The 57,671-nt window shown below is 52.2% G+C and carries 44 protein-coding genes and 2 pseudogenes (1 of these 46 running past the window's edge); 24 read left to right on the top strand and 22 right to left on the bottom strand.

Translation table 11 applies throughout. The features are described from left to right. The 3 genes from ACGYLY_RS28095 to ACGYLY_RS28085 form a co-directional block, all read left to right on the top strand. Positions 1-368, top strand: the 3' portion of a protein-coding gene (locus tag ACGYLY_RS28095; RefSeq protein ID WP_395286029.1) for a helix-turn-helix domain-containing protein. It extends 280 nt beyond the left edge of the window; 368 of the gene's 648 nt are visible here — the last part of the coding sequence; its start codon lies off the left edge, out of view; its stop codon occupies positions 366-368. A gap of 436 nt (positions 369-804) precedes the next feature. Then, entirely contained in the window at positions 805-1,869 is a 1,065-nt protein-coding gene (locus ACGYLY_RS28090) for a helix-turn-helix transcriptional regulator (protein ID WP_395286030.1), read from the top strand. Between the two features lie 894 nt (positions 1,870-2,763). Next, positions 2,764-3,360: a hypothetical protein gene (locus tag ACGYLY_RS28085; protein ID WP_395286031.1), complete on the top strand. Its 597-nt coding sequence runs from the start codon at positions 2,764-2,766 to the stop codon at positions 3,358-3,360. A gap of 42 nt (positions 3,361-3,402) precedes the next feature. Here the strand turns inward: ACGYLY_RS28085 and ACGYLY_RS28080 are convergent, their stop codons facing one another. Beyond that, complete coding sequence (locus ACGYLY_RS28080; RefSeq protein ID WP_395286032.1) at positions 3,403-3,636, bottom strand: UPF0058 family protein; 234 nt, start codon at positions 3,634-3,636, stop codon at positions 3,403-3,405. A gap of 220 nt (positions 3,637-3,856) precedes the next feature. Between ACGYLY_RS28080 and ACGYLY_RS28075 the strand changes: the two genes are divergently transcribed. From ACGYLY_RS28075 to ACGYLY_RS28065, 3 genes are all read left to right on the top strand, one after another. Further along, positions 3,857-4,156, top strand: coding sequence for a PadR family transcriptional regulator (locus tag ACGYLY_RS28075; protein WP_395286033.1), 300 nt, complete (start codon positions 3,857-3,859; stop codon positions 4,154-4,156). A gap of 1,193 nt (positions 4,157-5,349) precedes the next feature. Then, the gene (locus ACGYLY_RS28070) at positions 5,350-6,309 is read left to right on the top strand and encodes a transcription initiation factor IIB family protein (RefSeq protein ID WP_395286034.1); all 960 of its coding nucleotides are present in this window, start codon (positions 5,350-5,352) and stop codon (positions 6,307-6,309) included. A gap of 377 nt (positions 6,310-6,686) precedes the next feature. Next, entirely contained in the window at positions 6,687-7,037 is a 351-nt protein-coding gene (locus ACGYLY_RS28065) for a PadR family transcriptional regulator (protein WP_395286035.1), read from the top strand. A 67-nt stretch (positions 7,038-7,104) separates the two neighbouring features. On the opposite strand, the gene ACGYLY_RS28060 is transcribed toward ACGYLY_RS28065, so the two are convergent. From ACGYLY_RS28060 to ACGYLY_RS28050, 3 genes are all read right to left on the bottom strand, one after another. Continuing rightward, positions 7,105-7,515 (bottom strand): hypothetical protein, encoded by a 411-nt coding sequence (locus ACGYLY_RS28060; RefSeq protein ID WP_395286036.1) that lies wholly within the window; start codon positions 7,513-7,515, stop codon positions 7,105-7,107. Then, complete coding sequence (locus tag ACGYLY_RS28055) at positions 7,512-8,303, bottom strand: ParA family protein (protein ID WP_395286037.1); 792 nt, start codon at positions 8,301-8,303, stop codon at positions 7,512-7,514. The genes ACGYLY_RS28060 and ACGYLY_RS28055 overlap by 4 nt, the downstream gene beginning before the upstream one ends. A 383-nt stretch (positions 8,304-8,686) precedes the next feature. Next, the gene (locus ACGYLY_RS28050; protein ID WP_395286038.1) at positions 8,687-8,869 is read right to left on the bottom strand and encodes a hypothetical protein; all 183 of its coding nucleotides are present in this window, start codon (positions 8,867-8,869) and stop codon (positions 8,687-8,689) included. A 413-nt stretch (positions 8,870-9,282) separates the two neighbouring features. Between ACGYLY_RS28050 and ACGYLY_RS28045 the strand changes: the two genes are divergently transcribed. Then, entirely contained in the window at positions 9,283-9,525 is a 243-nt protein-coding gene (locus ACGYLY_RS28045; protein WP_395286039.1) for a UPF0058 family protein, read from the top strand. Between the two features lie 525 nt (positions 9,526-10,050). On the opposite strand, the gene ACGYLY_RS28040 is transcribed toward ACGYLY_RS28045, so the two are convergent. Then, positions 10,051-10,392: an ArsR family transcriptional regulator gene (locus ACGYLY_RS28040; protein ID WP_395286040.1), complete on the bottom strand. Its 342-nt coding sequence runs from the start codon at positions 10,390-10,392 to the stop codon at positions 10,051-10,053. Between the two features lie 404 nt (positions 10,393-10,796). After that, on the bottom strand, positions 10,797-11,270 hold the full coding sequence (locus ACGYLY_RS28035; RefSeq protein ID WP_395286041.1) for an Lrp/AsnC family transcriptional regulator: 474 nt from the start codon (positions 11,268-11,270) through the stop codon (positions 10,797-10,799). Between the two features lie 204 nt (positions 11,271-11,474). Between ACGYLY_RS28035 and ACGYLY_RS28030 the strand changes: the two genes are divergently transcribed. The 6 genes from ACGYLY_RS28030 (at position 11,475) to ACGYLY_RS28005 (ending at position 16,117) form a co-directional block, all read left to right on the top strand. Next, positions 11,475-11,753 carry a HalOD1 output domain-containing protein gene (locus tag ACGYLY_RS28030; protein WP_395286042.1) on the top strand — a complete coding sequence of 93 codons (279 nt, stop codon included), beginning with the start codon at positions 11,475-11,477 and terminating at the stop codon, positions 11,751-11,753. Positions 11,754-12,358: 605 nt separating this feature from the next. Beyond that, positions 12,359-13,339 carry a twin-arginine translocation signal domain-containing protein gene (locus ACGYLY_RS28025; protein ID WP_395286043.1) on the top strand — a complete coding sequence of 327 codons (981 nt, stop codon included), beginning with the start codon at positions 12,359-12,361 and terminating at the stop codon, positions 13,337-13,339. A gap of 41 nt (positions 13,340-13,380) precedes the next feature. Beyond that, the gene (locus ACGYLY_RS28020; RefSeq protein WP_395286044.1) at positions 13,381-13,578 is read left to right on the top strand and encodes a hypothetical protein; all 198 of its coding nucleotides are present in this window, start codon (positions 13,381-13,383) and stop codon (positions 13,576-13,578) included. Positions 13,579-14,513: 935 nt separating this feature from the next. Beyond that, positions 14,514-14,804 carry an AbrB/MazE/SpoVT family DNA-binding domain-containing protein gene (locus ACGYLY_RS28015; protein WP_395286045.1) on the top strand — a complete coding sequence of 97 codons (291 nt, stop codon included), beginning with the start codon at positions 14,514-14,516 and terminating at the stop codon, positions 14,802-14,804. Continuing rightward, positions 14,801-15,244 carry a PIN domain-containing protein gene (locus ACGYLY_RS28010; RefSeq protein ID WP_395286046.1) on the top strand — a complete coding sequence of 148 codons (444 nt, stop codon included), beginning with the start codon at positions 14,801-14,803 and terminating at the stop codon, positions 15,242-15,244. The genes ACGYLY_RS28015 and ACGYLY_RS28010 overlap by 4 nt, the downstream gene beginning before the upstream one ends. Positions 15,245-15,511: 267 nt before the next feature. Further along, the gene (locus tag ACGYLY_RS28005) at positions 15,512-16,117 is read left to right on the top strand and encodes a tyrosine-type recombinase/integrase (RefSeq protein WP_395286047.1); all 606 of its coding nucleotides are present in this window, start codon (positions 15,512-15,514) and stop codon (positions 16,115-16,117) included. 303 nt (positions 16,118-16,420) lie between these two features. On the opposite strand, the gene ACGYLY_RS28000 is transcribed toward ACGYLY_RS28005, so the two are convergent. From ACGYLY_RS28000 to ACGYLY_RS27985, 4 genes are all read right to left on the bottom strand, one after another. Beyond that, the gene (locus tag ACGYLY_RS28000) at positions 16,421-16,711 is read right to left on the bottom strand and encodes a zinc ribbon domain-containing protein (protein WP_395286048.1); all 291 of its coding nucleotides are present in this window, start codon (positions 16,709-16,711) and stop codon (positions 16,421-16,423) included. A gap of 1,881 nt (positions 16,712-18,592) precedes the next feature. After that, positions 18,593-19,792: an orc1/cdc6 family replication initiation protein gene (locus ACGYLY_RS27995; protein WP_395286049.1), complete on the bottom strand. Its 1,200-nt coding sequence runs from the start codon at positions 19,790-19,792 to the stop codon at positions 18,593-18,595. Positions 19,793-21,124: 1,332 nt separating this feature from the next. After that, complete coding sequence (locus ACGYLY_RS27990; RefSeq protein WP_395286050.1) at positions 21,125-21,943, bottom strand: phosphatase PAP2 family protein; 819 nt, start codon at positions 21,941-21,943, stop codon at positions 21,125-21,127. A gap of 103 nt (positions 21,944-22,046) precedes the next feature. Further along, positions 22,047-23,885, bottom strand: coding sequence for an ABC transporter substrate-binding protein (locus ACGYLY_RS27985; RefSeq protein ID WP_395286051.1), 1,839 nt, complete (start codon positions 23,883-23,885; stop codon positions 22,047-22,049). A gap of 700 nt (positions 23,886-24,585) precedes the next feature. Between ACGYLY_RS27985 and ACGYLY_RS27980 the strand changes: the two genes are divergently transcribed. Next, the gene (locus ACGYLY_RS27980) at positions 24,586-26,223 is read left to right on the top strand and encodes an ArnT family glycosyltransferase (RefSeq protein ID WP_395286052.1); all 1,638 of its coding nucleotides are present in this window, start codon (positions 24,586-24,588) and stop codon (positions 26,221-26,223) included. A 61-nt stretch (positions 26,224-26,284) separates the two neighbouring features. Here the strand turns inward: ACGYLY_RS27980 and ACGYLY_RS27975 are convergent, their stop codons facing one another. After that, positions 26,285-27,517: an Nramp family divalent metal transporter gene (locus ACGYLY_RS27975; protein ID WP_395286053.1), complete on the bottom strand. Its 1,233-nt coding sequence runs from the start codon at positions 27,515-27,517 to the stop codon at positions 26,285-26,287. A 393-nt stretch (positions 27,518-27,910) separates the two neighbouring features. On the opposite strand from ACGYLY_RS27975, the gene ACGYLY_RS27970 reads away from it, so the two are divergent. Further along, complete coding sequence (locus ACGYLY_RS27970) at positions 27,911-29,146, top strand: RNA-guided endonuclease TnpB family protein (RefSeq protein ID WP_395286054.1); 1,236 nt, start codon at positions 27,911-27,913, stop codon at positions 29,144-29,146. Between the two features lie 164 nt (positions 29,147-29,310). Here ACGYLY_RS27970 and ACGYLY_RS27965 read toward each other — a convergent pair whose 3' ends face one another. After that, positions 29,311-29,754, bottom strand: coding sequence for a universal stress protein (locus tag ACGYLY_RS27965; RefSeq protein ID WP_395286055.1), 444 nt, complete (start codon positions 29,752-29,754; stop codon positions 29,311-29,313). 209 nt (positions 29,755-29,963) lie between these two features. Here ACGYLY_RS27965 and glmM point away from each other — a divergent pair, with 209 nt between their 5' ends. Then, positions 29,964-31,277, top strand: coding sequence for a phosphoglucosamine mutase (gene glmM / locus ACGYLY_RS27960; protein ID WP_395286056.1), 1,314 nt, complete (start codon positions 29,964-29,966; stop codon positions 31,275-31,277). 235 nt (positions 31,278-31,512) lie between these two features. Here the strand turns inward: glmM and ACGYLY_RS27955 are convergent. Then, a pseudogene (locus ACGYLY_RS27955) lies at positions 31,513-32,736 on the bottom strand (orc1/cdc6 family replication initiation protein). Positions 32,737-33,551: 815 nt separating this feature from the next. Here ACGYLY_RS27955 and ACGYLY_RS27950 point away from each other — a divergent pair. Further along, a complete protein-coding gene (locus ACGYLY_RS27950) occupies positions 33,552-33,755 on the top strand; it encodes a hypothetical protein (RefSeq protein WP_395286057.1) in 204 nt (67 codons plus the stop codon). Between the two features lie 24 nt (positions 33,756-33,779). On the opposite strand, the gene glmS is transcribed toward ACGYLY_RS27950, so the two are convergent. The 3 genes from glmS to ACGYLY_RS27935 all read right to left on the bottom strand — a co-directional run bounded on the left by glmS (position 33,780) and on the right by ACGYLY_RS27935 (position 38,226). Next, the gene (gene glmS / locus ACGYLY_RS27945) at positions 33,780-35,594 is read right to left on the bottom strand and encodes a glutamine--fructose-6-phosphate transaminase (isomerizing) (RefSeq protein WP_395286058.1); all 1,815 of its coding nucleotides are present in this window, start codon (positions 35,592-35,594) and stop codon (positions 33,780-33,782) included. Between the two features lie 359 nt (positions 35,595-35,953). Then, complete coding sequence (locus ACGYLY_RS27940; protein WP_395286059.1) at positions 35,954-37,162, bottom strand: helix-turn-helix domain-containing protein; 1,209 nt, start codon at positions 37,160-37,162, stop codon at positions 35,954-35,956. Positions 37,163-37,647: 485 nt separating this feature from the next. Beyond that, positions 37,648-38,226, bottom strand: coding sequence for a hypothetical protein (locus ACGYLY_RS27935; protein WP_395286060.1), 579 nt, complete (start codon positions 38,224-38,226; stop codon positions 37,648-37,650). A 512-nt stretch (positions 38,227-38,738) separates the two neighbouring features. On the opposite strand from ACGYLY_RS27935, the gene ACGYLY_RS27930 reads away from it, so the two are divergent. The 5 genes and pseudogenes from ACGYLY_RS27930 to ACGYLY_RS27910 all read left to right on the top strand — a co-directional run. Next, complete coding sequence (locus ACGYLY_RS27930) at positions 38,739-40,109, top strand: nucleotide sugar dehydrogenase (protein ID WP_395286061.1); 1,371 nt, start codon at positions 38,739-38,741, stop codon at positions 40,107-40,109. After that, positions 40,110-41,066 (top strand): glycosyltransferase family 2 protein, encoded by a 957-nt coding sequence (locus ACGYLY_RS27925; protein ID WP_395286062.1) that lies wholly within the window; start codon positions 40,110-40,112, stop codon positions 41,064-41,066. After that, positions 41,063-42,124 (top strand): DUF354 domain-containing protein, encoded by a 1,062-nt coding sequence (locus ACGYLY_RS27920; protein WP_395286063.1) that lies wholly within the window; start codon positions 41,063-41,065, stop codon positions 42,122-42,124. Before ACGYLY_RS27925 ends, ACGYLY_RS27920 begins: the two co-directional genes overlap by 4 nt. Positions 42,125-42,164: 40 nt before the next feature. After that, entirely contained in the window at positions 42,165-44,165 is a 2,001-nt protein-coding gene (locus ACGYLY_RS27915; RefSeq protein ID WP_395286064.1) for a hypothetical protein, read from the top strand. A gap of 39 nt (positions 44,166-44,204) precedes the next feature. After that, positions 44,205-44,949: pseudogene (locus tag ACGYLY_RS27910) on the top strand (NAD-dependent epimerase/dehydratase family protein); the annotation flags it as partial. Between the two features lie 265 nt (positions 44,950-45,214). Here the strand turns inward: ACGYLY_RS27910 and ACGYLY_RS27905 are convergent. Next, entirely contained in the window at positions 45,215-46,423 is a 1,209-nt protein-coding gene (locus ACGYLY_RS27905) for a DUF1616 domain-containing protein (RefSeq protein ID WP_395291320.1), read from the bottom strand. Between the two features lie 93 nt (positions 46,424-46,516). Then, positions 46,517-48,184, bottom strand: coding sequence for an asparagine synthase-related protein (locus ACGYLY_RS27900; RefSeq protein ID WP_395286066.1), 1,668 nt, complete (start codon positions 48,182-48,184; stop codon positions 46,517-46,519). 896 nt (positions 48,185-49,080) lie between these two features. Here ACGYLY_RS27900 and ACGYLY_RS27895 point away from each other — a divergent pair. After that, a complete protein-coding gene (locus tag ACGYLY_RS27895; RefSeq protein WP_395286067.1) occupies positions 49,081-49,743 on the top strand; it encodes an FkbM family methyltransferase in 663 nt (220 codons plus the stop codon). Between the two features lie 208 nt (positions 49,744-49,951). On the opposite strand, the gene ACGYLY_RS27890 is transcribed toward ACGYLY_RS27895, so the two are convergent. Further along, positions 49,952-51,655 carry a hypothetical protein gene (locus ACGYLY_RS27890; protein ID WP_395286068.1) on the bottom strand — a complete coding sequence of 568 codons (1,704 nt, stop codon included), beginning with the start codon at positions 51,653-51,655 and terminating at the stop codon, positions 49,952-49,954. A gap of 273 nt (positions 51,656-51,928) precedes the next feature. Here ACGYLY_RS27890 and ACGYLY_RS27885 point away from each other — a divergent pair, with 273 nt between their 5' ends. Next, the gene (locus ACGYLY_RS27885; RefSeq protein WP_395286069.1) at positions 51,929-53,260 is read left to right on the top strand and encodes a polysaccharide deacetylase family protein; all 1,332 of its coding nucleotides are present in this window, start codon (positions 51,929-51,931) and stop codon (positions 53,258-53,260) included. A 449-nt stretch (positions 53,261-53,709) separates the two neighbouring features. Here the strand turns inward: ACGYLY_RS27885 and ACGYLY_RS27880 are convergent, their stop codons facing one another. From ACGYLY_RS27880 to ACGYLY_RS27870, 3 genes are all read right to left on the bottom strand, one after another. Then, entirely contained in the window at positions 53,710-55,062 is a 1,353-nt protein-coding gene (locus ACGYLY_RS27880) for a transposase (protein ID WP_395286070.1), read from the bottom strand. A 9-nt stretch (positions 55,063-55,071) separates the two neighbouring features. Then, complete coding sequence (locus ACGYLY_RS27875; protein WP_395286071.1) at positions 55,072-55,206, bottom strand: DUF2080 family transposase-associated protein; 135 nt, start codon at positions 55,204-55,206, stop codon at positions 55,072-55,074. Between the two features lie 420 nt (positions 55,207-55,626). Then, positions 55,627-57,671 (bottom strand): polysaccharide biosynthesis C-terminal domain-containing protein (locus ACGYLY_RS27870; RefSeq protein ID WP_395291317.1); only part of this gene is annotated, 2,045 nt, incomplete at its 5' end.

The raw sequence follows: 57,671 nt of genomic DNA, 5'->3' as shown, positions 1-57,671 counted from the left end.
TCTCACAGCTGAAAGCCAGCATTTTAGAAGCGACCAGCGACGGGAGCAAATGGAATCTCAAACTACTGTTCCCCAGTAAATCGTCACTGACGAAATTTCACGACTATTGTTCTGATTTCGGAATTTTATTCCGTCTGACTAGTTTGTACGAATCTCGACATCTGGATGCGTTTGGGAAGTATGAAGTGACATCCAAACAACGTGAAGCACTCATGGTAGCACTCGATTTAGGCTACTTCAATATTCCCCGTGAGGCAACATTGGAACACGTTGCCGAGAAACTTGATATATCTCCGAACGCACTCTCAACACGACTACGGCGTGGCCATGCGAATCTTATCACAAACACGTTACAACATGAAGGGTAGTGCATGCATTTGCAAGCCAATGCTTTTTGATACCCCAGTAGCTAATAAGGAATGGTAATAGTCACACATTGGCTTTAGGGTCGGCTACTGTTTGGCTTACAACGAATATGCCGTTGTCGATAACGGCTCGTAGATATGAACGAAGATAGATGGGAATATGAGAACGGAAAGGACGTGTGGAGACATCCATGTATATCCAGCTGTTGTAGACAAAATGATATCATACACGTCGAAAAAATTTCCATTCGTGACTGGACAGTAGCAAAAAATCGTTTGGAAACGTCGAAGCGATTGGAGATTCAACAATCGAAGATACAAACGTATATTAGAGGATAGTATAGGAGAACAATGCATTGATACCGAGTTCCGGTGTATTTACTATGCGAAATAGTTTCGCGGATGTGAAGTTGATAAAAAATATTGGAAAATGACATAAATGAACGTTCGCAAGATAGAAAAAGACCTCCAAGGAGCATCAAACGTTCTCGTCCTCGCCCCCCTGACCCCCGATGGAAACCGGGCACAGATGGAGCTTGTCGCTTCGACACGACCTGAAAACATCAGCCTTGCTGCAGTCACCTACACGCAACAGCCGGGACAGTGGCTCGACGACTGGCAACGAAGCGTCGGAAAGCAACCACGCGAAATACGTTTCATCCATGCAAGTGGGATGGCACAGTCGGAAACGTACGATGAGCAGACACCCGCCACCGTGACAACGGAAGTCGTCGACCCGACCGATCCGATGGAGATCATCGTTCCGCTCAGTAACCGATTGAAGGAGTGGACGGACAGCGAAACACAACCTGTCGTATCGGTTCAAACGTTGACCGTTCTGCTCGAATACGTCGATTTCGATACCGCATTTCGCTATCTCCACATACTCACACACCGAATACAAGCGGCGGGGGCAGTCGGCTATTTCCAGATGGACCCCGACATTCACGACCCGGAAACCACGAATACGCTGAAAACTCTGTTCGACGTCGTTGTCGAGAGCTCCAACAGCGGTACCGAGTGGAGAACGACACCTGCGTACGCACCGAACAGTGAGACGACAGAATCAGCTGAATCCGTTGATTCCGCTGAATCGGCAAAAAAACCGACCGAGGGGCCGCTTTCGTCTATCCGAACTATTCTGTCCGGGCTGTTCAACCGAAAAAAGACGAAAGAAGAGAGAAAAACAACCGTCGAAACCACTGACAAGGAGGTCTTGCAAGAAGATGAGCCGGAACCCGAACGATCACAAGTCAGAAACCTTGCAGACGAGGAGATGCTGACCGACGAGGAGCGTATTCGGTCACTCCTCATCAAGTACGGTGGTCGCATGAAACAGGCGGATATCACGAGCGAGACGTCATGGTCCAAATCGACGGTGAGCAGAAAACTCTCGAAGATGGAAGAAAATGAGGAGATAACGCGGGTTCAAATCGGGCGCGGAAATCTCGTATTCCTCAACGGGTCCGAACCAGAAGCGTCGAAAACATTGTTCGAGGCTTAATCCTGTTCGACGGCGAACGTGCTCGCGATAAGTTGTCAAGTGGCACGTCATAGATGTTGTGAAACCTCCGACATGAATGTCGAGCTTTTTGCGATTTCTCCCCTGAGAGATACAGCGTGGAACGTTGTAGTAATCCGACTGATGGCGATGAGAACCGTATCACGTTGTGACCAAGCAGCTATGTTTCATTCGTTCCCCATCGGACTCCCATCACACAGTTGTCTCACGCGATTCTATGTTCTGGGCACGATTTCAGAAGTTCAATGAAGGATTTGCATAGGAGAATAGAGATACGAGTAATCTCATCCGCGGGTCCCACTATTTACGTGATTAAGTATCGAGGATGTATATTTACGTAGAGTTGCACACGAGGGAGTTGGAGTCATGAGCGCTAACGTCCCTCGTGGCCGGATATTGTTATACTCTGCCTCCGTGCTGGGCGTATCTTCTCTATGGTTTACCCCCTCATTACTATAAAGGTGTTAATCAAAATAAAAAATCGGGATATAATGAGTTGAAATAATTCAAGTAGGAACAACAGAAATGCCCATACATAATTGTTTCAATAAGTGTCAGATTTATTAATTCAGGCCAACTGAGTAACAGGGCAAATAGTAAACGAGAGCCACCGACTCAACAAGACTTCCAAGAAAGAACCACAAGGATACCTAACACACCTTTATAAAGCGATTTACAGGACTAAAACGGCGTTTTATCTTATATAATATTATAGGTAGGATATACATCTAAAGTCAGAAATCACTTATTCATACGATAGTCGAATGTTCATATTTATCCATGTACTAAACAATGAAGATATCTATCGCAACAGTTCGCAACAAACCGGGAGAACTTTATTGGTTTATTATCTAATCTTCCGATAATTCGTCCGTCATGAGCGCTACAGAATTTCACTCCGACGATAGGGAAACACAGACCATTCCAGATGCGACTGTCGAACCTGAACTGTCGAAGAACAAAATATTCCACCTACTTCAGACACCACGACGGCGCTACGCCCTCCAGTATCTGAAAGAACACGATACGCCTGTCGAAATGCGTGACCTCGCCGAGCAGGTCGCAGCATGGGAAAACGAGACGAACGTGCAAGCGCTCACATCTGACGAGCGCCAGCGCGTGTACATTCCGCTGTATCAATCTCACCTCCCGAAGCTCGATGAGGAGGGTATCATCGAATACAACCAAAGCCGTGGGACGGTCAAGCGGACAAAGCTCGCGGACCAACTCGACCAATATCTCACTATCGAGATAGCTGAAACCGATAACATAGCCGAAACAGAACGAGAACTATCGTGGGGATCCTACTACCTCAGCACCTCAATAATCAGCACTCTCCTCCTCTCAGGTTCAGTTTTAGGCATACCCGTACTCTCGACACTGCCGTCTATTGCTATCGGAGGAGCCATTGTTGCCATGTTTTCGTTCATAACGCTGATGCAGGTCATAGCCGATGAGAAGCGCGAACTGTAAACGGGATTCAAACAGTAGTACGACGAACCGGCATAAGATCTATTAATCAGCGTGTGAGGTCAACTGCTCTTCTTTCGGACTCATCATGTCAGTAAGTTCATCGAGAAGTGCAAAAATAGCTTCCTGATGGGCAGTTTTTGATTGATGTATCGATGTCGGATTGACAGCGAGCTGCTCGTACTCCGAACAATCGGTGGAATGACTACTTAGCGTCTCATATTGGTTCTGTACCTCTGCGAGGAGCCCATGAATATGAATCAGCTCTTGTTTCTTCATATCATAGCCACATGATGACTCAGCGCATATATAATCTTGGGCGAATTCCGAACAGATGACCCATGAATGATGATGTACAAACGACGGAGTGATGAAAAGGATTTGTGACGAGAAGAGAATTGTCAAATTTTATCGGCCATGTTTATTCCGTTTTTCATCGGATAAGGACGCATTATCATGCACTTAACTAATACCCTGTAGACATAACATCGAGTCGAACATGTACGACTTGACTGGCTTCCAGCGAGACCTGTTGTACGTCATCAACGGGTTGACCGAACCGCACGGACTCGCAATCAAAGAAGAGCTTGAAGACTACTACGAAAAGGACATTCACCATGGACGGCTCTACCCGAACCTCGATACCCTGGTAGACAAAGGGCTAGTTGAGAAGGGACAGGTAGACCGCCGAACGAACTACTACACGCTCACCCGACGTGGACAGCGAGAGATTGAGGCACGTCGCGAGTGGGAATCCCAATACGTTGGCGACAAAGAAAGTGCCGAAATAGCAGACTAGCGACGATCCAAATTCACCATATTGCAGATCCCTAGAGGTAAAACGCAGAAGTACTAACACGTAGCTTTTGCAGGGGACTTGCTTTTTAGACTCCATCTAATAGCCATTGGGCTAAAGCGGAGAGTGTGTACTACACCAACAAACTACGGCATCTCAGATCAAGTAGGTACGATTTAGCGTTGTACGTAGTGTAAGTTTTGTGTCCCAGTATCGCACAGTAAAATGCTTTTAGAGGAGCAGAAAACGAATCTCCGAACGAATGCTAATATCTATAAGAACTATTTGGACGAGGAAGAAATCGACGAATACATCGGAGCTAGCAGGACATATTTTGAAACGAACTCATACAGAAATGGAGTGACCGACCGAAACGGGCCAACGTTGGTGGCGGGCTACTTACCACAGTGAAAACGGGAGCGAGCATCAGGAAGAGAAACAAAACTGCGGCTCTAATGAAGAGAAACAGTATTTGATTCGATATCGGGATTCTGGCCGTGAGATTTTGTTCCATCTATGATACCACGGGGTCCTTTCGACGATACAATTGGTTGCTCAGTGCTCGAGGATATACTCTTTACCGAGACTGAAGAGGTGGAACTGATCCGATAAGATTTATCGCCTTGATGCTTTTTTAGATGGGCGCCTGAGTTGTCGTGTCGTTTTCCCCTATGTTGCGACTTACCCTATGAGGTCACGTATTTCGACCGGTTCGTACCTGTTGTATCCGGAACTCTACCATTACATTCATGACATTCACAACCAAAATAGAAATAGTAATAAAACAAATAGGAGCTCTTGAATTGTTTTAAACAGTTTCACACGATGAGAAGATGAGAAACTTCACGGAACACCGTTCGAAGTTTATCGAGAGAACGAACATGGAGATAACAGCCGAGTTCAAAGCCGCGATTGTCGAGCTGTTGATGAATAGGCAAGCAAGAATGTAATTTAATAGTTCTTGGATGCTCAAAGATACTGACCCTGACAGCGATAATGCCATGGTAGATGTTTCACCATTTGCAAAGTCCGAATGACACCTGAATTATCACCGAAGATAGTACAGAAGATGGAGATTTCTCTAAGAACTCGCCTCCGTCTATGGTTTTTCAGGAAATAGACATTAACCTGAGATGAAAGTCTTCTATGAGGGACCATCCGGGGATTTAAATGTTTGCATTGAGTATAGAGGATTGATGAAACGGTCCACTCGCCAACGGGAGCGCCGCGCGGAGCAAACCGAAACCGAGGAGGAGGAGGGGGTCAAGGGATGTCCCGAGTGCGGGTCGAAAAACCTCGTTAACAGTGCGGATCAGTCCGAAATCGTCTGCGATGACTGTGGACTGGTCGTCGAAGAAGACCACGTTGACCGCGGGCCAGAGTGGCGCGCATTCAACCATAGCGAACGACAGAGCAAGTCGCGCGTCGGCGCGCCCACTACGCAGACGATGCACGACAAAGGGCTGACCACGACTATCGACTGGAAGAACCAGGACGCATATGGCCGGTCGCTCTCGTCGGAAAAGAGAAGCCAGATGCATCGTCTGCGCAAGTGGCAAGAACGCATTCGGACGAAAGACGCGGGCGAACGCAACCTACAGTTCGCACTCTCCGAAATCGACCGAATGGCATCCGCGCTGGGTGTACCACGATCGGTACGCGAAGTTGCTTCAGTCATTTACCGTCGTGCACTGGCCGAAGACCTGATCCGCGGGCGCTCGATTGAAGGCGTTGCAACGAGCACGCTGTATGCCGCCTGTCGGCAGGAAGGAATCCCACGGAGCCTCGAAGAAGTAGCCGAGGTGTCACGAGTGGATCAGAAGGAGATCGGTCGAACCTATCGATACATCTCCCAAGAACTCGGTCTCGAAATGAAACCGGTCGACCCAAAGCAGTACGTTCCTCGATTCTGTTCCGATCTCGGCGTCAGTGAAGAAGTGCAGTCCAAAGCGAACGAGATCATCGATACGACGGCAGAACAGGGACTTCTCTCAGGGAAATCACCGACTGGCTACGCTGCCGCCGCGATTTATGCCGCATCGTTGCTGTGTAACGAAAAGAAAACCCAACGTGAAGTCGCTGACGTCGCGCAGGTAACAGAAGTCACCATCCGAAACCGATACCAAGAGCAGATTGAAGCACTCGGTATTCACTAGTCGCTGAAGAATTCACATATCCACCGGAATTTTTACATACTGTCAATATCTCCGACTAATCACGGGATCGGTTGTCACCGTGAATTTTAGGGAATGTAACAACCTTAGACCGATAAATGGTAAATTCTTAATGGTTAAAAATGTTTAATTACTTTTCCCACACATTACCATGGATACTTACTAACCGGCAAAGAAACGTAGCAAGAGTTTCGTAGAGAAGCAACAATAATAGCCAGAGTCCTAAACATTACATCGAAAAATACTAATATCTTCAACAAATTGATTGCTGTTAAATAATTTTTATAATAGAGGTCATAAATATTGCTCCGAGTAGGAAAGTTTATATTCACTGTCAATCAATATCATACGATACTACCATGTCAGAGGCAGAATCTGTTAGTAGTGTCGAGACTGCACGCGATCTCACCGCATTCCAACAAAACGTCCTGTTGGTTCTCTCGGAGGAATCCCGATACGGACTCGCGATCAAACGTGAGCTCGAGGACTACTACGACGAGGAAGTAAACCATGGCCGCTTGTACCCCAACCTCGACACACTCATCGAGCGTGGTCTGGTAGAGAAAAGCGAGCTGGACAAGCGAACGAATGAATATGCAGTCACCGACAACGGAATTGCCGTCCTGCTCGACTCGTTCGAATGGCGCTTCCAAAAGTTCATCACTGACGATGAACGCAAAGCGGAGCTTCAGACCCTCCTCGAACAGTAGAGAATTGTAAACGGCCGAGAATCATTTTATCAAACGGAACGATACAGAGTGGCGACTACCGACCAATTCACTCGAAGCGGCGCACGCATTCTCGAAGCGATTCACCATCCATACCATCGAGTGCTTCGAGACCGGCTTGAACGACTAACGGATAGAAGTGACGATTTTTCTCCAGTTCGTCGCCGACCGCCCGCTCATACGCGAGATTGAGTTCCTTGTACCTGAAGTTCAACTCCGATCGCTGCTTTTCGGGGAGATACATGTAAGTCCCGACACGGGTCGCCTTCACGCTCTCCGATTCACTCGCATGGATAGTATCATCGGATGAAACGACGTCAGTCTCTGACGATTCTGATGCAACGTCCGTTTCATTTCCCGTCGAAGTGTCGGCGCGTTCGGCAGGTTCGGACGTCTCAGTCTGTTTCTCACGCTTTGCACGACGACGACGGAGACGGTCAGCACGACTCTCGTCGCTCATGCGGACACCTCCGCCAAACCGAACTGCTGTTCCAGGTCCTCGGCAATGGTGAGGAACACAGGAGCCATGTCACACTCCTCTTCGAATTCGAAGACGGAACAGCCGGCGGAGAACGCACGCTGGAGCGTTACCCGTTTTCTGACCTCCCAAATAGGGATATCGGTGAACACTTCGTCGAACCACGTTAGCATGGAATCCGCTTCGTTAGTCGTCTCGACGCGGTTGGCAACGAGCCCAAGGTCACGAATCTGCGTGTCGTATTCTGCTTCAAGAACCTCCATCTGGTCGAAAAGGATTTCCAGTGCGCGTTTGCTTGTCGATTCGGCGAGCGCGGGGATGAGGACGTTCTCCGCGGCAAGCAAAGCATTGTCCGTGAGATTGCCGAGATATGGTGGGCAGTCGATAATGATGATGTCATAGTCGGTATCGAGTGAATCGAGGACCTGTATTAGACGTTCGCGTCCACGCATCGCCATCGTGAGTTCTGGCTCGACGCTAGTCATGTCGATATTGCTCGGGAGGACGTCCATCTCTTCGTGAGAGACGATGAGTGAACCGACCTCCCCGCGTGCTTCGTGGTCAGTCAGTGCATCGAACAAGGTGGGAGGTTGTGCCTCGTACTCCGCTTCCAACCCGAGCCCCTCGGTGGCGTTTCCCTGTGGGTCTAGGTCGACGAACAGCACTTCGTGTCCACGGTGGTGTAAAGCCCCTGCGACATTGATCGCTACCGTGGTCTTGCCGACTCCGCCCTTCTGGTTCGAGACGGCTATTTTGGCTGTATCGGACATACAAAATAGAAAAACCATCCAAACCACATAAAAGCGCGTCAGACGTTTGCAAATAAGCCATAACAGCCACCAATACGCTGGTTCTCAATCCTAGCAAAACTATCTCTGCTAGCAAAACAGGTTTTGCTAGTCATATATCATGATGAGATTAGGGCTTCTTTGCGAGCTTCGCGTTGGATTATTGATAGCACACCTAATTTTGCTTGTTTTGGGAAATCAGATAGTTTTGAGTATGTACCGTTTAGATTGTTTATACAGTTGTAATAATTTTATAGTAGTATAAATTGAATTTTTGATGAATTAACGGGGCAACACCTCTTTTTGCCAGAAAATGGGTATATCATTCATCTTACTTTGTTGGCAGGATAGCATTCCTGTTGATCTTAGACCGGGCGCTCGCGCTGTGTGATTCCGATGATGAGCGTTCCAACAGCAAGGATCAGTACGCCGGCTGCAAGCAGCACCAGCGGCGTGTTGATGCCAAGAATGAAATTCGCAAAGAGAAGCACAGCACCAAGAAGTACTAATCCCAACCCTACCCAGAGTTGCTTTGTTTGTCCGAACATCCCAAATGAGTTCGCTTGGAATGGACATAAAGAGAGTGCTAATCGATCGATTCGGATAAGTTTAGTATCAGAAGTCACTTGCATAACTCAAAAGTTGCCCATTCGGGGTAGTTGCAGCCCAATATAGCGGTTACGGCCGTCTTTATTTCACATGAATAAATAAAAATATTGTTTGGTCCGCAGTCACTCTGACCGTTGTGGCCGTTAATATTCTTCCTCCTCGATGACTGTGCGTCGAGACAACAACCGAGTCCCGGTTCGACCATTTTTAACAATAAAGATCATCTATTAAATTAATGTATGACTAATAAGGTAAAACAGAAGCGTAAAATAGCCTCAGAAACCCTGCGTTATCGTGTGGGAGGATGTCTCAAGGAAATACTATAGGGGTTCGGTCGTTAGTTGTCTTCGGGATGAAAAAACAAGAGCTCATTCACCTGCACGGACTGCTTTCGGAAGTACGAACACGGTTTGAGGAAAAAACCGATTCCGCATATAATAACACGGGATACGACGAACAGAATACGCGGCCAACTTCTATTCACCACTCGAAAAGCGACCACAAAGAAGCTGTACTCGAATTGGCAAACGAGCTCACGACGAATATGACGAGCGAGGAAACAGAAACAGAAACCGTCGCTCCTTACGCCGACTAATTCCTGCAAAAAGACGTATTAGAGAGCTGTAATGGATACTAGCGATAGCTATTCAAGCGAGATCTCATCGTAGAGAATACGAATTCTAATAGACTAGCTCTATTTGAGGTTTAGCGATACCGTAGAGATGGATTCATCGCTTTAGGTGCTGAAAGACGTGTAGTCGGGGTTAAGATAAATTTTCTGAATGTATTTCGGAGAGCAGCGAGGATGAACTGAATATTTTATGCTTTTAATGTAGCGAGATGCGATTTATAAACATGTGAATGGCTATTTTCGTACGTTAGAGGCCTTATGTCCTCGATTCACATGAGAGACAATGAGATACTATCCACTGCCGCCTAAATCCATAAGCGGAAGTGGAATCGGGCAAGTCGACGCTGTCCACAAAGCACGAAACCTATCCTCGCCAACTAGCGGCTTGTTCTCCACATCTCGACTCCAATCAATCCCGATGTAACCCACCACAAGCTCTGGGAGAATCGTCAGCCAGGTCGATTGACCACGCCAATCAGCCCGCCACTCCTACAGCCAATCGTCAGGCAGTTCGTCAGCATGATCCTGCATCAACTGCAGGAACGGGCGAAGTTCCTCGAATTGTGGCCCTCTCCGTATTTCGTTCGTGTCTCGATCCCACTCGATGAGGCCTGTGTCTTCGAGCTTCGGGAGATGAATGTGTATCATGTGGACTTTGAGCTGCTCTACGTCCTCATCAGCGATAGAGACATCAAGTGGAAGGTGGGTGTCCTCATCATGCTGTGGATTGTGTTCCAGCAGGGTGGTGAGTAATCTTCGGCGATACGTGTTTGCTAACGCGTCGAGAACGATATCCAGCGACGTATTCGATGATGGGGCATTATTTGACATTGCTCAGCCAGTCCTCCTCGTGACTACATCGTCCGACCCATATACGGGAGGATCTGGAGTAGATGGTTGTTTCGCACGAAGGTATTCCGTGAGGTCGTCTACCGAAACCTCAGTGTCGTGGTGCAGAAGATAATTCAGTGTGTGTCGCACCTCATGTTGACTCAGGAGGCACAAAACGTCGTCAAGGTTAAAGTTCCGTGACGATGGTGCCGTGGTCGACCGCGAATTCGCTCGGGTATCATGGTCTTGTTTCTCAAAAGTCATTCTAGCACCTAGTTTGCTCAAATCCGCATTAATGTTGTGGCTTTCACAACACTATGGGTGTAGAATGCGCAGAATATGGGCATCAGATTGCAAAATCTGCACTCCATTCACCCACTTGAAGATGTCACGACGAACTCCCGTTACCGACCGTTTTCGATCTCGAATTCCTCCCACGGGCGCATATGGTGATTCGTAATGATTTCCGAGGAGACGACTTCGAAGCCCATCGTAGCAAGCTCATTCGATATCCCCGTAAGATCACTCGTATCGATCGCGACGACCTCAATATAGATGTTGCGCGTACTCGTGAGCATCTCACGTACGTCGACGACGCCATGATAGTCGAGGGCAGCGGCAGCTAACTCCTCCCGTTCCTCTGCGGGCGCACTACAGACGAAGAGCACATGGAGCGGGAAATTCGCTCGTTCATAATTGATTTTCGGATAGTAGCCTTCGATGACGCCGTTCTCTTCCATCTCTTCGATCCGGTTTCTGACCGTGCTGGCCGAGACGTCAACGTCCTCGGCGATGTCGGTGATCGTCGTGTTGCGAGCGTCTTGTTGGAGTGCGAACAGGATGCCGCGATCGACCTCGTCCAGTGCGACGGAACTCATGGTCCGACGAAGCACGCCAATCTACATGAAACCTTGTTCGCGGTTCCGAAGTCATCACTTCGAGTGTGCATATCCACAGACCAGTAGGCTTCCTTTGTTTATACTAAATTCGAATTGTGGAAATATTCTAATCCGACGATATAACTGTGAAATACTTCACAGAGGCATAAATGCTTATGTGGATGTTCGACCTATCCCCGCACAATGGACTCGGAACCACCATCGCAACAAGTCGTTACAGCTGTTGCACGGGAGGAGGGGCTGGCTCCACACGAGTTGGCATCACCACTCTACGACACGATCAATCCCGAGGCATTGGATGCCATCTTCGCGAATGGGAGACCCAACGTCACTCCGGCCACCATTTCGTTCGAATACCACGGATACGAAATCGAGATCGCGGGCACAACAGCGGCAGATATCACGGTTCGCGCCACAGCACCCACGACATCTGACGAAACCAAATCCCGACCACCACACTAAGTATCGTCACGGGTCGAGGCGCGATTCTACCTACTGATTCGGAGTGTAGCCAGCTCCTGCAGAATGGACCAGATGTGTGGATTGAAGTGGCGAACTTCAGTAGCTCCTGTTAAAACCGCAGCGGTAGTAGACTCCCAGGGCACTCTTGAGTTGATCACTGTGTATTTCGTGTTCATATGGAGCGTGCCAACTGTCGTCGATTTCGATGGTCGAATTCGACTGCTCTAAACAATCAGTGGAAAAGTAGTCTGCGTTCTGGGATTTCAGCGCGTTTCAAGATGCGTGATTTGTTTGATAACCGAAATAGAACGTGCGACGGCAGCGAGGTCGATTTGTTGAATTTGGCCGATTTGGGTGATTGACTTCCTGTGGGCAGTATAAGCAGAAGTGGAATCTGACAGGTAGATGTTAGGTACGCGCATTTCTTTATCTGCCCCAGCGAAAGCCGACAGCCAATGGTTTTCTGTACTTTTCTACACAATATCTATATTATACCATTATGAATATAATAAAAATTTATTAAAATATTATAAAATATATCTAACCTATTATATAAAATTGATTTGAATAACTTTATTATATATAACCTATAGATTTTAATTGTAATGGTTGATAAAAAATCAAATATACATGAAACAGCGGAACAGATTACTGAAGCAGTTGATAATGGAGGAGGATGCGTGGAAGCTTGGGAAGCTATGTCCGACCTTCGGGAAAAGGAGCAATCAAACCGCAGAAATTTTCTGAAAGGGATTGGTGCTGCAGGAGCTGGTGCATTTGGGCTTGCAGGTATGGGCACCACTCTAGCCACCGCCGAGCCAAGTAATACCGAAGTCACACAAGTACTCCGCTCAGATGACGTACAAACTATCTTATCCGAACTAGGACAGCCAGATATCGATCCTGGTACTGTAAATAAGCTTGTCCCTGAGAATAAAGTAGACGATGAACAAATAGATAGTTTAGAAGTTTTTGAAATTCCAACCGATTTCGGCACTATCCGTTACTCAGTAAATGAGAGCGAAGCTGGAGCACAGTTTAAGTTCAAACAAACTGGTTCGAGACCTCAAGAATATCGGAAAATCCCTCGAAACATCAGGTCCGGACTGGCTGCTACAAATAATGAGCTTATTTTTATTCGTGAAGCAACAACAAATGAGCGGCAGCACCTTGATAATTTGATAGATGTAGATATTACGGATGATAACACAGAAGTGGTTAAAACATCAGATATAAACGGATTTAGAGTTGTTACTCAAGCAAAAGGTGAGAAGGAGAGCCCTACAATATATGATGTTATTTTCGAAGATCGCGATATAGCTGACAAACGTGGCGAACTATCTTCTAATGATGCTAACTACTCATCAGATGATGTATCCATACAGCAGCAAATGGTGGCTCAAGGTTGCCTCTCCTGGTGTGTCGGCTGTGTTGGGGTACTTACAACTGGGTGTCCTGCTTGTGCTTGGTTCTGTTACGGTGTCACAACAGTTCCTGGTGCGATACTCTGTATTGGTTGTTGGACCGGAACCTGTGGGATAGTTCTCCCAGTTACATGTGGAAAATGTCTTGACTGTGGAACCTGAGTAAAAGAAAGAAATATAGCTATCAGTCTATAATAGAAACCATGGAAATCAACTCGCAACACTTGATCATACTTGGTGTGCTAATTACAATAGCAGGTTTTGGAGCATACTCTGCTGGTCTCTATGAAAGCCTTGGAACAAACCCAGAGGGCTTACTGATAGCGATTCTTGTTGTTTCATTAGGTCTTCCACTGATGTACCAGAGCTATAGAATTAGGAAAATGCAAAAGTCAGATTAGCAATATGCATTAGTCAAGAGAAGCGTCAACATTCGTCGGAATGTGACTACAGACTGCGCTTATCACTCACACTATTCTCAAAGTCTTGCGTGCCAGGAAACCGTATTAAGATGTTGGATTTAGGTTTGGAAATAACAAAAAATGTACCAGTCTGTACTGAGAAACTGCAGGATGACACGGAATGAATTATGTTGTATTTGGACTATTAGACTACCTTATCACACCCGTTGTTTTTGAATAATAATGTTTGACGATCAATCCTAAAATTGACTGCCATTGGTATCATTAACTACGACACTCGACGCAATTCTATCCGCTATCACAGTATCCCACATCTTGAACGAGATCGAACCTACACTAGCGAGATAGGATAATGGATTTACGCTACTTAAAATAACTACCATTCCGAGCACAATAGCATCAAAATTGTTGCCGAGTGTTCTGAGTGTGGAACATCGTCATTCGCTATCTCGAGGGGAGCTACTATCCAAAACGGCCGAAAAATTGAAGTATTTTGACAAGGCAGGGCGACATCATCTCGACGAACCGATCTCGGCTTCTCCTTAGTGCAACATGAGGCAGTGAAGAAAATAGACGCTAATCAATCAAGCGGGGGGAGACCATCCCCAAGGCCCTCCTGGATTCTGGGACCACAGAGGACGGTAAGTGGACAAAAGCTCAGCGTGGGCCGACCGCTTTTCTGCTGCCTGATTTGATAAGCGGTAGTGCCAATCACTTGAGAGGTTTGTGATCGATGTGCGTAGCATGCTGAGTCGCCCTTAGTACGTCCTGATTGCCACCGACCACGCGTCAATCACTTAGTGTGTATAGCGCGGAGATGCAGTGCTAGGTCCTCGCCGTAGTGGATTGGCTCTAATCGCCATTTGAGTATGACGAAGAGCTTTTGTAGAACCATCACCAACTGTAATACAGGAATGTCTAGTAATACTGATGAAGGGGAAATCATTCGTGTGTCCAAGAAGGGACAGGCGACGATTCCCAAGGATCTCCGGGAACGGTTCGGCATTGAAACGCCTGGGAAGGTACACATCCACGAAGAAGAGGGAAAGATTGTGGTCGAACCCCTCCCCTCAGTCGAAGCGATGCAGGGTGTCCATGCTGGCCGCTACGAGAGGGGCACAGTCCTCGAGCACCTGCAGGAGATGAAAGAAGCGGATAAGCACCGTGAACGTGAGCGCGATGAACAGCTTGAGCAGCACCAATGACGGACTACGTTTTCGACACAGAACCACTCATCGCGTACTTTTACGATGAACCTGGTGCTTCGAGTGTGACTGAGCAGCTTCAGGCGATCGACAGTGATCAAGCAAGTGGAGCGATTTCTCATGCCACCGCAACCGAAATTGTGTATAAAGTTGCGCGTCTGGAAACGGGTGATCCAAACCATAGCTCACCTGGTGAAGATGAGTTTGACGTCGGAGAGCAGGATCTGCGCATCCTGCAGGGCTTTGGAATGACTATTGAGACTCCGCCGTGGAGTACGGTTGCCCATATTAAGGGGGCAGGTGGCATTTCTCTTGGCGATTCATATGCTGCTGCGCTGGCAATCGAGAAGGAAGCGCTCCTTGTCGTTGGAGCAGATCCTGAGTTCGGCGATCTAGCAGATGATATTGACTTGCGTCAAATCCGTGAAGAACCAGCGTAAACTCCCTTTTCGTACTTGCTCCCGTCCACCGCAAGGTGGGCGGTCGTTCTTTCCGGCTAGGGGCTTTTCCTTGAACCCTGCCGATTCCATTCTCGCATCCACAGGAAAATTTCATCGCCCCGTTTTCTCACTCTGGTTTCGTGTTCATCCAAAAGCGTGCAACTAAAACAGTCGTCAATTCGTGAGACAGCCGAAATCACGCGACTCAACATATCGATAGCGCCGTCCCCAACCTCTATATTGCGCGAAATTAATGACTAACACGCAATGAAGACGGAACGGAACAAAGACGGCACCTACAATGTCTGGCTCAGTCGGGAGGAATATCGCGCGATCCCCCGCGCCGCCGACTCGTTTGAACACGAGATCGCCATTCGCCTGATGGGTGACTGTGGCCTTCGCGTCACGGAAGTGCTGGGCGTCACGCCCTCGAACATCTCACGGATGGACGACGGTCGCCACTACGAACTTGAAGTCACAAACGGAAAGGACACGACCGGAAGCTACCAAGGCGGGAAGCAACGCGAGACATGGCTTCCGGTCGAGGTTGAGGCAACGATCAATCGGTACGTCCAGCAGGCTGATCTTCGGGACGACGACCCCCTGATTGGACGGTCGAAACGCACCGTTCAGTACTGGGTTGAGAACGCTGCCGACCGCGCTGCCGACGAAACGGACAACGACGATTATCGGCGAGTGTCTACCCATGATTTGCGCCGCTGCTGGGCAAACCACCTACTGGTCAAGGAAAGTGTATCACCGCGCATTGTGATGGCGCTCGGTGGCTGGTCAAGCTATGACGCGATTGAGCCATATCTCGCTGCGCCCACTGAAGCGAATATTATCGCGTCGATGAGTGTCGTGGAGTTGTGAACAGCTAATCAAGGGCTGTGAACTACTACTCCTGATAAGCAGAAGTGAAGGACCCACGGAATCCCCAAATTGATCTGTGCGCGACGTTTTCTTACCCTGCAATCCAATCTCGCGACTCCACGACTGATCAGATACTCTGAACAGAGATGTGAGAAGATATCCTCTTTGTGAAATTTCAAAGTATTTGGAACTATATAATTGAGCGATTCTGTTGTAGAGAAGCGTTTCACGTCCTTTACTGGACACAGCTATTTACATCCTCCAGCGCGTGAAGACACGGGAATCCCGACCGCAGTTGGGATATTATGGTTCACGGTTACCAACTTGTTCTCGCGGGGCGAATCGGACCTCACGACGGTCGAACAAGTTTACCGCTGGTTGTGCTAACCAGCCGGTTCTCTTATCTTGTCCATCACAGGCGAGACTCGGAGCTACTTTTTGTCGAATGATCTCAGCAACGTTCACGTCGACATTCATCGCCATCTCGCATTCGTCGCAAACATACAACCAACGTTCAACCCACTGGTCGCCATCTGTGATTCCACAAACCGAACATGACTTCGACGTATTGTGTTCCGATACTAGCTTAACCACGATGCCTTCGGCTTCGACCTCGTCCTCAAAGAGCGTGTGAATCGGTTGAACACCCAGTCATGCAAGTCGAGGTTCCCGTGTGTACCCTGATTTCGTTGTCTCGAATTTCTTCGAGATTTCCGACGACGATAGTTCCGACGTGTCTCTCGACGCGTTCAGAAACGATGTATTTCATGAAGGTGTTGAGGAAATGCGACCGCCGGTCGATTCGTTTGCGATCAATTTGCATCCACTTCCAAGACCGAGAATCGTCACATTTCGCTTTCTCTTTCCCGAAATAGTATTCGTCTTGTTTCAAGACGTTGCTAGGAAATAGAATCTACGTGCCCCCGAACGAAAGCGCGACGAAATTGCAGATGTCGAGGTCAATCCCGGCTGTTTCGTTACCCGTAGTTCCGTGTCTATTGTGGTTCGACAGACGAATTGCAGTCACCACTCATTACGCTTGAGACGGCACGAACCTGCTGAATGTCCCATTCCGCACTGTCGCGGTTGACACGGCAGAGATCGTGAATCTCCTGTCTGACCGCTTCCCCATTGGTGGTATCTAACCAGACTATTTCAGGATCTCCGTACTCTGCATACTCTATGGGATCGATATCGTCGGGGTTCTCAACATCGTAGGTGCGTTATACTCTTCGTTCTCGGTGAGCGATTATCCAGGCCGGGGTTTGTACTCCTGGTCGCTCAACTCTGACAAGCGATTCAACCGTTGTATCCGAAGTATGCTTCATTCCGTTTGTACGTTGCTGGGTTCTCTGTCACACAAGTCAAGAGACCAATCTCGACGAGTCGTTTGAGATGACATTGAGCTGCATTCACAGAGCACTCTGCTCAGTCAGCGACCTCGGCAATACGGGCTGAGTCGGTGAGTTCGAGGGGGATTCGAATCGTAGTATAGCTACACCCCTCTCAGCCATCTAATTTCCATCATCTGGGAGTCACAAAGCCCGAAAACGGCAGTCTACAAATTAACGATATTCCGGGAATTCACTGGACAATAGGGGGTGTAGACTGCTGTTTTCGAATACCAAAAATGGTCGCCCTCGCGGGAGCGACAGGGGCACCCCTTTGGAAGCACTTATTTGGCGGTAAACGAACGAATAGACCCCTCTCGACCAAATATATCACCCATGAATCTTGACTCGTCCAAACGTACCACAGTTCGGTCACTCGCCCAAAACTCGAATTCACCGGTACATATTGGGTTTTAACGGTTAAATCGGACGTTTCAGGGTTTTCGTACACGGTCAGACCACACTCCATCAGATATCGGTAAATGCCAGTTACAGGAGTTTTACCGTAAGAATTCCTCAGAAGAAGAGATTTATCCTCCAAACGAATACGCCCCATATTGACCCTCAATAACTGATTTAATAACCGTACAAATTCGTTCTGTCTATCGATTAGGCGTGAATAATAGGATTCCAATTTCCCATTTATTATTAAGTCATATATGGCTGTTTCAGGCCTTAATTCGGCAGTTTAGACTGTCCCATTACCACCTCGATCAGACATACTTCTCACGAGACTCACCTTTTGAGTACACTCCCTGGATACAGCCCTTCTCCCAGGCTAGTTTCGGAGTGTACGCACATAGAGCATCGGCGAGCAGCACACTCGGGGCGAGAGAAGCACTTAATGAAGTAAGGAAACATGGGATAGAGTTTATCACGATCTTCGCTCGGTGAATCGCACGTACGCAAGCAGACAGTATGTTCCCAATCTCTGGTAGCGTTTCTAATTATCTTATTTTTGAATAGTAGCACAAATTAAATACCAAACGTCTCAGAGGCACGAATGTGGCGTAGTTGCTTTTAGTACCCAGATGGATTCTTGCGTGGGGCTGGTGTCAAGAGCGACCATTCTTTGGTGCCAAACCTACTCTTCAGTGACGAGTACTTTTTTCACGACCTTCGGATCCTCGAGAAGCCGATGCTCGGTGTAGCTTCCCTCTGCGCTCCCACCGCTCTGACGGGCTTGTTCGATAACGTCGAGGAACGCCTGTTCACGGAGCAGATCCCGAACACGGCGGGTCGAAAGCGGGTCGCTATCCATCTGTCGACAGACCTGTTCGTACACCTCGTACACTAAACTCGTGCGAAAGGCATCTACGTCGGGGTTGTCCAACGAAAGGATCGCGAGCGCTTGCAGCGCGTATTTCGAGTGTGGCGTCGCACCACGAATAAGTTCGCGGAACCGGTCGTTCTCCGCGCGTTCGCGGGCCTTCTTTACGTACTCTTCTCGGACGCGCTCCGCGTTCTCCGCCTGTGCGAGTTCACCCGCATATCGGAGGATGTCAATCGCCTTGCGGGCGTCACCGTGTTCCTGTGCAGCCTGTGCGGCGGCGAGTGGTATCGTCCCCGGTTCCAAAACACCGTGCTTGAACGCGTCGCTACGGGCCTCCATGATGGCTCGAAGCTGATTGGCGTCGTACGGCGGAAAGACGAACTCACGTTCACAGAGACTCGACTTAACTCGCTCGTCCATTCGGTCCTTATATTTGATCTTGTTGCTAATACCTATGACACCTAGTTTACAGTTTCGAAGCTTTCCTGCTTCCCCCGCACGGGAGAGTTGCATCAGGATGTCATCATTTTCCAACTTATCGATTTCGTCGAGGATAATGACGACGACATCGTAGGACTCATCGAGGATTTTCCAGAGACGCTTGTAGTACGTGGAAGTAGAGATTCCCTTGTCAGGAATCGAGATGTCCGTCTCCGACGTGTTCGTTGTACTCGCAATCGTCTGGACTGCCTGCGTTTCGGTGCTGTCCTGTGCACAGTCCACGTACGCGACTCCGACGGTGACACCCTCCTCATCGGCTTCGTCAACGAGGCGGCGAGAGACGTGTTTTGCACAAAGTGACTTTCCGGTACCCGTTTTTCCGTACAATAGGACGTTGCTCGGAGATTGGTTAAACAGCGCAGGATTTAGCGCGTTCGCGAGAGCAGAGATTTCGTCATCACGGCCCACGATTCGACCATGAGTTGGAAGATGGTTGATTTCGAGGAGCTCCTTCTTGGCGAATATGAGGTCCTCCCGAGAGAAGAGTTCATCCGAGTCGGCGTCGCTCATGGACACCACGTTTCCAGTGAAATCCCTTTACTGTTCCGGGCGTGAAACGACCGAGCGCTAAACAGAAAGGAAAGCTCTGTTTATCGTCCTGACAGTAGTCGCTCCACGATAGTAGTGGTCGCTCGGACATCTTCGCGAGAGGTACCGTCACCAATAACACGCCCGTCGTGTCGGGCGAGTGAATGGAGACACACACACCACGTTTCCAGTGAAATGGGTGAGAAAGGGGGGTAGGTAATGAAGCATCAGGAAAATATTGCCGCGAATAAGCATCATCTTCCTGAGAAGAAAAGCAAAGAGATAGAAAATTGTATATACTGGCAGAACGTTAAAGTCCATTAAGTTAATCACAATTAAATACCCTGTGATTTATCACAGATTGGTACACCTGAAATCAGGGTGGATTACTTTCCTGATCCGATTTCACTGGAAACGTGGTGTGTCAACCGTTCCGAGTAGGTCGGTGTGGTTCTCGTTTGAGTGTTGTTGTAGTCCCGCCTGAGTATTGTCGTGTTCCTATCCAGGTCTTGTCTCTCCTCGTGGACTATCCCTATCTTGCGGTTTGTTCGTCTCGTGGTGTGGTTTTGTGGATCGTCTTCACACCACGTTTCCAGTGAAATCCCACGGTGAAACACACCTCATTTCCAGTGAATTATCGTGGGTTCGTTCTTCTCCTGTCAGAATTTATTCTACTCCGCTCGGTCCGTTCTCTACGGTGGATGGATATCTGTTTTCGTGGTAGACACCTCGCTTCCAGTGAAATCCGTCGACCGTTCGGCCGTCGTTCGGCTGTCGTCCAGTGATCGTTCGGCTTTGGCCCTTGGAGGAGACCACGTTTCCAGTGTAATTTCTTCGCCTTTCCGGGATTTATCCACCGATGTACTGCGGTTCTTTGTCCCTAATTCCGAATTTTAAAACCCTTCATTTTCACTGGAAACGTGGTGTCTCCACGCCAATCACGACATTTCTTCATTCACACTTATTTTCACCCATTTCAAAGTGGAATTTCCATAAATATCAAAATACTGTCTATAGGTGGCAAAAATATTCCCTCATACCCCCATTTCATCTGCACCCTCACCACCCTTTTCCCCCATTTCACTGGAAACGTGGTGTGTGTGTCTCCATGCACTATGTCATCATTCCACATCGCATCGAACACATCATTCATTTCGTTATTCGGTCTATTTTTGGCCAATTGTCAAAGTCACTGAAAAAGAGCGATACTCGAATCACGTAACGATCTCTTTTCTGCTCCTTTCCTCTCTCTCTTCTCTTTCGCCCCTCCTCTCGCCTGCTCGTTGCTCTCCGTTTTCGTTGTCCGTTCCGGTTCTATTCTCCCTCCGTGTGGCCCCTGTGCGACTCGTCCGAAACGTACCGGTCCGCGATGAGAACGCTTCCAACGCCGAGGACACTGCCTGCACAGACATCAGTGGCCCAGTGGATTCCGAGATACATCGTGGCGAAGATGATACTTGCCGCCATAGGGATAGCAACGACGGTCCAGCGGGGGTAAGATTCACGAGTTTGAAACGCGAGAAGCGCGGAACTGACCGAAAGCGACGTGTGGAGGGATGGGAAGACGTTCGTGTTCGCGTTCACTTGCCCGGTCAGTATCTGTGACTCGGGATATGTCGAGTACAGCAGCGGATGAACGACGTCGGGTATCAGGTTTCGCGGCCCGTAGGAGATGAATAGGATGTAGCACACCAGCCCGAGACTGTAATTCACCGTGAACGCGACTGCAGCTTTCTTCAGCGGTCTTTCATCCGTCAGTGCGAAATACGCGATGAACGGAAATACGAGGAGGAACACGTAGCCGTAAATATACATAAATGAGAAGTACATCGTGAATTCCGGTCGTGCGATCGACTGTATCGTCCCGACGAAGTTGCCTTCGAACCCGTGAATCCGACTGGTGATGTTCCATCCGATGAGCCACGATAGTTCAGGCCCGTACTCGCGGGCAACCTTGTTCACCCCGAGAACGACCAGCAGGAGACCGAGGTGCGGGTACACGTCGCGGAGTCGCTCGCGGAACTGCCGACGTGCACGGTTGAGACCCGTCCGTCCGACGACGAACGTTATGGCAAGACCGAGCATCAGTAGTTCCCCGACGAGCACGAACCCGGTGATTTCGCCTAAGCTCACGCGTTATCCACCTCGTGATGGATACCCATCGACGACCAGTTCTCGGGTGTTCTCTGTTTTCTACGTCTCCATTGCTCACCCATCCAACCCCCGATTCGACCGTTCATCGTTGTAGTAGGTCCCCTCCGTTCGTGTACCGATACCCTGCATCTCTGAACGCCTGCTTCGCTTTTCCGACGTCGAGCGTTCCTCCTTCCCCGGGGAAGGGTAACTCCGGGTCCGTTCCGTTCCATCGCAACTCTGATGCACACGAGTCGTGTTGCGCCAACGGACTCGCCGCCGGTTCGGCGTACTGGCTGAACACGTCGTCGACGATGTAGCTCTTATCGAGCAACCGAGCGACCGCTCGCCGGAAGCGAACGTTGCTGAACGGTGCCTTTCGAACGTTGAAACCGACGTGATACATCGCTGGCGACGTATCGACGTGTAACTGGACGTTCTCCGAACGTCCGATATTGCGCACTTGGCTCGCTGTGACTCCCGTTGCAGTCCCATCGGCCTCGTCGCTTAGCACGAGTTTTGCTGCCGCCCCTCCCGAGGGCACGACGTGGAACTGTAACTCCTCGAACGCTGGGCCGCCCGCGTACTGTTGTAGGTACTCGGGTTCCGGCGTCGAATCGGCGTCCGCGTCCAGTTTTCCCGCACCCGTATCGAGATGTCGGAGGAAATGGTGATCGAACTGCTTGAACGTTAGCCACGTCTTCGTTTTCGCATCGCTGAACTGTAGTGGTCCGCTTCCGACCGCTTCCATGTTACTCCAAACGAGTGCCTCTGTCGTGGTCGAGTCGCCACCGAATCCGGCGATTTCCGCCTGTCCGTGTTTCGATTTCCAGATGTGCTTCGGCAATACGGGCGTGGAAAACGCCTTCGTTACGACGTCTCGATTGGCGTGTTCGAACTCGATCCGAACGGTCCGGTCGTCGATGACTCTCGCCGACTTCACCATCGAAATCGAGTCACGGAACCGGGGTGCTGGAACCGGACTTTCGAGCGATCCGAGCGAGGTATCTCCGAGGAATTTGTAGGTAAATGCGACGTCTTCTGCCGTGAGTGGCTTGCCGTCGTGCCACCACAACTCGTCCCGGAGATGAACCGTGACGGTGGGTGTGTCCGTAGCCGAGAGCCACTCCCACGAGCGGGCAAGCCATGGACGAACCTCGCCGCCTATCCGTCGTCCCAGGGAATCATACAGCAGGTCGAGTATCGTTTCGTCGCTTCGGAACTCCACCGCGAGCGGGTTGAGGTTCACCGTCGGTGCCGAATCCTGTATCGTCATTCGGAGCGGTTCCCCGTCGGCTTTCGCGCGTATCGAGAGATATCCAAAGAGGGAGTGAACCGTCTCATATGCCGCCCAACCACCGAAACTGTCCGTTCGCGTCGCTCGGATCTCGTCGGGAAACGCGACGACCGAAAAGGGTTGATCGCGCGCTATCGTCCGCTGTAGCTTTCGAAGCGTCTTCGTCCGCTTTTTTCCGCTCTGTTTTCGTTGAGCAGTGAGGAGGTCGTCGACACGGAGGTTCGCGTAACCGAACGGGTTCTGCCAGCCGGTTTCGGCGTCGAATCGGGAGTGGAGGAGCGTCCTGAGTTCGTCGGGATCGTCGATACCGGGATGCTGCCCGACGTAGCAGTCGAACGATTGGTTGAGGAGGACGTCTCGCCATAACTCGACGCGTCCCATCGGGACGACTTCGGCGGCGATACCGACTGTACGGAGTTGTCTCGCGAGGAACTGTGCGATGCGGATCGCTCGTGGATTCGCATCCGCGGGGAGCGTTTTTATCGAGAAGGATATCTGTGACGGGCTATCGCGGCTAACCAACGACCGTGCTTCCTCGATACACCCGCTCCCGAGCGTTATGCCGAGGGCGGCAAGCAGTTCACGTCGTCGCGTCTTCGGAGCGGGTTCTGCCGTGTGTCGATCAGTTTCCTTGGTTGGTGACATTGTAAGGGAGGTCCTCGTCACGCCGTTGGGACACCGTCCCGCTTGGAAGACGAGAGAGGGTCAGCGGTGGGACGAGACTGTGGGGAGTTGTGGCTGAAACGAGCGGTATGGGTATTGTTGTCTACAGAGAGTTGGAGTTACCCTTTTATTATTTATAACTTAACGTCTTTCTTTCCTTTCTCTGGTGAATGTTCTTTGAGAACATCTTCCATGACATCACTTGCACCACAAAAATTAACTATGCCGTGCTGTATTTCCCCATACGTGTCTCATCTATTATCGTTCCATAGCTCCCGTTTCACGGTAGGATAGTACTATATCGTTTATTCCGTCTTCAAACAGTGCTTGAACGGCTTAGCCACGTGATAATAAAAAGTGTCCACGTACACGCTATGAAAAAGATGCCCTCCCAATCATCGTATCGCACCTCCGTGCTGCTCGCCACGGACACTGCTCCGGTTTCGCATTCCCCTTCCGAAGGGGTCGGATGTGAGAACGGTACGCATGTGAATTGTATGCACGGCGGCCAGAAAGAAAGTATAGTCGGTTGCCCCTCAGTACGAGCAACGCCGTTCGTCCCCGCCCGGCACGCCAACGGATATCCGTCGTGCTGGGTACCTGCACGGCACGAATCGAACGGTGCCGAGAGACGATTCCCGGCTACCCCGTCAGTCAACTATCGAAGTTGGAGTGAAGTCTGATGTCACATGGTGTCAACGAACGACAAAACTTGGATGTCGTATCGAAGATCGTCGAGTTAGCGAACGACGAGCGCGCATGGCTCGCAGCGGCGATAGGAACCGGTGTACTGGTGTATCTCACCTATCTCCTTGTGCACCCGTACCCGGCGTACGGGGCCGGGCTATATCTCAAAATCGCCAGTGAAATCAGTGCCCACGGCTACGGCCTTCCCGCTCGAATTCCGCTGTACACCAAGGACGGGGTTCCGTTCGGCTATCCGCCGCTCATGTACTACGTCTCGGCGATACTCATGGACGTGACCGGTGTCGGTCCCATTACGCTCAGCCGGTTCCTCCCCGGCCTCGTGACGATTCTGTACCTCGTCCCGTTCTACTATCTCGCACACGAGGTCCTCGACTCGACGCCGCGGGCCGGATTCGCCACGCTCGTCCTCGCGGTGACGCCGCCGATTCTCCAGTGGCACCTCTCGGCGGGGGGTGTCGTCCGTGCCCCCGCATTTCTGTTCGTCGTGACCGGCGCATACACCGGTATCCGAATGTTCAAAACCGGGGAACGGAAGTGGCTCCTCGCCTCAGCCATCCTGTTCGGCTTGACGATACTCACCCACCCAGTTTACACGGTATTCTTCGGAACGACGTACCTCGTGATGTTCGTCTCCTTCAGCAGAACGCCGCGAGGGTTGCTGTACGGTGCAACCGTGGTCGCCGGCGGACTCGCGATTTCCTCGCCGTGGTGGCTCCAAATCGTCGCCATTCACGGTGTCAGCATCTTCACCGCCGCTTCGGGGACGCACACCGGTATCGGCGGCGGGACTCACCGCCTGCTCAAACAGTTCGTCTATCCGTTGGACATGAAATGGCCCATCGTGTTTTATATCGGGTCGTTCGCGGGTGCAGCGTACCTCGTCGCCAAACGCCGGTTCTTCCTCCCGCTGTGGATGCTGGCCGGCGCGTACATGCTCGGAAAGGTACGCTTCCAGTTTCCCGCCGGTGCGATGATGGTCGCGGTACTCGTCTTCGAGGTCATCATCCCACGGGTTCAACAGTGGACGAAAAACACGCGCTACTCCCGCTCCGTACCGCTTACCATCGTCATCGTTCTCACCGTCCTCGTTTCGGGCGTCGGCATCTCGTTCGCCGGGAGCGGCCTCCACTCCCATCTCGGGAGTACGACGCAGCCGTCGTTCGTGGACGACGACGACATGGCCGCGATGGAGTGGGTCCAACAGAGTACGGCGTCGGATTCCGACTTCGTCGTCCTCGGTGACAGCGCCGAGTGGTTCCCCCTCATGACCGACCGCGCCATCCTCGTCGGGCCGTGGGGTGTCGAGTGGGAGGGTCACAACCACTACCGGCACCAACTCGGCCTGTACAAGCGGATGTCACGCTGTCCGGGCAAGACGTGTCTGACGAAGAAGATGATATCGAACGACGTCGACCCGGACTACGTGTACGTTCCGAAAGGTCACTATACGGTTCGCGGTATCGACGAATACCAGAAGCCGTGGATGCGTGAACACCTCGTCGGTTCCGACCGGTACAAACTCGTCTACGAGAACGAGGGCGCGATGGTATTCCGCGTTCAGGAACCGATGGAACCGACCGAGATACCGGAAGACGGGCCGCAACCCGTGTAGGTTTCCGGCCGACAGCCACCGGCCGTATTTCGGATCGTCTCGACTACACCCGACGCCCGCGTCAGCCGAGCAGGGTCGAGTAGAGGAGCCATATGTTGAGGACGATGATGAGCGCGATGACGATGCCGAGAACGCCCGTCGTCCGCGAGGAGTTACGGAACGACCCCATGATGCCCTCCTCACGCGTGAACCAGACCAGCGGGATGAGGACGAACGGGAGTTCGAAGCTCAGTGCGACCTGTGATGCGACGAGGACGGACGTCGGGTCGAACCCGGCCATTACGATGGCGAGACTCGGCGCGAGCGTCACCGACCGACGAATCCAGACGTTGATGTTGAGGTCGAGGAAGCCGTCCATCACCGTCTGTCCGGCCATCGTCGCCACGAGCGACGAGGAGAGACCGGCGGCGATGAGCGCGATGCCGAACGCCAAACTCGAGTTCGCACCGAACACACCTGAGAGGGTGACGTACGCTTCGTTGAGCGTCTCGATGCCCGTCCCCTGAAGCGCCGCTGCCGCGACGATGAGCATCGCGGCGTTCACGAACATGGCCCCGAACAGCGCGATGACGGTGTCAACGCTCTCCAGGACGTAGTGTCGCCGGTGGACCGCCTCGGTGTCCCCCTCGTCCTCGATGAGGCGACTCCGACGGTCCTGAACGATGTACGGGTGGAGATAGACGCTGTGAGGCATCACGGTGGCCCCGAGTATCCCGATGGCGATGTAGAGCGCGTTCGAGCTGGGGATTCCCGGCACGAGACCGTCCGCTATCTGTTGGGTCGTCGGCTTTGCGAGAACCATCTCGAAGACGAACGCGAGCGCGATGATTCCAACGAAGGACATGATGACCAGTTCGACCCATCGAAATCCGCGTTTATGCGCCGTTCTGACGCCGAGGAGCGCGAACGAACTGGCTCCGGCCAGAATCGCACCCGCCCATAGCGGAAGGGAGAAAATGAGGCTGAACCCGATAGCTGCCCCGATGATCTCCGCCATGTCCGTCGCTATCATGGCGAGTTCCGCGGCGGCCCAGAGAACGATAACGGTGCGACGGGAAAACCGCTCCCGACAGAGCTGAGCGACGCCCTTCCCCGTCGCGATGCCGAGTTTCGCCGCGACTATCTGGATTCCCATCGCCATGAAACTCGCGAGGACGATGACCCAGAGCAGCGCCGGACCGAACTTCGCACCCCCGGAGATGTTCGTCGCCCAGTTCCCCGGGTCCATGTACGCGACGCTGATGATAAATCCGGGTCCGAGATATGAGAGAATTTCGCGGAGGGAGTATTTCATCGAATCCTCCACTCCTCATCGATGGTGATTTCCTTCCAGTCGTTCGCTACTCCACCCATGGAGTTGCCGCCTCCTGAATTCGATTCATCTAATTCGTAGTTTTGCATACTCAAATATAACGTTAGTGCTTTCGCCACCATCTTTAATCAGCGAGGGAATCCCGGCCTTTAGGCCGGGCGGGAATCACGTAAGCTCCACTACACAGTCCACCGTTAATCGGTAGAACTGGATTCCATACGTTCGTCAATACAGCCTCTAACAAGGCTTGATAGGTTGATGTGATTTTCATCAATCCACTCCTCTTGGTCTTCTCGAATCGTTATCTGCTTTCGTTGCATCACTCGATACTACATCATCGTAATGTATAAGTGTGGTTATTGTGTATTTGTACACATGGTAGAGACGGTGACAAAGACACTCCAAGCCACTCTTGCCCCACCCACGCAGGGCAAAGCGGTGCGTCTTCGCCGTCTTCTCACCACCTACCGCGAAGGGTTGGACGAAGCGTTCAATTCCGGCGCGGATACGATGTCCGCCGTCAACGACATCGTGACGCCTTACGACTTGCCGTATCAGGCGAAAGACGCGCTCAAGTCCTACGTTCCGAAGCTCCGCAAAACGTACAACGCTCGTGAAATTGACGACGAGCATCCGCTTCGGTTGGTTAATCGTGCCGCTAAGTTCGACCGTGACGAATCACGTCGCTACGAGATTTGTTGGAACGTCCCGCAACCCGGTCGAGGAACGAACTTCTGGATACCGCTTCGGTTGAACCCGGAGCAAGAATCTCTGTGGCACGACATTCTCGAAGGTGACGCCAAACCAGGAGAACTTCGTCTTCAACAGAACCGATGTAATTGGGTTCTACACGTCACCGTCGAATACGAGGTGGACGAACCAACGACGGGCGGTGACGAGACGTACATCGGTTTCGACATTGGTGAATCCGCGTTGATTACGGGCTGTGCCCTGAAACACAACACACCGACAAAACCGATGCTCGAAAGTGGCAGTCGTGCCCGACACCTCCGCAAAGAAATGTACACGACCCTGAAACGCCTTCAACAACGTGACGCGTCCGACAAGCGGGTGGACGAACGGTTCGACCACTACCAGAACGCTTTGACGGATATTGTCGAGAAGGCGTCTCGGAACGCGGTTGAATACGCCCGGCAATTCGAGAACCAAATCATCATCCTCGAAGATCTGTCGTTCATCCGAGAACGGTTGGACTACGGCAAGTACATGAACCGCCGGTTGCACTCGTGGGCGTTTGCACAATTGCAGGGTCGAATCGAAGACAAAGCAACCGAAGTGGGAATTCCCGTTCGGTTTGTGAATCCGGCCTACACCTCGAAGACGTGCCACGAATGTGGTCACATCGGGCGGCGTTCCTCGCAAGCGGAGTTCCGCTGTACAAACGACGACTGCCACGTATCGACATTCCAAGCAGATATTAACGCGGCGGCGAACATCGCCGGGCGCGTAGACCCGTGGGGTGAGTGCGTTCCTTGGAAACCGGAGCGCGATGACACGCCACAGGATGGGAGCGGTTGTGACACCGCCACAGTCCACCGGAAGACGAGTCCGAGAACCGGACAGATGACGCTTTCGGCGTATTCGGACTGAAACCGACGGCAGTTCCGGAATCCCACTGTTGTGGGAAGCCCCACCGTTTACGACGGGGAGGATGTCACATTGCCACGAATGGTCCGAGTTTCGCGCTCAGCGCCCTGTCGCCGACCCTACTCCGGTTCGGAAACTCGGGAATACGGGTTCGGATAGGTCGGAACTCAAGCAGTCGAGTTGTCGATGATATCCCGCATTTGGACCGTTAGAACGGGGATTTCCGACCGACGGACGACGTTTTCCGTGACGCTTCCGACGACCCCTCGTTTGAGACCGCTTCGGCCGTGGGTCGCCATCACGATGAGGCCAATGTCGTTTTCTGCTGCGTACTCGACGATGGTTTCGTACGGGACGCCTTTCAGTACGTGGCCTTCGATGGAAAGGCCGCGCTCCTCTCCTTCGCGCACCGCCTCTTCGACGATGGATTCTCCCGGCGGGTTGTGCACGTCCGTGAGTACGTTGTCGAGCGCGAGCGGGCTGTTGGTCGTGTTGAAGACGTACACGACGTGGAGTCCGGTATCGAACTTCTCCGCCAAGTGAAACGCGTGTTCCAGTGCGCTGGTCGTTCCGGCACTTCCGTCCGTCGGCACGAGTATCTCGGTGTACATCTTCCCTCGTCCGTTTCGATAGGCTATTGGACTCCGTGCGTGATATACTCTCTCACTATTTGTCCGATTCCACCCGCGATTCGATGCCGATTTAGTGGACAATAAATCGTCCACTAAATCGGCACAAACGTCCATCTCACGGACGCTCTCCGCTGAACGGTCCTCAACGAAGGGAACCCTTTTGCCCGTCCCGACTGTCGTACGAATCAATGTTCGGAACCAGCGGAATTCGTGGCCCTGTCGGCGATGTCGTTACCGGAGACCTCGCACTGTCCGTCGGTCGAGCGCTCGCCTCGACCGGCGCGGAGCGCGTCGTCATCGGGCGCGATCCCCGAGACAGCGGTCGATTCCTGATGGACGCCCTCTCCGCCGGCCTTCGCGAGTGCGGCGCGGACGTCATCAACATCGGTCTCGCCTCGACGCCGACCGTCGCCCGAAGCGTCGAATGGAAGGACGCCGACGCCGGTGTTTCCGTCACCGCGTCGCACAACCCGTCAACGGACAACGGTATCAAGCTCTGGAACCCCTCCGGGCAGGCGTTCGACGCGGACCAGCGCGAGGAGATCACCCGTGTCATCGAGGAGGAAGCGTTCGACCTCGCGGACTGGGACGCGACCGGCGAGGAGACACACTGGGGCGGCGCACACGACGAACACGTCGAAACCCTCGCCGAGGCCGTCTCCCCCGCCGACCTCTCGGTCGTGGTGGATGTGGGCAACGGGGCCGGTGCGGTCACCGCCGACGCGCTCTACGAACTCGGGTGTGACGTGGAGACGCTAAACGCACAACCCGACGGCCGTTTCCCCGCCCGCCCCAGCGAACCCACCGCGGAGAACTGTCAGTCGCTCTGTGAGCACGTCACCGCAATCGGTGCCGACCTGGGAATCGCCCACGACGGCGACGCGGACCGCATGATGGCCGTGGACGAGAACGGCGATTTCCTCTCTGGCGACGTGCTTCTCACGCTTTTCGCCCGCCAGCACGCCGCCGCCGGCGAAACGATTGCGACGCCGGTCGATACCAGCCTCATCGTGGAGGACGTGCTGGAAGAACAGGGCGCGGACGTGGTACGAACGCAGGTCGGCGACGTGTACGTCGCCGAGCGAGCGACCGAACCCGGCGTCGTCTTCGGCGGCGAGCAGTCCGGCGCGTGGATTTGGGCCGACCAGACGCTGTGCCCCGACGGTCCGCTCGCGGCCTGCCGCCTCGCCGAACTCGTCGCCGAGAACGGGCCGCTGTCGGAACTCGCCGCAGACGTCGGCGAGTATCCGATTCGCCGGAAGAACGTCCACGTGGACGATAAAACCGGTCTGATGGCGTCCCTCTCGGAGGCCGTCACCGACCGCTACGCCGACGCCACAACCATCGACGGCGTGCGCGTATCGCTCGACGAAGGATGGTTCCTCATCCGCGCCAGCGGCACCGAACCGCTGGTTCGAATCGCTGCCGAGGCCCGCGACCCCGACGCCGCGGATACCGTGTTCGAAACGGCGGACGCCTTCGTTGCCGAGTACACGGAATAGCACTCCGACGAGTAAGTGTGGTGGTCTGTGTCGACACACCGCACTTCCGCAGTTCACGTCCTTTAAATACCCGATACACACCGAACTTCCGCAGTTTCAGCACGGTCCTCTACCGACTTACGAGAGTTTCTAGAAGCGGCATATTTATAACCAACGAATGGTGACGATGTCCTCAATATAAAAATTTCAATTGCTAAATAGTGGTGTTGACGCCAGATTCCATTGCCTATCGACATTATGTCTGACTGTCAAACCGTTGCGGGGTCGCTTCGATTTCCCCTACAACATCCACCGTCTCTTGGAGAGCCTGTAGAAGGAGCTTTGGACTCGTATCTAAGCTGTATTCGTAGTACCGACCTCCTGACTCTCCTTTATTCCGTTCTATTCGGTTTGCGATACCAAGCATTGCTAACTCACCGAGGTGATCACGCATCCGACGTGGAACAAGTGGATCAACCGCTGCACGGTTACAGACCATCTCATACCGTGGCTGGACATCACGAGCACGAGTTGGCGTTTTTCCCTCTTCGTTCAATATTAATAAAGCGTACAGTACGATTTGACCTTGATGAGTAAGACCCGCGACGCCCTCAACGACACGGCTCTTCTCTAACGACTCGCGTGCTTCATCGACATGAGATTCGGTGAGTTCGCTAGTTCGTTTCTCAACGGCAATATCACCGGTTTCCATCAGGAGATCGAGACTTTGTCGGGCGTCACCTGCGTCTTTTGCACCATACGCTGCACATTTGGCGATGACCGCTTCAGAAATAACCCCGTCATAAAACGCGACATCGGCACGTTGGCGAAGAATATCTCGAAGCTCATCCGCCTCGTATGCGGGAAATTGAAGCTCTTTCTCACAGAGGCTTGATTGTACTTTTGATGAAAGACTTTCTCGAAACTTAAAATCGTTCGAAATCCCGATTATTTCGACTTTTGCCTCGGAGAGGTTCCCGTTTGCTCTTGCACGAGGAATTTGATAGAGAATAGAATCATCATCAATGTGATCGACTTTGTCGAGAACTATTAGAATCGTATCACCGACGGACTCCAACTCTTCCCAAAGCATTTTATAGACTTGACGCTTGGAATATCCAGTTGTCACTTGGTTCGAAGATAATCGAAGTTCGTTAATGAGCTGAATTGCTACTTGGTAGCTTGTCGAAAGGTCCTCACAGTTCGTTCGTACCAGTGTTATATTCACATTATACTGCTCTGCATCAGATTGGAGCTCTGAAAGGAGATAGCCGGTACAGGCTGTTTTTCCGACCCCTGCTTTGCCGTAGAGAAATATATTCGAGGGCTAATCACCGTTGATAACTGGTTGAAGTGCGGAGATATACTGCCGTAATTCAGTATCTCGACCGACGATCTTTTCGGGCTGATAATCCTCCCGAAGAACATCTCGGTCACGATAGATCTCTGTATCGGGTTCGAACAGTCCCCTTACACGTATGATTATTATCACATGGATATAAATCCATGGTGTCCAGTGTGTCTTGTGTGTCCTTTGTCTAGGATGATGCGATACCTCCGCACCCCACCGTGTCCAGTGTCTGGTACAGAACGATGGCCGAGTCTATATCATGTGATTTCAGACAGAGAAAATTTTATGCCATGAGAGAAATAATAACTCCGTATTCTATTTTCGGACGGGACAGATGAATCGTAAACAGTAGAGCAGCGTCTTGGTCTGCGAGTCCCTTGGGAAGACACTGGACACGGTGGGGTGTGTATACCCCTTTTCTGAACACTAGATTCGATGGATGTGGTAGGTAAAAGCGACAATATTCGTAGAATCCTTTCCGTGAGTCGGGGACGAAGTATGCATTGTGCCTTAAAAGTGGAGGTTCTCCCGTTTTGATACCCGGTTTTGAACGGTCCTCGAAACCACGCCAGACACACGAAACAGACTAAGTCTGGTTTTAAATAGAAAATCTGGTGGAGAACACACGAAATGTACTCTCTCCCCCTTCGATTCCACCCCGATATCCGACTTCATCCCGAGCCGTAGCTCTCGATTTCAGCGTTTGGAAGGGTATGGATGACAGCTGTCCCAACAGACGTTTGCCACGGCGACGCTGGGACATTTCTTACTACTCAGTACTGGTAGTAATAAGTTTTGGCTCGCCGGATATCGTTCGTCTCAGCCGTTTTCACATGTCTGTCCCTTGGTCTTTCATCCCTGCAGATTCATCAATCATATTGACATCTTCGACACCCGTTTACTCGGTGGATAATAATGGTCCGTCCGGGTAATCCAGAGAAACGATGTCCTCCCCTGATTGGAGTATTCGATATCTCTCGCTCGGTATCTTTAGCACCGGTGGAACGGCGCTCACGTGGGTGTTCGACAGCGCATCCGTCATTTACGTCGCGCTGGCGACCGTTTTCGCGTTTGCGACGCTCGCGCTCTTTCACGCCCACCGACTTCGAACCCAGCCCCCGCGAAGAAAAATGGACCGCACTCCATGACACTACCGTCGTCCCTTCCGTGGGTTATTCGACCGTAACGCTCTTTGCCAAGTTTCGTGGCTTGTCTACTGGCCGGCCCAAGTTCTTCGCTGCATAGTAGGACACCAACTGCAACTGAACGTTCGCCAGCAGTCCCGACCACATTGGATGTGTCTCGGGAATTTCGAGGAACGCATCGGATATCTTCTCGGCGGGGTGGTTCGCGTGTGCAACCGAGACGATCGGCGCGCCGCGCGCCTGTGCCTCTTTGGCGTTCTGGAGCGTCTTCTTGTCCTTGTCGCCGTTGAACAGCGCGAACACGGGCGTGTCCGGCGTCACGAGCGCGAGCGGCCCGTGTTTCAGTTCGCCGGAGGCGAAGCCTTCCGCGTGTTCGTAGGTGATCTCCTTGAACTTCAGCGCGCCCTCCTTGGCGACGGCGTTGTTCAGCCCACGACCGATGAAGAAGAACGCCTCGCTCCCGGTATACCGGCTAGCGATCCGTTTGGCGGTCGTGGTATCGAGGACCCGCTGAACGTGTTCGGGTAGCTCCTCCAAGTCCTCGAGCAGTTCCGCCTTGTCCTCCGGTGCGGTTGCCGTCTCGATGTCCTCCGCGAGGCGGAGCGAGAGAAGCGAGAGCATGACCGCTTGCGAGGAGAACGTCTTCGTGGCGGCCACGCCGATTTCGGGGCCGGCGCGGATGAAGAGCGCGTCGTCGGCCTCCCGGGCCGCGGTCGAACCCATCACGTTCGTCACCGTGACGGTCCGTGCGCCACGCTCTTTCGCTCCACGGAGCGCGCCGAGGGTGTCCGCCGTTTCTCCGCTCTGCGTGACGGCGATGACCAGCGTGTTCTCCGTGATGGAACCGGTCGCCGCGTCGACGTACTCGCTGGCACGGAACGCCTGTGCGCGCATCCCCGTCTGGTTGAGGAGTTGTTGCCCGTACAGCGCCGCGTGGTACGAGGTTCCGCAGGCGACGAACTGCACGTCGTCGACGCCTTCGAACGATCCTTCCGGGAAGGCTTCGAGGTTGACCCCGCCGTCGCCCACTCGCCCCTCGATGGTGTTGGTGAGTGCGTTAGGTTGGGTGTTGATCTCTTTAAGCATGTAATGCTCGTATCCGCCTTTTCCGGCGTCCTCGGGGTCCCAGTCGATTCGTTCCACGTCGCGGGTGACCATGTTACCTTCGAGGTCGGTCATCGTCACGCCGTTCGGTTCGAGGACGGCGACGTCGCCGTCCTCGAAGTACACGACCCTGTCCGTGTGGTCGAGGAAGGCCGGAACGTCGCTGGCGAGGTAGTACTCGTTGTTGTCCAGTCCGAGGATGAGCGGCGATCCCTGCCGGGCCGCGTAGATGGCGTCAACGCTGTCGACGAGCGCGGCCACTGCGTAGCTTCCTTCGAGGTCGTTGATGGTCTTGCGGAACGCGTCTTCGATACTCGGCGAATCATCGAGATAGTATTCGAAGAGATGTGGGATGACTTCCGTGTCGGTATCGCTCGTGAACTCGTGGCCGTTTCCTTCGAGCCACTCTTTCAGCTCGGTGTAGTTCTCGATGATTCCGTTGTGGACGACGGCGACATTTTCGGTCTCGCTGGTGTGTGGGTGGGCGTTCGCGTCGGTCGGCGGGCCGTGCGTACTCCAGCGGGTGTGGCCGATACCGACGTTCCCCTTCGGGACGCTTCCGACGATGCTGTCTTTCAGGTCGGATATCTGTCCGGAGCGCTTATACACGGAGATTCCGGACCCGTTCTGGATAGCGACACCGGCGGAATCGTACCCTCGATATTCGAGGTTTTCGAGCCCCGTCACGAGTTTTGTTATCGCATCTCCTTCGCCGATCCGAGCGATGATTCCACACATCTTATGGCACCTCTGCTCGTCTTGTAAGCTGCTCGCACTGTAGCTCTGGACCGGTATGCCCTCCCGTATTGAGGACCATGTCGGAACGAACTGCCGCACGTTCGTCTAGTGTGTCAGGGTAGTTCATAGTGTGTCCTATAGTCCCGCCGCCCAACTACTGGTGACGACTGGCTCTTAACTTCTACATTTCACTCTATCCCCATTACTATAGACTGATTAAGGGGGAATCTTAGCAGGGATGTAAGACAAATCTATCGACACCCATCTCGAACCTCATCCAGTTTGAATATACTACATCTGAGTTAAATTTGCCAGCCCATACGGCTACCGCCACGAACGTGTGGCAGCTTTAACCGCTTTTACTCTTGCTTTTTGGACAAATCGTTCGTATTCCCTGGTTCTTGCCCATAGAGGATGACGATGTTTTTCCGCCCGATATTGATCTTACTGATCTGTTCTCTGTCTTCCATCTTGGATAGGAGACGGCTGACTTTCGATTTCGACCAGCCAGTCCGTTCAATAATCTCTCCTTGTGGGAGCCGACCACCGTTTTCTCGTAGGTGTTTCAGTACGCGGTCCGCATCCGTCGTCATCGTCTCATATTGCGTCGACGGTTTGGGTTCTGGTTCGAGTTCAGTCCTCGTCTCGTCATCGGACCTCATCGGAAGCCAATCGATCCCGTTTCGCTGTATCAGTAACGCAGTCCCGACAAGAAGACTAAGGACAACGAGATACAGCCCCCCCGTGAGAACGCGACTGTTCGGGCCCGTTCCGAACCCATGTTCGAACCCGTCGCTCAACCCATCGCCATCGGTGTCTCTTTCCAGTGGATCGGTCCCGATTTTCACCTCTTTTCCGTCCTCTAATCCGTCGCTATCGGTGTCGACCTTTGACGGATCGGTACCGAGCTTTTGCTCTTCTCCGTCGTCCAGTCCATCGTCATCTGTGTCCGATTTGGTGGGATCCGTGACCAGTGCGCCCTCCTCGCTGTCGTTTAGCCCATCGCCATCGGTATCCGGGTTGGTAGGTTTAGTTCCACCATCTAACTCCGCGACGTCAGTCACCCCGTCGTCGTCCGTATCTGCTTGACTGGCGTTTGTACCGAGTTCGTACTCACGCCCATCGCTTAGTCCGTCCGCGTCCGTATCCTTGCGAGTTGGGTTCGACCCGATGCTTACCTCTTGATCGTCACGAAGGCCGTCGCCGTCCGTATCTGCATCCGTCGCATTCGTCCCGTAGTTGTTCACTTCTTCACCGTCTTCAAGGCCGTCTTTGTCGGAATCCTTACTCGATACATTGGCTCCGATCTTGATTTCCTTTTTATTTGTCAACCCATCATTGTCATCGTCGCCTGTCTTTACCATGGGGTAGACGGGAGCAGTTCGCTTTGCGATAATTTCCCCACCGGTTTGGACGGTAACGACGGCTTCCTGACGCCCGCTGACGTTCGATAAAATGCCTCCAGAGGTGAAATTGATCTGCTGTACGGTACTAGTGCTGAACTGGACGTCGCGACACGTAGCGCTATTCGTCGTGTTGTTGTCGGGTCCACGGAACTTCGTACACACTTGGTAGCGTCCAGATCGATTGCCTGTGTACACTGTAACACTCTGATTGTGGGGCTCGGAGTCCCAGAGATAGGTCATATTCGGTCCTGATTTTGCAACTCCTGGTCCAGTGTATGTGACGCTCTGAATAACAAGTTGATTACCCGTCGGTGCTCCACCGGCGGGGGCGACGGTGGCAAAAAGAAGCAAACAGATCGAGAATATCGCTAGATGCCGGTTTATCATATTGGTGTTGCTTTTGCTTCTAGTTTCGTCTGGTGAATAGTTCTATGTCTGGTATTTTCGTGCTGAGTCTTTTTCTTGTGTATTCGGATTTCTATTGAGTCTATCTGTTGTATTTAGCCTGTATTACTAGTAGGTTACGACTGAAATCGTTTGCACCTCTTGGAATTTTGAAAACAGAGATGTATGAAAATGAGAATACGATCTGTATTAGTAACAAACTAATCCTGAAATTTTTCTTCTCTCCACCGATTTATTAGTCGTTACGCGAATCGTTGTCTAAGTGTGAGTGAACAGAACATTCCAAGAATCGCAATTCCGACCGATCCATGCGGGAGCAACGAGAAGGGTGAAACTCCGAGTGTCGATCCGGCGAGGAGAGTCGCACCGAGACCCGATACGCCGAGATAGTACCGTTCCCATCGGGTCGATGTGTGTGTATTTCCCTCCTCGTCGACGTCATCATCGCACGTCTCCGGTTTGAGGTACTCGTACAATACGTCCGCTGCATCCATCTCTCTAACTGTTCCACGGCTCTGGTCGTACTCAATGATCCCCTTTTCATCGAGTTTCGGGAGATGAGATTGGTACAGCGGAATGTACACACGCTGGCGCTCACTAGACGTGATCGCTTGCACGCTCGTCTCGTTTTCCCATGCAGCGACCTGCTCTGCGATGTCGCGCATCGAGACCTCCCCCTCTGTCTCATGGAGGTATCGAAGTACGTGACGCCGTCGCTCGTTCTGGAGGAGATGATAGATTTGGTCGTCTTTTAACTCTAAAGACGTGGGCGTGTCTATCGGAGGAGATTGTTCTTTGGCCTGTTGTGTCGTTGTGCTCATACATGCTGGGTTCGTTGGGGGGATAATAAATGGAGAAGCTACTCCCGGAAGTTGCAGCCTGTTTTCGAACGGTCCGTTCCCGCTTTATTACCTTTCAAACTGTTTTATCGAGTTCACCTCGACTCCTTCCTCCGATTTTCTTCCTGCATGTATTTTCATACCATTGTGATTTGTGTCTCTTCTGGAACCACTATTTTCTTGTTAGCTTGTTTTAAATTGTTCTCTTCATGTCTGTAGCCCATTGTCTGAAAGGAATAGGTTAATTATACTACTTGTTCCGGACGGGTTGACTGACCTATGTTACTGTCTCTCATCAATTTCGACTCGGAAAACGGCATTTTTGCGGTACGAGGCTCTTAGTCAGTGTATAATAAAGGCTACATGGTCTAATGGATTCTAACGAGGAATCTGTCTGACCGAAGAACCCGAAGGAAATCTACTACCTTTTTCCTTCGATACCTGTCTTCGGTGCGGACGCTAACGGAGCTCAACCGAATGGAGGACCATCACGCATGAACTCGACGATAGGAGATATAGACGGGCAACGGGACCATCCCGGAAGTGACCAGAGTGACGTAACAGATAGCCGGGAAGCGACAATTTGCGTCGTCGGTCTCGGCTATGTTGGACTCCCGTTGGCAGTCGGATTCGACCAAGAGGGTTACAACGTTGTTGGCTTCGACATCGACGACGGAAAAGTCGAAACCCTTCGTGGCGGCACTGATACAACGGGTGACCTCGGTGACGATGCGGTCGCGGAGAGTGAGATCACCTACACGAACGACCCCGAAAAGATCACCCGTGCAGATTACGTGATGATCGCCGTTCCGACGCCGGTCGACGAAAATGACCAACCGAATCTCGACTTCGTAGTGGCGGCTGGACGCACCATCGGTGAGTTCATGTCTCCCGATACCACTGTCATCCTCGAATCGACGGTCTTTCCCGGGGCGACGCGTGAAGTTCTCCTCCCTGCAATCGAGGAGTCGTCCGGATTGACCTGCGGCGAGGATTTTTTCGTGGGTTACTCTCCGGAACGTGCGACGCCGGGTGACCCGGAACACGGCCTTCGCGACGTAGTGAAAGTAGTCGGTGGAATGAACGACGACGTTCGCGACGACATCGCCGAACTATATTCGACGGTTATCGACGCGGGCGTTCACAAGGCTGCTTCTATGGAGGTTGCGGAGGCGAGCAAGGCCGTAGAGAACATTCAGCGCGACCTGAACATCGCTCTCGTGAACGAGTTGGCGATGGCCTTCGACAGCATGGACATGGATATTGATACACGTGCAGTTCTGGAAGCGTCAGGCACAAAGTGGAACTTCCACGACTACCGACCAGGACTCGTCGGTGGGCACTGTATCCCTGTTGACCCATACTTCTTCATCCACCGGTCTAAGAAGGCCGGGTTCAATCCACCACTCATCCAACAGAGTCGTGACGTGAACGAGGCCATGCCCACTCATATCTCGAACATGATGATAAAGGAGCTGAACCGGTCCGGCAAGCCGCTCCGCGACAGTCGCGTTCTCATCCTTGGGGTCACGTACAAACCGGACGTGGCAGACATCCGTACGTCAAAGGTGGACGGTATTATTCGCCAACTCCACGAGTTTGACATCGAAACTGTCGGGTACGACCCACACGGGGATCACGAACTCATGGTCCAGGAGTTCGGCGTTGCGATGCAGGAGGACGACGAGTTTTCCACCGAAGGATTCGACGGCATCATTCTCGCGACACCCCACCGCGAATTCTACGACTTTGACTTAGAGGAACTGGCGGCGGCGATGAACGACAACCCGGCCTTCGTGGATGTGACAGGTGCGTTTGACGCCAAGAAGGTCTCCGACGCCGGATTTTCGTACCGGAGGGTATAGATGTACGAAGGGCACACGATAGGCGTCGTCGTGCCCGCATACAACGAAGAAGGATTCGTCGGCGATGTCCTCGATTCGCTACCTGACTTCGTAGACCGCATCTATGTGGTAGACGACGCCTCGACCGATGGTACGTGGGATGAAATCCGAGCGCATGCGGCGATAGAACGTGCGCCTCGTGCTGGTGAAAGTGACAACACCAATGGTGATGTCGTCGCTATCCAGCATGAAGAGAACAGAGGTGCTGGTGCGGCTATCAAAACGGGCTATCTCGCCGCTCGTGAGGACGGGACGGAGATAACTGTCACCATCGACGCAGACGGTCAGATGGACCCTAGCATAATGACGCGCTTCCTGGACCCCATCGTGGCGGGCAATGCAGACTACACGAAGGGCGACCGTCTTTCGAACTCGGACCTTCGCCACGAGATGCCCCGATTCCGTCTGCTCGGCAATTGGACGCTGACGGGACTGACGCGCATTGCCAGCGGTTACTGGGACGTGACTGACCCGCAGAACGGCTACACTGCGATTTCCCTGTCGGCGCTCGAAGCCATCAACCTTGAAGGATTGTACGAGTACTACGGCTACTGCAACGACATCCTCGTCAAACTGAACGTGGCTGGCATGAGCGTCGAAGACGTGGATATGCCCGCGACGTACGGTGACGAGGAGAGCAGCATTCAGTATGGCGACTACATTCCCAAAGTGTCTCTCATGCTCCTCAAGAACTTCTTCTGGCGACTCGACTCGCGTTACCGAACTCATCCACTTGGAATCGCCTATATCTTCGGCGTCGTAAGTGGGTTGGCGGGTATCGCACTTGGATTCCGAGCCCTTGGGTCAACCCTCACCGGGACGAAAAGCGACAATGCCCAAAAATCGCTTACGTCGCTCCTCATTGGTGTGGTCGGTATCCTTGTTGGAATTCTTCTCGACAGGAGGGAAAACACATGAGGGTGTTCGTCACCATTCAGCACCCGGCACATGTCCACTTCTTCCGCAACGCGATTGCGGAATTAGAGGCGGATGGCCACGACGTGCAGGTCTTTGCCCGCGAAAAAGAGATGGCGGTCGAACTGCTCCGCCGGTACGACATTAGCCATGAAGTGCTGGCTGGTACCGCCTCGGGATTGTCTGAACTAGCACGGGTACAGGCGATCTACGAGGCACGTCTGCTCCGACGTACTATTCAGCTAAAACCCGACGTTATTATGGCGATCGGTGGTGTCGCTGCTGCACATGTGGCGAAAGTCACGGGAGCGAGGAGTGTTATCTTCTATGATACGGAACACGCAAAACTCATCCAGAATCTCGCGTTCCCGTTTGCGGATGCGATTTATACACCTGATTGCTATACGCAAAATGCCGGTTCGAAACAGATCCGCTATCCCGGCTACCATGAACTCGCATATCTGCACCCCGACCGATTTACACCAAGTTCCGAAGTGGTTGAGGACCTCGGTTTGAATCCAGAGGAGACGTTCACAGTCTTGCGTCTTGTCGAATGGGGCGCTTCACATGACGTGGGGCAGGGCGGCTTTGATGACGTACGTGACGTAGTGGAACGATTGGAGGACGCCGGTTCGGAGGTACTCATCACGTCTGAACGTTCGCTTCCCTCTTCACTTGAATCGCGTCGAGCGACCGTTCCGCCACATCGGATGCATGACTTGCTTGCCTTTGCAGACCTGTTTGTCGGGGAGGGCGCAACGATGGCTGCCGAGAGTGCCGTTCTTGGTACACCTGCCATCTATGTCAACACACTCACGATGGGATATACGGACGAACTAGACGAGCGCTACGAACTTCTGTTCAACTATCAGCAGGAAGATCGACACGTGAGAGCACTTGAAAAAGCAGTCTTCATCCTTGAAGACAATACTGACTGGCAAGAACGACGAGATCGACTGCTCGACGACAAGGTAGACACGACTGACGTAATTTTGCGTGCAATCATGGGTCGTTCCCAGAACGCACGCGGTCGGACGGAGCGATCAGGTGCGGAGGTTTAACTACTATGATAGACCCACAACTCGACAAACGGAGGTACTAATGTCCGGGAGAATGGAGAGCTGGCTACGTCAGCGACGGTTCGACGTCGATGCCGCGATTATTGGCCTTATTATTGCTCTCGGGCTGTTTCCACTGCGGTTTTTCGCTTCGCAGGTGTACATCACGACGATACCCATCGTCCTCGGATTGGGGTGCGGACTCTATCTGCTCGCCGTTCGTAACGACCGCGAGACGATGCACGCCTATCCGTCTCTTTCGCGGATAGTTACCCAAGCCCTGCCGAGCATATGCTTCGTGATGATGACCGCAATGGTTGTCATCGCACTGTACACGGGCGAGCGTTCCCTTCTGTTTCACCTGCTTTCGGGTGCAACGGGGACGCTCATCATCCTCCAAATCCTGTTTGTGGACGAAGAGGATCTTCTCCCGTCGCTTTTGCTAATACAGATTCTTGCTCTCGCGTTCGTCATCCGACTCATGGCGATGTATACCACACCGTCATATATAGGTATTGACATTTGGACTCACATGACTCAGTTGGCTGGGGGTGTACTCGAACAGCACTCTCTCTCCGCGATGAACGGGAACAAACACATTGCAGCACCGCTATTCCATCTACTTGTTGCGTCTGCGGCAATGTTGTACGACGTATCGCTTCGTAACGCGTTGTACCTTTCTATCGGTGTGGTCTTTCCAATGACAATTCTGTTTGTCTATGGAGCGACGAAACTACTCGTCCCTGTGCGCTGGGCGGTGTTCGCGGCGATGCTTTACTCCGTCGGTGACTATTTTATTGAGTGGGGAATACATATCATTCCGACGAGCCACGGACTGTTGTTCTTCGCTGCCATCATATATGCACTCCTCCGCATCATGCGGCTGGAGTACAACGCACAGGACTTCGGCCTACTCGTGTTCCTCTCGATTGCCATCATTTTGACTCATCAAGTATCGACGTTCATCATGCTTGTCGTCCTGTTCTCAGGTCTTCTCGCCCAGTTCGTTCTCAAACTGGGGCTTTTCCAGACGACAGCCCGACGGCCAGGTGTTTACCGGACACTGGAACCGGTCAACCTCGCGGGACTGCTCGCCTTTGACGTAGGGCTTATCACCTTCATGTGGTCATTCACCCCTTATAATGGGAACTCGTTCCTCAAAACCGTGCTATTATATCTTGAAGAGACGCTGGTGTCGAGTGCGGGCCTATTGAACCTCGCGAGCAATAATTCCCAGTATATCTCTCTTCCAGCCCCGACTCTCATGCAGAAAGTGGCGATGTATGTCGATGTAATGGGATACCTCATCCTCTTCGGCCTGACGGTCATCGGCTGTCTGTATGTCTTGCGCCGAAAGCGCATCTCACATGCGGTGTTCACGCTCTTGTTCGCGACCGTCGTGATGACTGGATTTACCCTCGGATTGCCAATGTTCGGAATTCGTAACTTCATCCCGCAGCGATGGTTCGCGTTCCTTTACGCACCGATGGCTATCCTTGCTGCCCTCGGTGTTGGCTATCTAGTTCATAATCTCAATAGGAATGTCGTTGTGGCTGCACTGCTCGTTGTCGCGCTTCTCTATCCGAGCGTGATGGTGATGTCCAGTCACGGTGCTATCGACAGCCCGGTATTCAAGGACGAGCAGGCACGCTTGACGTACACAAACTCCGAGGTTGCGGCGGTTTACACCATATCGGATATGACCGGCTCACCCGACTCGGTCTCACAAAGTAAGGTACTCCATACAGATCATCCCTATCAGACGGTGTTTACAAGAACGGGGTCATATCCTGCCTCGGCGGCCAACCTCTCCGCTGACAATAGGGACGGGCCGACGAACCATTCCATCACCGTCTACCGACGGTATCAATCTACGGGGACACCCAAGTTCCTCCTCGTGAAACACGTGATGGTGGATGGGAACCAAACGACTGCTAGCGTCCCTGTTCGCCGGCAGGTGTCACAGCAACAGATCTGTCGCCCCGACCAGAGCATCCTCTACAACAACGGTGACGTGATGCTTTGTGCTAACCGGACGATATAAGGCAAGATAAGATGATCCCTTTCTCTTGCATGACTCTCCATAGAAGGACAACGTATTCTAGTTACCGTCGGTCCCGGATTTATCAGCTCGAATCTCGCGAATTATCTCGCCGAGGAGAACGAGGTCACCGCGATCGATGGCAGTTATCTCGGGACTGCGGACAATCTCACCGAGGCGGTTGAGTTTTATCAACGAAGCGTTCTCGAAGACACCTCAACGGATGTGGGCGTCGTTTTTCACTTCGCCGCGTTGTCGTCCTACGCGATGCACGAGGAAAACCCGACGAAGGGTGTCTGGGTGAATGTGGAGGGATTCGTCAACGCCGTCGAGCAAGCGCGAGAGGATGGCTGTGATTCTGTCGTCTACGCGACGACCTCCTCGATTTACAGTAGCCGAATGGAACCATCGCCGGAAGATATGGACGTGGGAGCTCACACGGGCAACGAAGCGTCCAAACTGGACCGGAACGCTACGCCGAATATTTTGTCCACCGCTACGGCATGAACATAGCCGGGATGCGATTTTTCTCTGTGTATCAGGGCTACGGTGGTACGGAAGAACACAAGGGAGAGTTTGCTAACATTATTGCCCAGGTCACGGCGACATAGTGCACGGTAACTCGCCAGATATCTACGGTGACGGCAGTCAAACGCGGGACTTTACGTACGTCTCGGATATCATCAGCGGCCCCGAACTCGCGGCCGAGAGCAAACTGACTGACTTCTATAACCTCGGCACGGGGGAGTGTTACGACTTCAACACCGTCGTCGAGTACATCAACGAATAGCTTGGTACTGACGTGGTTCTGGTGTACGTCGAAAACCCGAAATCAACTTCGAGGGGGGTGTTCATCGCGTCTGTTCTCAGTACGGATAACTCAGTTTATTTCTTCTTTCACTCACGTTTGGTTTGACAGCGGCTACACTCCATAGTACGGCGAGTATTCAAACTGAATATGGGATAGCATATTCCCGTGAAGAATTCCGGATGTGTCGACAAGAAAAGAAACCCATTCACGTCTGGCGGCGCTCAGTTCTCGTCCCTGAACTTCACGAGAAGAAGCCGCCATCGTCGGTGGTCGTTGTGGTAGTGGTACCTGTCGATGTCGTTCCTGCTGCCGTCGTGGTAGTCGTTGACGCCGTTCCCGCTGCTGTTGTCGTGATCGTTGTCGATGTTGGTTGCGAAATCGTCGTTGTTTGACGCTGTGTCGTCTGGCGTTGGGTCGTTTGCTGGCTCGTCGTCTGTCGTTGCTCTGTTGTCTGCTGTTCGGCCGTCTGTCGTTGTGTCGTCTCTTGGCCGTTGTCCCCACCATCGTCGGACTCTTCACCGCTGTCGGACCTCTGGCCCTCGTCGATTGAGCTTGCTTGATTTGTGGGTGCGCTCCCCGAGGAGACCCAGGCACGCGTCATACGATACGGTTCTCCCGAGGCGGACCCCTTGTAGAGGAGTAGACGAACACGAACGTTATCGCCGGTGAACGCTGGGTCTCCGGTGAGCTTCACCTGCTTTTTCTCCCCTGCGTTGACGGTGATCTGCTCTTTGGCAAACTGAGACCGCTCGGTGACACTCCCTCCTTCGACCCGCTCGATGACGGCAACAACTGTGTAGTCCATTCGTTTCCGTTCGTGACTGTGAATGTTGGCTGTCACACCCTCCTCAGCGAGGTTCGTATTGTACAGCGTATTTGTTTGGTCGTTCACTTTGTTCGTGTTCATGTAGAATTCAGTGAACGCCTCTCCCTGTGGTGGATTGAGTATCGCGAAACCCAGAGTTGACGCAAGTAGGATGACACTGATGACAATCCCGACATTCAGTGCCACAGTCAGACCTTGGTTCGAGTGCCCACGTGGACTGAACAACACTCTCGGAACGCCGGGAGAGTATCGCCGTCCGGCTGGTACGCGTATTCGTCGGGCGAATGCTATCAGAGTGAATATCAGGGTAAATCCGACGATTCCGTACAGAATTGGATGTACTCGAACGCCCCACGGTGTGAAGCTGGAGAGTGCGGCTATCATCGGAACGATGGCAACGCTCAGCGCTGCGGAGAGCGCGACTCGCTCGGGGCCACCGACTGCATATTTTGCATCGTCGTTTCCCGTTCCAAACGTCCGTTCTTTGTCTTCGTCACTTCCCGGAAACAGTGCCGACATAAGCACGTATCCTGGGAGAAATACAACGAGTGGAAGCACGAAGACAACACGCAATCGTCCGCCGAGTTCAGCATATGCGACGATTCCTCCGATAACGGTTAGCATGAGCACTAACACAAGATCGAGAAACCACCAGCGGCTATTCGTACTCATTGCACTAAAAATCGGCCGGACCGGGTTTTATTATACGGCTGCTAATCAGTTTTCCGACGGTACCTCGCCAGCTCCACGTCGTTTTGACCCTGCTTTACTGCTCGTGTTCGGTTCATTCGGCATGTATAGAACGTCCGTCGGGTCGACCATGTTCTCCGAACACTGAGCGACCCAGCCAACCATATCGTTGATACGAAGCTTGTGACGTGACGGAAGGTCGTGAATCGTCTTGTTTTCCGGGAACAACCGCTGATCCAAGTTGTAGCGGTCGTACACCTTCTGCCGGTCGGGCCACGCCGGTTGGAACTCCGTGATGAGTGGAAGCTTCCGTCGCGCAAACTGCTCGATTTCGGACAGCAGCGTTGAGGTGTACGGGCGGTCTGGGGGACGGTGACGGAACATATCCTCATCCAACTGCCGAATTGCCCGAATGAGCGTCGACGTGTTCCGATATTCCGGTGGCGTCTGCAGGTGCCACTCCAGCAGTTCTGTGTCAGCGGCAATGAACGATTCGAGGTAATTATCTGCAAGGTGTGTCCGGGACGGAATTGTTGGCTGATTACGAATGCTGAATAGTGATAGGGCGTTCTGCACGGAATCGGTTCGGCTCCAACAACGATCGAATTCTGCGGTGATGGCTTGGCGAACGAATTCCCCAGCAGCGTCCGAGTCGGAAGTATACTTATTCGCGACCTTCTGGCTCCGCTTGGGGAGATAACCGAAGTTGTCCAGTGAAGCCTCGATTGGATCGGGATTCTCCTCCAATTTCTTGGTCGGAACCTTCTTTCCGAACAGCTCCACCTCTGTTCGCTTATGGCCGAATCCCTTCAGGAGCGTGTCGAACAGCAAGGCATGATACATTGTATCCACTTCCATCTCGCTGTTGTAGCCTGCGTGATGAATGTGAATGGACTCTTTAATTCCCTGTGTGTCACGCACTTTCTGCTCTCCGGGCATTATGTACCGGTCGTTTGTTACCAGCGTCGTATGGTCCACACCGTACTGTTTCGCCAAGCGACGGGCGACTTTTACTTCCTGTGCGTTCGGCATTCCAACAGTGTACGTGTGGTCAAGGTCAGGTAACTGGGATAATAATGTCCGTGAATCGTATCCCGCCGACAGCAACAATCCTTTCTTGCCCGGCTGGTGCGATCGGAGCCGAATCGCGCGCTGCATCCGCTCCGCGAGTTCGCTCGCGTAGTCCATCTCTTGTTCATTGTAGACGAATCGATCGAGTTCACTCGCTTCCTCTGCGGTCAGGTAGCCGTCGAACGGTGCGCGATGCAGTTCATGAAACAGTGTCTTGTCGCCGAGGACGACACCCATGTGAAGGAATTCGCCTACGGACTGTCGATGCATCGTCGGGTTGTCAATGGTTTTTGCGACTTCCGCTGCGTCGGACCCGAACACTCGAATGCCAGGATCGTCGGTGTAGAAACACTCCCACGATCGGATCGTGTCGGTGAGGATAATCGGCTCTCCGTCGTATTCGATAAACGCCAGATAGGACCCGTTAAGCGAGCGGATCGCGTCCGTTCCCTTCTCCGCGTACTGCTCTAACAGCCACCGCGCAGGTTCGGACCACCCTCGCTTGTTTGGATATGCCTCGCCCCAAATAATACACGACCCGAGTTCTCCGGAGTACGAAGCGCTCCGTCCTGGAATCCCAAGCCCCGTATCTCGGATACCGACGGTCCCGACGTCACTCGTCACGATGTCATCGAATTCCCGCTCAGAACGGAATTGTTCGAAATCATCTCGGTCACTAAAGACACCAAATATCTCTTTGTTCATCATTCGTGCGCCTCCATTGGGTTAGCTGGCGGTCGCTCCGTGCCACGGCAGTATCGGATTGCTCGCCGATTTAGTCTCATGCTTTCTTCTCTCGCTCGTGTCACGGTTGGCTCTACTATTACCTATTGGGTCAACGACGGTTAACTATACACAGTATAATATCAATAAAATTGTGTTTAGGAATCTCTGAAGTGGTTTGCACACATTGAAACCTACTTGTCAACATCCGAAACGCATCGCAGATCCTGACTCGACCATCGGCAATCTCTCTATGAGCGGATAAGTGGGGAAAGGTTGCTTGGCGTCTTCCTAGGAGATAGTGGATAGACTGATTCAGTAAATGGGTAGCGTTATCTGAAATGGATATTCTTCTAATAATTCATGATGCTTTTTCAGGCCGAATATCAAATCGCTCATAGCGATCATCTTTAATAAATCAAATACTAATTCAATTGTACTATACTAAATCCGATTATAATATGCTGGTGTTTTCCAATTAATATTTTAAATTAAGCACTTAAATTCAATTTTCTTTGTTTGTAAATATATCGATATCCTTGACGAAGGGTCCGTTCGATGCTTTATTATACGACTATTAAGGCGATTCACCCACGTTTCAAAGCCAATAATCGATGATATATCTTTATAACTCTACTCTCGAGGTGTGTGGTATGGGTCATCTGGAGCGATGGGCCGCTCAAAGCCGCCTATGGAATCTTTGTAAACGGGTGGGAATCGCACCCGCGATTTCGACACTCTACTGGCATTCTATTCTCGCAGTCCACCACTGGTCGGTTTCGGTGACCATCGGAGGAATGGCGGTCGAGTTCTCCACTGACTCTCGAACCGAATATTCTCGGGTGACGTCGCTTGTCGGCGAACAAGCTGTCATCGAATCCCTGTTAGACGACGTTCGCGAATCGGACGTCGTGTACGATATTGGAGCGAATATTGGAACACATACCTGTTTTGTCGGGAAATGTCTCGAGAGCGGGTTGGTCATCGCCTTCGAACCAATGCCGACAAACACGGCTCGACTTCGCCTCAATCTTTCTGCGAATATTCCTGTGAGCCAGTGGAATGTCGCAGAAGTCGCGCTCTCAGACGAGGATGGTTTTGGGCTGCTCGCGATCAAGGGTCACAATTACGGCGAGGGTAAACACGCGCTTTCCCAGGATGGTGAACTTGAAATAGAGGTATTCCGGGGCGAGACACTAATCGAGGAGGGTCGATATCCTGCACCGGATATCCTCAAAATCGACGTAGAAGGTGCGGAACTGCAAGTACTTAAGGGGTTTGGTGAACGACTTGCTGACGTTCGCGTTGTCTATGTGGAACTCCACCACAATCTCAGTGCGGAGTATGGAACGTCAACTGAGGAAATTGAAGAGTATCTTCGCGACCATGGGTTCAGGATTGAACGGCTCAGTGAGCGATCGGATGCGTATCATATTCGCGCGGTCCAGTTTCATTCCTAACAACCCGAGACGTCAGACCAGTGGATGATAGCGTAACAGAAATTCAACTCTGACGGTCTTTTCAACGTCGATAGAATGTTCCGAATGGAGCCCCTGGCGACTGTGCTTACGGACACGGTCGTGCCTGCAAAGCGTGTCACCGAAACAGAGATACTCATCCTCAACGCACGAAGTAAGTTGGTCGGGGTAGTTTGTAGTCGTTGTTCGGTCACCGGAATCTACAGACGCTACCACCGCTGTTGTCGTCAGAATCGCTGTCAGAGTCGTCGTCTGAACCGCTATCGGAGCCATCGTCCGAACCGCTGTCAGAATCATCGCCTGAACCGCTATCGGAGCCGTCGTCTGAACCGCTGTCAGAATCATCGCCTGAACTACCATCGTTGCCGCCATCTGAACCATCGCCAGAATTACCATCGGCACCGTCGCCTGCATCCCCGTCGTTGTCGTCGCCACCGTCGTACTCCGAACTGTTATTGCCGCCGTCATATCCGTCCGAACTGTTGTCGTCGATACCGTTACCGATATGAGAATCCGTGACTGTCACGTCTTCGGCGTCGTCCGTGATGCGAAGTCCTGCGTTGCCGCTGCGCGCAAGTGCCGAGACGTTTTCGATCAACGTTCCGGTGCCGCTCTCGACGATTGCGTTGTCTTCGGAGACATAATCCCCTTCGTAGATTACAACGTTGTTTGCTGTGTTCATCAGTGCACGTCGACCCTCTCCCCCCCCGTGATCGACCCTGATGTTACGGAACTCAGAATTGTCACGACCGTTCTGGATTGCACTCCGAGTGCCATTGGTTGGTGCGCTTCCGACAACGGTAACGTTCTCAAGGGTAGCAGGTTTGTCACCCTGCTTGATTTTGATGGCTGGTCCACCGTCGGTCTCGTGGTCAACGGTAGTCTGCTTGATCTCTACCCGACCCGATGATTCTCGAATAGAGATTGCTGTCCCTGGGCCATCAGCTCGGGTTGTGATGGTCGAGTCGACGACGGTTGTGTCGTCTGCACCATTCGTAACCCAGATAGCGGGGCTCATTTCGACGCTCGTCTGGATCTCAACGTTCCGTACAACGAGGTCAGTTCCTTCTTCTAAGCGAATACCACGCTGGGCGATACCGTGGGAATCCTGTTCACTAACGATGATGTCCGCGTCTTCAATGTAGCTGCTGTTGCCACCAAGGCGGACGTTCGCACCCAGACTATCCTCAAAGCGGCCACCCTCGATCTGAATCGAACCGGATCCGTGTGCAGCGTACAGGCCGTTGTCTGGGAAGCTTCCGAGAATGCAGTCGCGGAAGGTCAGCGTCCCTTTGTTGTTGTTCGAGATGATCCCGGTCGGACCACGCCACAGCGCATCACTTGGTGCATTCCCCTCCCATACAGCACCGTCGGATGCGCTGAAGTTCTCGACAAGTCCCTCACCGTCAGAGTCGGTAATGACGAATCGTCCTGGACCCCACGTCCCGCTGTCGTGTTGCCCGACGATTTCTATGTCTCGAACCACGAGGCCGTCGTCGACTGCAGCTTCGATGACACGAATACCTGTGTTGTCTGCGCTCTGGTCGACGGTGAATCCCTCGATCCGGAGGTCTTTCCCAGGATCGTAATCAACTCCCATTCGGAAGAGACGATAGTTCCCGTCGCCACCCTCGTCAAAGTCGTCATAGCTTGCAGGAACGAGTTCCGCATCGTCTCCCACCATTCCGAAGTTGTTGAACCCGGTAAAACGGAACTGGTCGTCCATGTAATATCGTCCGGAGGGGAAATAGAGCAGCGTGTTGTCGTCCGCGTGTTCTTCTAGTATCGGCGTTATTGACTCGTTTCCTTCGTCATCCGCACCGACCTCTGTAATGTCAATAACTGTCTCGTATTGATCTTCATAATCGGACTTATCCCCAGCGGCTGACCCCATAATCGAGGCCGATGCTATGATTGATCCAGTGAGTTTAAGATAGGTTCTACGACTAGTAATGCTTCGATTTTGCTTATCTGACGCCATCAAAACACTCCATACAACCCTACATATTAATTATCGGGTGCCTAGTTCATTCCCTCCTCGTTTTCCCTCTGTTGGAAACGTTGTAAACGATGTTTTGACCCCCGATTTCTCACATACACAATCGTTGGCATTGTACTCTTAAGCGCCATATAAGAAAATACCTATGTCTGTTTAGATATGGTAGCAATGAGACGACAGACACGACGCACGTTTCTGACAACGGTCGGAGCAGCCGGTATAACTGGCCTTGCTGGATGTGCCGGTACCGGTAAAGAGAGTTCCTCGACGACGAGCAGCACCACCGAAAACAGAAGTGCTGGAACGTCTACCACCTCCACCACTACCAACGATAATAGCGAGGAGACAACGACGAAGGGTGGGAACAATGAGGCACCGTCTGGTCCACAAACCTTTGAGGACTTTGAGAAGCTCGGTGCGTGGAGTGCTGTCGATGGACAGGGTAACCTCAAGAAGAGTACGAAGATGAAGTACGAAGGTTCCCAGTCCGCTCATGTCGTTGGGAGCAAGCAGACGAAGCAAGGGATGATACACCGCGTCAACTTTGGTTCAAATCCTGCCGACTTCAGCAACAAGAACCTCTCCATCGCATTTAAATGTACTTCACATGATTTCGTAAAAATCGGTGTCCAACTGTATGCGCCAGACCGCGGTCATATCGTTGAGATGAAACGAACACTCTATGGACCAAAAGGAAAGTGGGTTCGTGTTAATCTCGGTGTCACCAGTGATATGGACCCGAAAAAGGTTGACCTGTCGCAGGTGTACGAAATCCGCATCCTTGGCCGCTCGACGGACCCCAACACGAACAGGCCCGTTGAGTTCTACGTGGACGATCTGAAGACGGTGCCTGCACCGGAGAAGGGAATGGTGATGCTCTCGTTCGACGACGGCCTCGAATCGCAGTACACGAAAGCGTTCAAGATGATGCAGAAGTACGGTTTCTCCGGCGTCGACGCCATCATTACGGATGCTATCTTCGACGATGGGTTCCTCAACCGGACGCAGATGAACAAGATGGTAAAGAACGGGTGGGACATGATCTGCCACCCGAACACACAGGCGACGCCGATGAACGAACGTTCGAAGACAGAGCAGGAAAAACTCATGAAAGAGTCACAGCAGTGGCTTAAGAGGTACGGCTACGATGGTCACAAGTACATGGCCGTGCCGAAGAACGTGGTCGGTCCAAACACGTTCAACCTCGCACAGAAGTACTTCGACGTGACGCTCTCGTTCGGGGCGTCGCCGAATGCAGTCCCTGTTATCAAGAAGGATACTATCCTGTCGCGGATGGGAACATCTGATCTCAAGAGCGTCAAACAGAAGATTGACCACGCTGCCCGGTACAAACAGCTGTCGCCGCTTCTGTTTCACAAAATTGGTGGACAGGACGGAATTCCTGAAAAGAAGTTCGAGAATATCCTGAAGTACATCAAGAACCAGAACGTCGAAGTGGTTACTCTCACCGATTTAAAAGACAAGGGTATGCTCATCTAACCTCGGGCGACAACACCTGTCATTCGCTTCGTTCGTCCCCACGCGACTCTCGTGCGTCTCTTCTTCTCTCCCACTCGGATTGCGGTACAGGATTTTGGTTCACTGAACCACTATGAGTCCATTACATTGACGTGACCGTTCCTATTTTCGGTAGCAATTGGTAGTGACTCGGTTAAAACGGGTCACTCCAAGCATCACTGGGCTTGATGCGGAAGGTTTGCTATTGTTGTTTTTCGTCTCTGTCGGGGTGACAGCAGGCGCTATGAAGCACGACCCGCCACCAGCAGTCACCGCTTTCGACTGTCCGATGTACGCAACAGGCGCGTTACCGAACGCGAGACGCGGGCCAGCGGAACGGCTTGCTGACACGATTTCAGAGTCCCCCGTATAGGAAGACGTGAAACCAGAGTCCAGCGTTGCCGAGTCGCTGAAAAACACTCGAGCCACGTTCACCGCACCAACGTAATCCCGGTCGGTTTGAAAGCCGCACCGAGCGTTGTCACAACGGAAGTGCCCACCGTGCCATACCTCATGGAAGTGGTCGGGCGACTTCGTGGTGTGACCCGTCGAGCCACACCGAGAACATTAATCTCTCGGCGTGCCCACGAGGAGAGTTCCCACGAAAGTTGTCCCTCTCCACGGGGCGGCGATAGGCTCCGCAGGTCTTCGTGAACGATGGTGTCCACATCGTACACGAGAGCGAGTGCGAGGACTTGATTGGCTACGTCGTGAACGAGTTGTTCGCGCTTGTGTCGAATCTTGTTGTTGACGCGCTCGTATTCCGTCTGAACGTGTGTGAACGATTCCGTGTGGTCACGTCCCTGCCGACGGAGATACGCGAGTTTGGAATTGAGTTGATTGCGTTCACGAGCAAGATTCTGCATTCGATCTTGCCCCGTATTCTGGATGAAATATGGGACAGAGAGTTGTTCTCCATCTTCGTTTACGACAACTTCCGTAGCGTCTTTTCGGAGACCCACGTCAATCGCTAAAACGGTTTCAACGTCGTCTGGTTTCTTTTGGTGTTCGACTTCCACTGGGAACGAGAGTTCGTAGTACGTAGCGCCGGTTTTGGTCTGAGCAGGTTGGAAAGAGGGTGCGGAAAGACTACCGTGTTCGAGCAGTTCGTGAAACGCCTCGTAGCCTTCGAGAGTGTGTTCCGTCCACGTCCAATCTCCTCGCGTTTCGGGAGCGAGTGTGTCTGGAGTTTTGAGTTTGACCGTAAGTGTCTCCGCGTCTTCGTCGTATGTGTATTTCACTGCTTGACCACTCGTGGGGCCATCATCTGCGGAGTACGGCAACACGCCTTTCGAGTACGATGGGCAGTCCTGCATCTCGAAATACGATTCGGGGAACCGTCCGTGCTTTCCGTAGTAGGAATTGAGTTGCCCGATGAGCAAGTCAACATACCCGGATTTGAGGTATTCCTCTGAATCCCAGAGTTGTTCTTTGATTCGACGGGTGTGAATACGGCGAATCTTGTGGTCAGGGAGAACGGACTGGATGGATTGGAACGCTTCACGCTTGTCAGCGTGACTCCGCATCGTTTCTCCGACTTTCTGCATCACACACCGCTTGTACCGACTCGGGAGATACAACTTGATGTCAGCGAACGCTTCATTTTCGTCAAAGTATTTCCACGCCTGATACGAGTAGTCGTCAATCACTTCAAGGTGTTCGGGCGTCCAGTATCGCTTGATGAGCGCGTTCGCTACGCGAGTCGTGAGCGTGTCAAATCGGCCGTGACGCTCTCGCTCCTCGAACGGTAATCGTATCGGGAGTGAGAGGTGTGTGGATGCCATTTGTAGTGGTTAGTCTTGGTCGAGGCGGATGATGGCGATTTCTTCACCAAGCCACTCTTTTGGGACGAAGACGTGCGCTCCTGTCCCGGTTTTGGTGACTTCTTTCGTGATTGCTTCCTTGCCTTGGAACGTGAACTCTGCCATTACCAGGATGTAGATTAGATATACATATAAAATATGAGTCGGATTTACTACTGAGCACTACCAATCACGCCCATTTTTCGTAGCAGTTACGCAACCCTATCGTTCTCCAGACCTTGCAGACCCCGGCCGTCTCGTATGTTGTTTTAGCCTTTCTGCCGTGATCTCTCTCACCCAGGTCTATTGTTTCTCATCCCGTTCAAACCGATGTTGCTTCTCGGAAAACAAGTCACTTGACTAATGACAACTTCTACGTAGAAGCAGGTCTCGAAACCGGTATCTGTTTGAGTATGACATTCCGTGTACGATAGACGTAAAAGGGACTTCTCCCTGCGCTATTTGATCGTCCCTGGGAACTCTTCCCTTTGCCGTCCACGCTATGCGTCCAAGTTCAGGCTGATAGTCCGAGTATCTCCTGACTGCTTATATCGACGCTGTAGAATTCGTCGTCGCGGTTCCTGTATCCGACGTTGTTCCTGTGTTGGATGTGGTATTCATATTCAACGTACTCCCGATGTTTGATGTAGTAGTTGTAGTCGTCGTACTTTCCGCGGCCGATCCGGCTGAACTCGTTGTCGTCGTAGGTTGGGTTTCCATCGTGGAGACTGTCGTCGTGGTTGAGGGTGTTGTAGTTGTTGTCGTGGTTGAGGGCGTTGTAGTTGTGGATTTGGCTGTTGTCGTGGTCGATGGTGTCGTAGTTGTGATCGTTGATGAGGTCGTCGTAGATGGAGGTGGACTCGTACTCGTTGTCTGCGGTGGCGGGCTGGTAATCGTTGTACTCGTCGTAGCCGACGTTGTGGTCGATGGCGATGTCGTGGTCTTTGTGGTTTCTGGTGGTGGATTCGTCTTCGAGGTCGTCGTAGTCGGTGTTTCCGTCTCTTTCGTTGTGGATTTCGTCGGCTGTTCAGTGGTTTCAGATTTAGTCGACGTTGTGCCGTGCGTTGTTTCGGTTACTGTCGTCTTCGTGATTGTTTGTGTATCGTTAATCGACGATCCTGGCTTTCCATCGAGTCCACCGATTCCCGGGGCAAGGAACGCGTATCCGATTCCCGAGACGAACAGCAGGATACCAGCGACAACCATCATCTTCTGCATCGAGTCAGGTGTTATTTTTGCTTCTTTCATTTTGGTTGGGAGTAATTCAGCCGGCGAATCGAATGGTCTGGGAAATGAGGATAGCGTTTCGGAGACTTCCCCGATGCCGAGTGCGCCCGTCGCAAAGGCAAAGAAGGCGAAAACACCGAGGCCAAGTGGAGGGACTAAAATGAGCGCAAGTGGAACGTGGAACCCTGCGATGAGGGGATGCATATTTAGGAGATGAGCGAGGACGAAGATGGGTGGTGCAGAGAGTATCGTCGTGCCTATAACCCGTCCAAGGCGGGCATCCGATAGCGGGTTGAATCCGACCTTTCTGGCGCTCCAGAGGTGGAACACGAACATCGACCCGTAACCGATACTCGTCGAGACGGCCGCTCCCTCCATTCCGAATTGTGGAATGAGCAGGAAGTTCAGTATGAAGTTCATACCCGCTGCGGTCCCCGTTGCGATTATTGGGAATTTCAGATCACCTTTCCCTTGTGAGATGGCAAGTATCGGGCGAGCGACCGCGAATCCGAGCGACCCTGGCAGCAACAGGAGTAGTGGCATGACCGCGGGCATGTACTCCGACCCAAAGTAAATCGGAACGGCAATATTTGCAAGCGCTGCTAATCCCAACCCCATCACACCGGTCAGGAGGAATGTGTAGCGGGTTGTTCGCGCTGCCAATTCGGAGATACGCTTGGTTTTGCCATTCGACCACAGTTCTGACATGGAGTGGACGAACACCGTCTGGAGTGCCATCGGGATGAACCAGAGGAACTCCGCGAGCTTCAGCGCGGCACGGTAGTATCCAACTTGCTCGTTGCTCCCCGACATCAACTGTAGCATCAGGATGTCAACGTGGTACAACGACATGAGGAGCAGAATGAGAACAATAGATAGCGAATTAAATGCCAACATCCGCCGTCGGGGAAAGTCCTCCGGTGTCGGGCGAAAGAAGCTCCTTAATGATGTTCTTTTGATAATAAGGGCGAATCCAATGGCTGCTACCATCGTTGCCGCAGCGATCTTCCCCGCCAACGCTCCAAGGACAGCTATTTCAAGCATACCGCGGTGACGCATATAGTACACCAGCGGTAAGGCAACAACGATGAACGTCACGCGTTGTACTACTTTCAGCGGTTCCGAGTAGCGCTCCAACCCGAATCCCATCAACGTTCGGCGAGTATAGGCTTGGAATTGGCTCGCGATTGTCATCACGATGAGGAGGTAGAAGTATAACTCGTACTCCTGACCGAAAATCGTTCCAACAACACCGGACCACGTTGCCAGTGCGAGTACTATCGCTCCTATAATAGCAAGCAAGAGCGCAAGTCGGAAGTAAAAGCCGACGACGTACTCCTCCCAACAGTCCATCTCGTGTTCCT

This window comes from Haladaptatus sp. CMAA 1909 (genome assembly GCF_043952005.1).
In the GTDB taxonomy this organism is placed as follows: Archaea; Halobacteriota; Halobacteria; order Halobacteriales; family Haladaptataceae; genus Haladaptatus.
This window is presented reverse-complemented; position numbering and strand designations above follow the sequence as displayed.

What these genes read in the sequence shown, in the direction of transcription:
- ACGYLY_RS28020 (WP_395286044.1), top strand. Translation starts at nt 13,381, where the DNA reads ATGGAAATCAACTCGCAACACTTGATCATACTTGGTGTGCTAATTACA.
- ACGYLY_RS27965 (WP_395286055.1), bottom strand. Translation starts at nt 29,754, where the DNA reads ATGTACACCGAGATACTCGTGCCGACGGACGGAAGTGCCGGAACGACC.
- ACGYLY_RS27975 (WP_395286053.1), bottom strand. Translation starts at nt 27,517, where the DNA reads ATGAAATACTCCCTCCGCGAAATTCTCTCATATCTCGGACCCGGATTT.
- ACGYLY_RS28035 (WP_395286041.1), bottom strand. Translation starts at nt 11,270, where the DNA reads ATGAGTTCCGTCGCACTGGACGAGGTCGATCGCGGCATCCTGTTCGCA.
- ACGYLY_RS28080 (WP_395286032.1), bottom strand. Translation starts at nt 3,636, where the DNA reads ATGAAGAAACAAGAGCTGATTCATATTCATGGGCTCCTCGCAGAGGTA.
- ACGYLY_RS28045 (WP_395286039.1), top strand. Translation starts at nt 9,283, where the DNA reads ATGAAAAAACAAGAGCTCATTCACCTGCACGGACTGCTTTCGGAAGTA.
- ACGYLY_RS27995 (WP_395286049.1), bottom strand. Translation starts at nt 19,792, where the DNA reads ATGAGCGACGCCGACTCGGATGAACTCTTCTCTCGGGAGGACCTCATA.
- ACGYLY_RS28085 (WP_395286031.1), top strand. Translation starts at nt 2,764, where the DNA reads ATGAGCGCTACAGAATTTCACTCCGACGATAGGGAAACACAGACCATT.
- ACGYLY_RS28030 (WP_395286042.1), top strand. Translation starts at nt 11,475, where the DNA reads ATGGACTCGGAACCACCATCGCAACAAGTCGTTACAGCTGTTGCACGG.
- ACGYLY_RS27915 (WP_395286064.1), top strand. Translation starts at nt 42,165, where the DNA reads ATGTCCGGGAGAATGGAGAGCTGGCTACGTCAGCGACGGTTCGACGTC.
- ACGYLY_RS28090 (WP_395286030.1), top strand. Translation starts at nt 805, where the DNA reads ATGAACGTTCGCAAGATAGAAAAAGACCTCCAAGGAGCATCAAACGTT.
- ACGYLY_RS28070 (WP_395286034.1), top strand. Translation starts at nt 5,350, where the DNA reads ATGAAACGGTCCACTCGCCAACGGGAGCGCCGCGCGGAGCAAACCGAA.
- ACGYLY_RS27930 (WP_395286061.1), top strand. Translation starts at nt 38,739, where the DNA reads ATGAACTCGACGATAGGAGATATAGACGGGCAACGGGACCATCCCGGA.
- ACGYLY_RS28060 (WP_395286036.1), bottom strand. Translation starts at nt 7,515, where the DNA reads ATGAGCGACGAGAGTCGTGCTGACCGTCTCCGTCGTCGTCGTGCAAAG.
- glmM (WP_395286056.1), top strand. Translation starts at nt 29,964, where the DNA reads ATGTTCGGAACCAGCGGAATTCGTGGCCCTGTCGGCGATGTCGTTACC.
- ACGYLY_RS28055 (WP_395286037.1), bottom strand. Translation starts at nt 8,303, where the DNA reads ATGTCCGATACAGCCAAAATAGCCGTCTCGAACCAGAAGGGCGGAGTC.
- ACGYLY_RS27875 (WP_395286071.1), bottom strand. Translation starts at nt 55,206, where the DNA reads ATGGCAGAGTTCACGTTCCAAGGCAAGGAAGCAATCACGAAAGAAGTC.
- ACGYLY_RS27895 (WP_395286067.1), top strand. Translation starts at nt 49,081, where the DNA reads ATGGCGGTCGAGTTCTCCACTGACTCTCGAACCGAATATTCTCGGGTG.
- glmS (WP_395286058.1), bottom strand. Translation starts at nt 35,594, where the DNA reads ATGTGTGGAATCATCGCTCGGATCGGCGAAGGAGATGCGATAACAAAA.
- ACGYLY_RS27890 (WP_395286068.1), bottom strand. Translation starts at nt 51,655, where the DNA reads ATGGGGTCAGCCGCTGGGGATAAGTCCGATTATGAAGATCAATACGAG.
- ACGYLY_RS27950 (WP_395286057.1), top strand. Translation starts at nt 33,552, where the DNA reads ATGTCCTCCCCTGATTGGAGTATTCGATATCTCTCGCTCGGTATCTTT.
- ACGYLY_RS28050 (WP_395286038.1), bottom strand. Translation starts at nt 8,869, where the DNA reads ATGTTCGGACAAACAAAGCAACTCTGGGTAGGGTTGGGATTAGTACTT.
- ACGYLY_RS27970 (WP_395286054.1), top strand. Translation starts at nt 27,911, where the DNA reads ATGGTAGAGACGGTGACAAAGACACTCCAAGCCACTCTTGCCCCACCC.
- ACGYLY_RS28025 (WP_395286043.1), top strand. Translation starts at nt 12,359, where the DNA reads ATGGTTGATAAAAAATCAAATATACATGAAACAGCGGAACAGATTACT.
- ACGYLY_RS27920 (WP_395286063.1), top strand. Translation starts at nt 41,063, where the DNA reads ATGAGGGTGTTCGTCACCATTCAGCACCCGGCACATGTCCACTTCTTC.
- ACGYLY_RS27980 (WP_395286052.1), top strand. Translation starts at nt 24,586, where the DNA reads ATGTCACATGGTGTCAACGAACGACAAAACTTGGATGTCGTATCGAAG.
- ACGYLY_RS28065 (WP_395286035.1), top strand. Translation starts at nt 6,687, where the DNA reads ATGTCAGAGGCAGAATCTGTTAGTAGTGTCGAGACTGCACGCGATCTC.
- ACGYLY_RS28010 (WP_395286046.1), top strand. Translation starts at nt 14,801, where the DNA reads ATGACGGACTACGTTTTCGACACAGAACCACTCATCGCGTACTTTTAC.
- ACGYLY_RS27905 (WP_395291320.1), bottom strand. Translation starts at nt 46,423, where the DNA reads ATGCTAACCGTTATCGGAGGAATCGTCGCATATGCTGAACTCGGCGGA.
- ACGYLY_RS27880 (WP_395286070.1), bottom strand. Translation starts at nt 55,062, where the DNA reads ATGGCATCCACACACCTCTCACTCCCGATACGATTACCGTTCGAGGAG.
- ACGYLY_RS27985 (WP_395286051.1), bottom strand. Translation starts at nt 23,885, where the DNA reads ATGTCACCAACCAAGGAAACTGATCGACACACGGCAGAACCCGCTCCG.
- ACGYLY_RS27885 (WP_395286069.1), top strand. Translation starts at nt 51,929, where the DNA reads ATGAGACGACAGACACGACGCACGTTTCTGACAACGGTCGGAGCAGCC.
- ACGYLY_RS28075 (WP_395286033.1), top strand. Translation starts at nt 3,857, where the DNA reads ATGTACGACTTGACTGGCTTCCAGCGAGACCTGTTGTACGTCATCAAC.
- ACGYLY_RS28015 (WP_395286045.1), top strand. Translation starts at nt 14,514, where the DNA reads ATGTCTAGTAATACTGATGAAGGGGAAATCATTCGTGTGTCCAAGAAG.
- ACGYLY_RS28005 (WP_395286047.1), top strand. Translation starts at nt 15,512, where the DNA reads ATGAAGACGGAACGGAACAAAGACGGCACCTACAATGTCTGGCTCAGT.
- ACGYLY_RS27935 (WP_395286060.1), bottom strand. Translation starts at nt 38,226, where the DNA reads ATGAGCACAACGACACAACAGGCCAAAGAACAATCTCCTCCGATAGAC.
- ACGYLY_RS27925 (WP_395286062.1), top strand. Translation starts at nt 40,110, where the DNA reads ATGTACGAAGGGCACACGATAGGCGTCGTCGTGCCCGCATACAACGAA.
- ACGYLY_RS28040 (WP_395286040.1), bottom strand. Translation starts at nt 10,392, where the DNA reads ATGTCAAATAATGCCCCATCATCGAATACGTCGCTGGATATCGTTCTC.